Genomic DNA, 57,671 nt, shown 5'->3' on the forward strand with positions numbered 1-57,671 from the left:
GGGCGATCTGCGCCGGTTTCTCGCGCGTGATGTCGATGCCGTTGAACAGGATCGTGCCGGTCGTCGGCTCTAGGAACTTGGTGAGCAGGTTGAAGCACGTGGTCTTGCCGGCGCCGTTGGGGCCGATCAAGGCATGGATGGACCCGCGGCTCACCCGCAGGTTGACGTCGCTCACCGCGGTAAACCCCTTGAACTCCTTGGTGAGGTTCCGCGTTTCCAGGATCGTGTCTTGCTGATTCATGGTCTCCTGCCCGCCCTCTTGCTGCGGCCCCGGCTTCTGGTCGGCACCGCCAAATGGTCAGAACTGTGGTGCCTGTCGCACCACCACGGCACGGGTCGCGCCAATCCAGTTGCGCTCCCCGTGGCTGCTGCGGCGTTGGCGCCGCTTGTCTTTTTCTACCCGCCGTGCCCCGCCCTCCCTGAACGCGCGACGCGCCCTGGGGAGGGCGCGCCAATGTGAGCGGTACTGCACGGCATCTCGGCGTCTATTGTGTGCGTCTGCTGCGTCGCAAAACATCCGGGTTTGCACTAATTATGAAACATGAACCAGATGTCAGGTTGGTGTCAGGTTCGCGTCAGTTTTGCGATGCCGGCGCATTCAGGCCTGGGTTGCGGCTCCCGCCTTGACGGCGAGCGAGGCTTCCGCCGGGGAAACAGCATCCCCCGCCACCTTGCCGGCCACGCCGCTCACGCGCAGGCGCCGGTCTTCGCGGATCATGTCGCTGGCGCGCTCCGCGATCATGATGGTGGGCGAGTTGGTATTGCCCGAGGTGATCAGCGGCATCACCGAGGCATCCACCACGCGCAGACCATCGATGCCGATCACGCGCAGGCGCTGGTCCACCACCGCCTGCGGATCGTCGGGACGCCCCATGCGGCAGGTGCCCACCGGATGGAAGATAGTGGTGCCGATTTCGCTCGCTGCCTGAGCGAGCTGCTCGTCGGTCTGCAGGGCCGCGCCGGGCAGCCATTCCAGCGGCTTGTAGGGTGCCAGCGCCGGCGATGCCACGATGCGCCGCGTCAACCGCAGCGAATCTGCCGCGACCTTGCGGTCCGCATCGGTGGACAGGTAATTGGGCGCGATCACCGGCGCATGGCGGAAGTCCGGATCGGCGATATGCACGCTGCCGCGCGAGGTCGGGCGCAGATTGCACACGCTGGCCGTGAAGGCATTGAAGCGATGGAGCGGATCGCCGAACTTGTCGAGCGATAGCGGCTGGACGTGGTACTCGAGATTGGGCCGCGCGTACGAAGCGTCCGAGCGCGCGAACGCGCCCAGTTGCGACGGCGCCATGCTCATCGGGCCGCTCTGGTTGACCGCGTACTGCAGGCCGATGCCGAGCTTGCCCCACCAACTGCCCGCGCGGGTATTGAGCGTGCGCACGCCTTCCACCTTCACCACGCTGCGCAGTTGCAGGTGGTCCTGCAGGTTCTCGCCCACGCCGGGCAGCGCATGGCGCACAGAGATGCCCAGCGCCCGCAGCCGCTCGGGCTGGCCGACGCCGGACAGCTCCAGCAGCTGCGGCGTATTGACCGCGCCCGCCGCCAGGATCACCTCCTCGCGCGCCGCCACCGTGAACGGCGTGCCGCCGCCGAGATAGGCCACGCCGCTGCAACGCCGTCCATCGAACGTCAGGGCGCTGACCTGCGCGCCGGTGACGATGGTCAGGTTGGGCCGTTCGGCCGCGCGGCGCAGGAAGGCCTTGGCGGTATTCCAGCGAATGCCGCGGCGCTGGTTGACCTCGAAGTAGCCCACGCCGAAGTTATCGCCGCGATTGAAATCGTCGGTGCGCGGGATGCCGGCCTGCTCGGCGGCCTCGATGAAGCGCTCAAGGATATCCCAGTGCAGACGCTGCCCTTCCACCCGCCATTCGCCGCCGGCGCCGTGGAATTCGTCGCCGCCGCGATGATGGTCCTCGCTGCGCTTGAACAGCGGCAGCACATTGTCCCAGCGCCAGCCGTCGTCGCCCGTCAGGCGTGCCCAGTCGTCATAGTCCTCGCGCTGCCCGCGCATATAGATCATGCCGTTGATCGACGACGAGCCGCCCAGCACGCGCCCGCGCGGATAGCCCAGCGTGCGGCCGTTCAGGCCAGCCTCCGCGGCGGTGCGGTACATCCAGTCGGTGCGGGGGTTGCCGATGCAATACAGGTAGCCCACCGGGATATGGATCCAGTGATAGTCGTCGCGCCCGCCGGCTTCGAGCAGCAACACGCTCACCTCGGGGTCCAGGGTCAGGCGGTTGGCCAGCACGCAGCCGGCCGAACCGGCGCCGACGATGATGTAGTCGTAAGTCTCCATGCTTTTTCTTGTCAGGCCTTGCGCCGCGTTTGAAAGGGTTGAAGATGGGCCCGCACGGGAACGCTCCGCCGGGCTTGCGAAACCATGCGGCCCTGCGCGGGCTGCGGAACTTGGGCCATGGCCGCGCGCAATGGTTCAGGAAGCCGCAGCCGGCAACGCATCATGCGCTCACGCAGCCTGCGGCTGCAAATGCTTGCGCAGCCAATCGGCGAGCGCGGCAAAAACCTCGCCGCGCAACGGCTGGGCCTCGTTGAAAATCTCGTGGTAAGCGCCATCGAACCAGCGCGCTTCGCACAGGTCGCGCGGCGCACTATCGCAGAAGCGGCGGCTACCGGCCGGGTCGACGATGCGATCGTCGCCCGCGACGAGCATCAGCGTGGGCGCTTCCAGCAAGATCGCATCGGCCTGCGCCTGCGCCATGCCGCGCAGGAACGTCTCGAGCACGCTGGCGCTGATGGTGCCCTGCACCAGCGGATCGGCGCGATACCGCGCCACCACCGCCGCATCGTGCGAGAGGTAGCGCGCGTCGATCGGGTTCGGCACGCGCAGGCGCGGCGCCAGCGCCAGCAATATGTGGTGCAGCGTCAGCATCGGTGCGGAGAGTTTCAATGCCAGCGCCGGCGACGACAGCACCAGCGCGCGCACGGGCCGCACCCGTGCCGTGGCAAAACGCGCCGCCACCAGGCCGCCCATGCTATGGCCCAGCAGGAATGGCAGTTCCTTCCACTGGCTCAAGGCCGCATCGTGGATTTCGGTGAGGTCGTCGACAAACACGTCCGGGTGCCCGGCCACCATGCGCGGACCGCCGCTGGCGCCATGGCCCCGCTGGTCGTAGGCGCGCACGCGCAGGCCCAGGCCGCACAACAGCTCGGCCACGTGCTGGTAGCGGCCGCAATGCTCGGCCAGGCCATGAACCAGCAAGAGCGAGCCAGTGGCCTCGGGAAAGGAGTCGGGATCGGGCTGCCAGGTACGCAGCAGCAGCTCCGTGCCGTCACGCATGCGCTGGCGGCTTTCAGAGGGAACGACAGGCCGCGCCGGTGCCGCGGCGCCGGAACCAGCGCCACCGGCCTCGCCGGCACCACCGCCAGCAATGCTCGCGGGAGCCCCGGCGGGAGCAGCGGTACTCGGTCGATCCATGCGATTGGTCTCCATATCTGTTCCGCTACGGTGGTGCTGGTACGGCGCTACGGTTCCACTGGCCGGCGCCGCGCGGCTAGGTGGCCGCCGTGCCGTCCCCTTCACGGGCATGGCGATGGCAATCAGGCATTGCCACGCCGCCAGCCTCGTCCAGGCCGGCCCGCGCCATATCCGCCAGGATCGGGCAATCGGGCCGCGCGTCGCCGCTGCAGGCCTCGGCCAGCTGGCGCAGCGTGTCGCGCATGGCGGCCAGCTCGGCGATGCGCTGCTCTAGCTCCGCCACGTGACGCAAGGTAAGCGCCTTGACATCGGCGCTGGCCCGCGCGCGGTCATGCCACAACGACAGCAGGCCGCGTATCTCGTCCAGCGAGAACCCGAGATTACGGGCACGCCGCACGAAGCGCAAGGTGTGCACCGCGCGCTCGTCGTAGCGCCGGTAGCCGCCCTCGCTGCGCGGCGGCGCCGCCAGCAAGCCGATGGCTTCGTAGTGCCGGATCATCTTGGCGGAGACGCCGGAAGCTTGTGCCGCTTCACCGATATTCATGCTCTGTCTCCCGCCGGCTTCCAGCGCCGCAACAACAGTGCATTGCCGACCACGCTCACGCTGGAGAATGCCATGGCCGCGCCGGCCACCACCGGGTTCAGCAAGCCGGCTGCCGCCAGGGGGATACCGATCACATTGTAGAAGAAGGCCCAGAACAGGTTCTCGCGAATCTTGCGCACAGTGCGGCGCGAGATCGCCAGCGCATCGGCCACCAGCGCCGGATCCCCGCGCATCAGCGTGATGCCGGCGGCATGCATGGCCACGTCGGTGCCGGTGGACATGGCAATCCCGACATCGGCAGCGGCCAGCGCCGGCGCATCGTTGATGCCGTCGCCCACCATCGCCACCACGGTGCCACCCGCCTTGAGTCCGATGACGCGCTCCGCCTTGTCGGCCGGCAGCACTTCCGCCTGCACCTCGTCCAGCCCGAGCGTCTCGGCCACGCGTGCCGCGGCTCCCCTGTTGTCGCCGGACAGCATCACGGTACGCACGCCAGCGGCACGCAGCCGGTCGATCGCGCGGCGCGCGCCGGGCTTGATGGCGTCGCCAAAAGCGACCAGGCCCAGCACGCGCGGCAGTCCTTGCGCAGGCGACGCATCCTGCGCGCCCGTCTCGATCAGCCAGGACACCGTGCGCCCCTGGTCCTGCAGTGCTTGCGCCTGTGCGCCGAGCGTACCCGGTGCTGCGCCCAGCGAAGCACGCAGGCGCTCGCTGCCGAGCTGCAGCGCCACGCCGTCCACCTTGCCGGCCAGGCCCATGCCCGGCAGCGCGCGCACATCGGTAGCCGTCGGCGCCTCGATGCCGCGCGCACGGGCCGCCGCCAGCACGGCATGCGCGAGCGGATGCTCGCTGCCGGCCTGCAGCGCGGCCAGGCGTGCCAGCAAGCGTTGCGCTTCGTCCGCGCCGGCGCCTTCGGGCACCGCCAGCGCCACCACTTCCGGCTTGCCCACCGTGAGCGTGCCGGTCTTGTCGAAAGCCACCACCTTGACCCGGTGCGCCACTTCCAGTGCCTCGGCGTCCTTGATCAGGATGCCGGCGCGCGCGCCCGCGCCGGTGCCCGCCATGATCGCCGTCGGCGTCGCCAGGCCGAGCGCGCACGGGCAGGCGATCACCAGCACAGCCACCGCGTTGAGCAAGGCCGCTTCCCAGTTGCCGCCGAGCACGCCCCAGCCCAGCAGCGTGACCATGGCGATACCCAGCACTACCGGCACGAACACCGAGCTGACGCGGTCGACCATGCGCTGGATCGGCGCCTTGGCCGCCTGCGCGTGCTCGACCATGCGGATAATGCGGGCCAGCACCGTTTCAGCGCCCACCGCCACGGTGCGCGCAACCAGACGGCCTTCGTAATTGATGGCACCGCCGGTCAGCAGCGTGCCAGGCTCCTTGGGCACCGGCAGGCTCTCGCCGGTCAGCATCGATTCGTCGGCATGACTGCTGCCCTCGATCACTTGAGCGTCGACGGGCACGCGTGCGCCCGGCAGCACCACGATCTCGTCGCCCACCCGTACCAAGCCCAGTGGCACCGTGACTTCGCCGCCATCGCGACGCACGATCGCGCTATCGGGGCGCAGCGCGGCAAGCGCGCGGATGGCGTCGGCGGTCTGGCGCTTGGCGCGCGTCTCCAGCCACTTGCCCAGCCGCACCAGCGTGATGACCACCGCCGCGCTTTCGAAGTAGAGGTGCGGCATGCCGTCCGCGCCGCGCCACATCAGCCACAGGGACAAGCCATAGGCCGCCGAAGTGCCGAGCGCGACCAGCAGGTCCATATTGCCGGCGCCCGCGCGCACCGCCTTCCAGCCCGCCTTATAGAAACGCCAGCCGAAGACGAACTGCACGGGCGTGGCCAGCAACCATTGCACCCAGGCCGGCAGCATCCAGTGCACGCCGAACCATTGCGCCACCATCGGCGCCACCAGCGGCAGCGACAGCGCCGCCGAGATCGCCACCGGCCACGGCCCGGACCAGAAGCCCTCGCCTGCCGCGCCCGCGGGCAATTCGCCGCCCACCGGCACGGCGCCATAGCCGGCGCGCGCGACCGCCGCGGCCAGCGCATCGGCGTCCACGGCACCGCGCAGCACCGTGACCTCGGCCTGCTCCGTGGCCAGGTTGACCTGCGCATCCACCACGCCCGGCACCGCTTTCAAGGCACGCTCGACGCGGGCCACGCAGGACGCGCACGTCATGTCGCTGATGGACAAGGCAATGGCCTGGTGCGGTACCTCGTAGCCGGCAGCCTTCACCGCCTCGGCCGCGGCGGGCAACACCGCCGCGCTATCGGCTTGCAGCGTGGCCTCTTCGGTGGCGAGGTTAACGGCGACCTGCCGCACGCCAGGCACTTTGCCCAGCGCGGTTTCGACACGCCGCACGCATGAGGCGCACGTCATGCCGCCGATCGGCAGGCGCCATTCGGAAGCCGGCGCGCTCGCCGCTGCGCCGGGTACGGGAAGAACTTGGGAATTGGCGGGCATGGCCTGAAGGAAAGAGATCCTCAATGATGACCAACACATGATGGACCTTACCATGCTGGRAAGGTCAAGGGCGAAGACAAGCCACTCTTCAATCACCCGCGCAAGCGGACCTTGCTTCGAAAAGGCCTTGCGCTTGCCACCGTGGGAAGGTGCAAACTTCAGGGGTAGATGCAGTCCGGCCCGGTCAGCGCAGCGGTGGGTACGCTTTTTCCGGGGCCGCCGGACGCTTTCATTGAATCCTTTCCTACAGGAGATTCCAGATGATCCAGTTCCAGGTTGAAGGCATGTCGTGCGGCCACTGCGTGGGCGCCATCACCCGCGCCGTACAGGCGCTCGATCCGGCCGCGAAGGTGTCGGCCGACATTCCCGCGCAGGCGGTTATGGTCGAAGCCACGGCAAGCAGCCAGGCGCTGCGCGAGGCGATTGAAGCGGCCGGCTATCCCGTCAAAGCCAGCGCATAAGCTGGCACCGCGGGCATGGCCCGCGGCTGCCCGGAAAACAAAACGGGCGCCTCGCGAGAGGCGCCCGTTTGCTTTCTGGCGATACGGCAGCTTAGAAGCGGTAGCCGACGTTCAGGAAGGTCACTACCGGATCGATCTTGATCTTGGTGTGCGACACCACGGTGGCATTGCCCGCCGGACCGGCGTTCTGCGTAGTCAGCGTAGCGGTGCTGGACAGCGGCAGGTAGGAAACCGACAGGCCGACAAACCAGTTGTCGGTCACGGCATAGTTGGCGCCGATATTGAAGACCGGGTTCCACGAGCTCTTGGCGCTGGCCGACATCGTGGCTTTCGGACCGAACTCGGACTTCACAAACGTCTGGTTACTGATGGTCTCATCGGTGAACCACGTGTAGTTCACGCCGATGCCCACATAGGGGCGGAACTTGGACTTCGCTTCCAGGAAGTGGTACTTCACCAGCAGCGCCGGGCTCCATTGCTTCACATTGCCCAGCGTGCCGTACTTGGAAAACGACCCCGAGCCCTGCACATCGTGCTTCGGCGGGATGCCGGCCACGAATTCACCCGAGATATTGTCCGTAAAGTAGTGGGTAAACGCGATGCCAAGCGTATCCGCGGACTTGATCTTGGCGCTGGTACCGGTCTCGGTCAGGCCAACGGGAGCACCGTTGATGCTATCGACCACCAGCGGGTCGGCGGAGCTGGTCGGCATCACGCGGAACCAGCCCAGGCTGACGATGTTGCTGCCGGCGCTTTGCGCTTGCGCGGCACCGGCGATTAGCATGGCTACGCTGGCCAGCAGGATCTTCTTATGGGACATGCCTCTTACTCCTAGTTAATTCTCTACCCGAGGCACGCATTATCCTGCTTGGTATGACCCGTCTGTTTCAAGCGCTTAACACATTTGTAGAAGGCTCACCCTAAAGTGCGGGTTAACCATTAAAAAAGCGACAAATCACGGCGAAATCGCGTTCAAAACTGTAACGAATATGCGACGCCCGCCGGCCGAAAATCCTACTGCGCGGTATAGGCCTACTTTGGACAAGGGAATTCCCATAGTCCACCGGCCGGCGAGGCTCCCGAAGCACAGTACGAAGGTGTCAGGCCGCCGGGTTGCCCGCCTCGGGTCCGGCGCTGGCCAGCACACAGGCGGCCAGGTCCCACAAGGCATAGCCGACACTTTTGAATACCAGCGGGCTGCCCCTGCGCGCGCGCAGTTCGTCGGCGGCGAGGATGGCTTGCTCGAAGGGCTGCACGGTGGCCCAGTCGATGCCCGCCTGCAGCAGGTCGCCCGCCTCCTCCTCGATGCCGAACGATGTGTCGGCCAGCAGCCGGCCATGCGCCGAAGCCGCCTGGCACAAAGCCGGTGGCAGCTCGCACATCTCCGGGCGGAAAGCGCCGACCGCGGCAATGAAATGCTCGTCGCGCCACAAGCCGCTATCCAGGTCCGGCAGCACCGGGGTCAGGCTGGACGTCACGGTCACCACCATCGACACGCGCGGCAGCACGGCGCTCACGTCCGCCACCGTCTGCGCCTCGACACCGAGCGTGCGCGCGTGCGCGGCGAGGGCTTCGGCCTTGGCGGCCGTGCGCGAATGCAACCACACGCGACGCGGCGTCAGCCCGGCCACAAAGGCTTCCAGATGCGTCTGGGCCTGCACGCCGGCACCAATGATCAACAGTTCGCCGCCGGGCTCCGGGGCGAAGGTCTGCGCCGCCAGCAGCGACACGGCGGCGGTACGCCGGCCGGTCACGGTGGGACCGTCCAGCAGCGCCAGCCGGCGCCCGGTATGGGCGTCGGCCACCACCACTTCACCGAGGATATTGGGCAGGCCGCGCCGCGGATTGCCGGGGTGCACGGTGATGTTCTTGGTCATCACCAGTTCTCGGTTACGCGCCGGCATCACCAGCAGCGTGCCTTCGCCACCGGCCGCATCGCCCACCGGCAAGGCAATGCGTGGCGGCGCCATGGCCGTGCCGGCGCGCAGTTCGGCCAGCATGCCGGCAATGGCGCGGGCCAGCGCGGGATACGGCAGGCGGGCCGCGGTCTGGGCGGCGTCGAGCAGGGCAAGGGACATGGCGGATAACTCTGGAGGCGGTTCGCGATGCTGGATTATCGGCGAACTCGCCACCTGGGTAACGCGTACCCGCTACTGCGATGCGGTCTACGTACATCACCCGTATTAATATCATTGATTAAATTAGATGCCACGTGATTGATATCACGAATAAAAATTCCATCATCATGGGCACCGTCAACTTGCTCATGCCCATGCAGCCAGGGCCGAGGGGAACCCCCGCGGACCATGGCGGGCCCCAGCCAAGCACAACTTCACGATCAAGCCTGACCCTCCCGCCAGGACAGGAAGTCGACCAGCACCCGAAGCTTCGGCAGCATGTGCCGGCTCGATGGCCACAGCATCCAGAACGTACCCTGGACCACGTTGTATTCGTCCAGCGTGGTTTCCAGGCGCTTGTCGCGCAGCGCGTCTTGCGCGACAAAATCCGGCACATAGCAAATGCCCAGGCCGTCGATTGCGGCAGCCAGTACGGCTTCGATATTGTTCAACGCGAAGGCGGCCGGCAACCGTAATGCCTCAGCACCGGCATCCTCCACCAGCACCCAGTCCTGGAGTTTCCCGCTGGAGGGAAACCGGTAGCGCAGGCATGCGTGCTGCTCCAGGTCCTTCGGCAGCCGCGGCATGCCGCGACTCGCAAAATACCCGGGCGAAGCACAAACCACAAAACGGAATGGACGCAGGCGTCTGGCCATCAGTTGGGAATCCGACAGTTCGCCGCTGCGGATCACCATGTCGAAGCCCTCTTCGACCACATTGACCATGCGGTCGCTGAAGTCCAGGTCGAACTCGATCTCCGGATAAGCCGCGCAGAACGCGGCCAGGTCCGGCAGCAGCAGGCGATAGCCGATCGCCGGGACGCTGATGCGCAACCGGCCGCGCGGCGCCTCCTTCAGCCGCGTCAACTCGAGTTCGGCTTCATCGATTTCGCCGAGGATGCGCCGGCAGCGCTCGAAGAAGAGCTCGCCCTCCTCCGTCAGCCTGATCTGGCGCGTGCTGCGGTGAAACAGGCGAATGCCGACCCGGGATTCGAGCCGCATCACGCTCTTGCCGATGGCGGATGACGATACGCCGAGCAGCCGCCCTGCGGCGACGAAACTGCGCGACTCCGCTGCGCGCACGAAGGCATACAAACCGCTGAGACTATCCATACCGGGCCATTAGAGAATTTTTGTCCGTTATTAGCGGAAATCACGGTGCTTTAAGCAACATTAAAGCGATCCTATCATCAGTGCACTTTCGCGGAGTGGCGCTGTCGGCTATCGAACGTGCCCGCTCCCCTCGCCTCCCGACACGGACTTCCGATGAGCACACCTGCACAGCCCGCCGTGCGCAAGACCGCGCAAAAACTGTTGATCCTGGGCGCTGTCTGCCTTGCGGCACTGGCCATGCCGCTGAGCTTCACCGGGCCCGCCGTGGCGTTGCCGGCGATTGCCGATGACCTTGGCGGCAGCCCCATCGCGCTGAGCTGGGTCACCAACGCCTTTATGCTGAGTTTTGGGAGTTGCCTGATGGCCGCCGGCGCACTGGCGGACCGCTTTGGACGCAAGCGCATCTTCATCGCAGGCATCGCCGGCTTCGGACTCGCCTCCCTGGCCCTGAGCGCGGCACCCGACACCACCTGGCTCGCCTTCCTGCGCGCAGCGCAGGGGGTAGCCGGCGCCGCGGCATTGTCCGGCGGTGTGGCAGCACTGGCGCAAGAGTTCGAGGGCCAGGCCGCTACCCGCGCCTTCAGCTTGCTGGGCACCACCTTCGGCGTCGGACTGGCGTTCGGCCCCGTACTAGCCGGATTCCTGATCCAGCACCATGGCTGGCGCTCAGTGTTTCTCAGCGCAACCGCGATCGCCGCATGCGCGCTGGTGTCGGGCGCCCGCTGCATGCGCGAGTCGCGCGACCCCGCCGCCACCGGGCTCGACTGGCCGGGTGCGGCCACCTTCACGGGCGCGCTGGCCTTGTTCACCTATGCCGTATTGAGCGCACCGGAGAACGGCTGGAGCAGCCCGCCGGTGGTCATCCAGCTGACGGGCGCGGTGGTACTGCTGGCGGCGTTCATCGTCATCGAACGGAGCGTGCGCGCACCCATGCTGGACCTGTCGCTGTTTCGCTATCCGCGCTTTGTCGGCGTGCAATTCCTCGCCGCCGCGCCAGCGTATTCCTACGTGGTGCTGCAAGTGCTGCTCCCCATCCGCCTGATCGGCATCGAGGGCTACAGCGCGATGGAAGCGGGCCGCATGATGATTGCCCTCTCCGCCCCCATGCTGGTGGTGCCGCTGCTGGCTGGCCAGCTGACGCGCTGGCTCGCGGCGGGATTCATCTCAGGCCTGGGCTTGCTGGTCTGCACCGGCGGCTTGCTGTGGCTGGCGCAATGCGCGCCCGGCCAGCCAGGCGCGGCGCTGGTGCTGCCCATGCTGACCATTGGGCTTGGCATCAGCCTGCCCTGGGGTTTGATGGATGGCCTGGCCGTGAGCGTGGTGCCCAGGGAGCGCGCCGGCATGGCCACAGGCATCTTCAACACGACGCGGGTCGCCGGGGAAGGCATTGCGCTGGCCATCGTCGGCGCCACGCTCGCGGGGCTCGCCGAGTCCAGGCTGCATGGCCTGCCCATCGCCGGGCCTGCCACAGCACTGCCGGAAGCCGCCCACCGGCTCGCCATGGGCGACCTGCCGCGCGCCATGTCCCTGCTGCCCCAAGCCGGCCAGCACGCGCTGGTGCAAGGCTACGGCGACGCATTCCACCTGCTGCTGTATATCCTCGCGGCAATCACCGTGGTGTCGGCGGCGCTGGTGTTCGGCTTCCTGAGTCATTCACGCTTGCCGCATCGCTCCGGATCCGCGCCGGAGCCGGCATAGTCAGCGGCGCCTTCGCCACCGCGCCGCGCACCTCGATGCCGATCTGGTCCACCACCTTGCCGGCGGCATCCAGCAGTTCCACCTGGTGCCGGCCCGGCCAGGGCAGCCAGGCCAGTTGCCCTCCACGCCCCAGCGGCTTGCCGTCCATGCGCCAGCTGACGCGCTGCGCGGTCTGCCCGCTGACCCCTTCGGCGTGGAACCACACACGCTGCGCCGTCGGCGGGATATCGGGATCAAGCGCGAACACGGTGCCGTCGGCGGGACTTGCAATGGCGGCTGCGCGATCCTGGCTGCCGCCCTGCTTGTCCGTACGCGCGGCGCCGCGCGCGCTATCCGCGCTGGCCAGGTTGACCATGCGCAATGCCGTACCGGCCAGGAAGACTTCGTCGCGCGCGGGTTCGAGATCATCGGCAAAGCGCAGCGGTACACGTTCCACGCCCGCGGGCATGACCGGCGCCACGCTCGGCACCGAGCGGTGCAACGCGTCCATGATTTCGTGCCACACCGGCGCCGCGCCGGACACGCCCGACACCTCGTGCATGCTCGCGCCGCTGGCATTGCCCACCCACACCCCCACGGTGTAGCGCTGCGACCAGCCCACGCACCAGTTGTCGCGCATGTCCTTCGACGTACCCGTCTTGACCGCGGTCCAGAAGCGCGTGGTGAGCGGGCTGTCGAGACCGAACGTGCGCGCCCGCGCGTGGCGGTCCGACAGCACGTCCGCCACCAGGTAGCTGGCAGCCGGCGACATCACGGCGCGCGCCGCCCCGGGCGCCGCATCGGTGCGCCATCGCGCGGGGGCGTAGCGCCCGCCGTTGGCGAATGCGCGATACGCATTGGTGAGCGCGGCCAGCGGTACGTCGGCGCTGCCCAGCGCCAGGCTGTAGCCATAGTAGTCGCCAGCCTGAGCAAGCGGCAACCCGAGCGCCGTCAGGCGCTGGTGGAATCGATGCGGCGTCACCATCACCAGCGTGCGCACCGCGGGGACGTTGAGCGAGGAAGCCAGCGCCGCGCGCATGCTGACCCAACCCGCATACTGGCGGTCATAGTTCTGCGGCACATAGAGCCCGCCGCCCCCGCCGGTAGGCAGGTTGACCGGCCGGTCGTCGAGCAGGGATGCCGTGGTCAGCCGCCGCGCCTCGAGCGCCTGCTCGTACAGAAAAGGCTTGAGCGTGGAGCCGGCCTGGCGCGGCGCCGCCGCGTGGTCGACCTGCGCGGCCGCCGACAGGACGCCTGACGAACCGACGTAGGCGAGCACGTCGCCGCTGGCATTGTCGATCACCACCACCGCGCCATCTTCCACGTTGCGTCCGGCGAGTTCGCGCAGATGACGGTCCAGGCTGCGCGAAGCGGCACGCTGCAAGCCGGCATCGAGGGTGGATGTGATGGTGGGCGGTACGGTGCCCGCGGCACGCGCTTGCGCGACCAGCAGGCGCGCCAGATGCGGTGCGAGATCCGGCGCCAGGGCCGACGCCTGTGCGGAGGATGCAGATGCGCTGCCCGCACCGCCGCCACTGCGCAGCAACGCCAGTTGCGCAAAGCCGTCCAGCCCGTCGCACGCCTTGGGCAACTGCTGTTCGCGCAGGATGCCGCAGGCGCGCTGCGCCACCTGTGGCGCGCGTGCATTGGGCGCGCGCACCAGCGCCACCGCGAGCGCCGCCTCGCGTGCGTCGAGCCCGCTGGGATACTTGCCGAACAGCGCCTGCGACAGCGCGGACAATCCCACCAGCTCGCCGCGGAACGGCACCAGGTTGAGATAGGCCTCGAGTATCTGGTCCTTGCTCCAGCTGCGCTCCAGCGCCGCGGCGCGCACGGCCTGCGCCATCTTCTGGCTCACGCTGCGCCCGCCCTCGGCACGCCGCAGGTCTTCGTCGAGCAGGCCCGCGAGCTGCATGGTCAGGGTGGACGCGCCGCGCGTGCGCGTGTTCCACAGATTGGCCCACGCGGCGGCGGCCACACCCTGCCAGTCGACACCGCTATGCGCATAGAAGCGCCGGTCCTCGGACAGCACGATGGCGGTGCGCACCGCTGGCGAAATCTCCGCCAGCGTGACCCAGTCGCCGCGCCGCGCCCGGAAGTCGTCGCGCACGCGCGACAAAGGCTCGCCGTGGCGGTCGAGCACCACTACGTCGGCGCTGCGCCAGCTTGCGCGAACGCTATCGAAGGTGGGTAGTGCATGCGCCTGCGCGCTCGCCACGCAGGCAGCGAGGAGGACGGCGCGCACGGCGTACCGGCTTGCGTTCATTCGCTTCGCCTGGCTACCACGCCGGCCACCAGCAACACCTGCGCGACCGCGTAAGTCCACCAGATGCCAAGCGCGAAGGTATCGAACGGCACCAGGAAACGCGCGCTGCCGAGCAAACCGTCGGACACGGCGAAGAACACCGCGCCGATAGCCGCCAGCGCCGTCGGCAGCTTCGCCACCAGCGCGGCGCAAACCATCGACGCCAGCGCCACCACATAAACCGAGACCGGCACCACCAGCGTGCCCAGGTTGGGCCAAAAGCGCCCGAGCATGACGCCGGCCGCGCCCAGCACCATGCCGCAGGCGAGCAGGCGATGCGCCCGCCAGTCGCCCGCCATCGGCAAGAACAAGCCAAGGTAAGCGAAGTGCGCGATCAGGAAGGCCCCCAACCCGCCGATAAAGGAGAACGACAGCCACGGCATCGCCAGCAGGAAGTCTCCGATCGCCGAGAACAGCAGCGCCGCCATCAGCCAGCGCCGCTCGCGGCGCGGCGGGTGGAAATGCGCCGCGCGCACCAGCAGCAGCGCCATCGCCGTCTTCCATACCGGCTGGAAGGCAATCTGCCCATTCAACGGCGCACCGGGCGGCGAATCCATCGCCACAGTGACCAGCAGGCCGCCGTAGACCAGCCCGGCCATCGTGCCTGCCAGCCACCATTCGCGCACCCGCGCGGGCATCATCATCGCAAGCCAGCTCAAGGGCGTGCTCCTACGGTCAGTCTGGCATTGGGTTGCGCGCCGAACACATCGGGCGCGTACATCGCCTCCACCCGCGTGGGCGGCAACGCGAACTCGCCGGCGTTGTTCAGCCGCACGGTGTATTCCACCGTGGCGCTGCCGCGCGGCATGTAGGCGTAGTACTCGCGGAAGGCCTGCGGCGTGCGCTCGGTGAATGCGGGCCATGCCCCCTTGCGCCGCTCGCCGCGCGAGGCGATCTCCGAATCGCGCCCGAGGCCGCTGCCGAGGATGGTGGCGCCGGCAGGCACCGGATCGCTCACCACCACCCAGGTCATATCGGCCTGAGCGTCGATCTGGAGCTTCACCCGATAGCTGTCACCGCGCGACCATTTGCCCGCCACCGCCTGATCCACCGGCGTCACGCTGCGCGTAATGCGGTAGCCCGCCGACAGCGGCGAGGCCAGCGGTACCGCCGCCAGCGCGCGCACCGTGGCCCAGGGCTTCCCCGCGCCTTCCTGGCCGGCGCGCAAGTTGGCGGCAACCCCCGCGCGCGGCCACGGCAGGCTGACGCTGCCTCCGGCCACGCCATCGACCTTCGCGGCGCGCACCCAGTCGAAGCTGCGCGTGGCCTCGGGCACGCCCTCCAGCGTCACGCGCGTCGCGCCCGCCACCGGCGTCTTCTCGAAGGCTTGCGCAAAGCGCGTGATCGCCAGCGCGCCCCACGCGTTGGCCGTGGTGGTGCCCCAGGCGCCGCGCATCTGGCGGCCGAGCAGGCCGGTTGCGAGTTGCGCGCTTTCCGACTTCCAGCCGGGCAGGTCGAGCGACAGCGACAGCAGGCGCGCCGCATTGAAATCGCCGCCGCTCATCAGCCACCACCAGTTGTCGTCGCGCTCGGTGGAGAACGCCAGCCGCGTGCCTTGCACTGTCAGCCGCGAACGCAGGATCTGCTGCGCTTGCGCCAGCCGCTCGTCGCGCTGCGGGATATCCTGCACGCGCGACAGCACGGCGATCCAGTCGAGCAACGCCGAGGTCGGCCACTGCGCGGGCAGGATCTGGATCGACCCGAGCATGCGTGCCTGCGCGTGCCCGTTGCGCGACAGCGCCTCGAGCGCGGCCAGCTTGCGCACTTCCAGGTCCTGCGTGGGCGCCCAGCGTTCGCGCTTGATGCGGCCCTCGACGAAGGCGGCCAGCCCGCGTTCCATGCGCTCGCGCGTCTCGTCGGGCAGGCGCAGCGGCAGGCCCGCGCGCACGGCTTCGTCGGACACGGCCAGCAGGTATGCGGTCAGCACTTCGCTGCCGGCATTCCCCTCGTTTTGCAGCGGAAAATACGCGGCCAGCCCGTCGTCGTCGAGATAGCCCGGCAACTGCGCCGTCAGCGCGTTCCACTGCACCGCATCGCCCAGCCCGACCGCGCGCGAGGCGCGCTGCTCCAGGCACGAGAACGGATAATTGCGGAACCAGTCGCGCACGCCCGGCATGCCGCCCGCCAACGAAGCTTGCAGGTTCACCTGCAGGCCACCGCGAGGCTGGCCCGTGGCGTCCGCGAGCGCGCCCTGCGGCGCACGCACCGGCACCGACAGATCCGGCGCCAGTTGCGCCAGCGTGGCTTGCTGCACGGTAAGTGGAACCGCGGGCACCAGCTGCTGCGAGAGCTTCACGCGGTCGCTGGCGCCGGCGGCCTTGCCGGTCTCGGTGGCTTCCACCTCCCACTGCACCGTGCCCTCCTGCACCAGCGATCCCGCTGCCAACAGCGGCGCGCTGACGTCCCAGCCGGTCTCGCGCGATTCGCCGGCGGGAATCTCCACGGTCTGCGCCGGCAGCGCCTGAGACTGTCCGGACTGCCCCGGCGGACTGACGCGCGCCACGGCCTGCACCGTCATAGCGCGCTGCGTCGTGTTGCGCAAGGTGAACATCGCGCGGTAACGATCCTCCTCGCGCACCAGCGGCGGCAGGCCCGAAATCAGTTGCAGATCCTGCGTGGCGGCGATGCTGGCACTGCCGCTGCCAAAGCGGCTCACGCCCAGGTCCGCCACGGCGACGATGCGGAAGCGCGTGAGCGAATCGTTAAGCGGCACCGTCAGCGTGGCCCGCCCATCGCCGTCGAGCTGCACGCGCGGGTTCCACAGCAGCAAGGTATCGAACAGCTCACGCGTGGGGCTCTTGCCGCCGCCGCCGCCGACCGGCACCGCCTTGCGTCCGTAGTGGCGCCGGCCGATGATTTCCATCTGCGCGGTAGCGGTCTCCACGCCGTAGCTGCGCCGCCGCAGCATGGCGTCGAGCAGGTTCCAGCTTGTGTTCGGCATCAGCTCCAGCAGCGCTTCATCGACAGCGGCCAGCGCGATTTCGCCATTGGCCGCGGGCTTGCCGTCGGGCAGCTTCACCTGCACCGCCACCTGCGCCTTGCCGCGCACCGGATAACTGGTCTTGTCCGGCGTCACCTTCACATCAAGCCTGTAGCCTTCGTTGCCCACGCGGACCTCCGCCAGCCCGAGGCGGAACGCCGGCTTGGACAGATCGACCAGCGCGGTGGGCGCGGCATACTCGCGGCCCTCGCTGCGGAACGCCTGCCACCACTCGCCCGGCTGGCGCCAGCCCCACGTGAAGAAGGAATACCAGGGCACCTCGCGCAAGCGTCCGCGCAGCGCCAGTACCGACACATACACATTGGGCCCCCACTCCGGCCTGATCTTGACCCGCACGGTGGGATCGCGTCCGTTGAGCTCCACCACGCTGGTTTCCAGCACGCCCTCGCGCTCCACCGCCACCAGCGCGGTGGCGTGGCGGAACGGCATGCGCACCTGGAACACCGCGGTCTCGCCCGGCGCGTACGCCTTCTTCTCGGGCAGCAGATCGATGCGGTCGTTGTTCTCGCCGCCGAACCACAGTTCGCCCTGCCGCGTCACCCACACCGAGGTAGCCGCCTGCGATACGCGCCCCGCGTTATCCCTGGCCTGCGCGATCAGCTCCACCTGTCCGGCCTCGGGCAACGAAACCTCGCATTGCATGCGGCCTTGCGCGTCGGTCCTGCCCTCGCACACGCTGCCGAGATCCTTGCTCTCGTTGCGATTGTCGTAGCGATAGAAACCGCCCACCACGCGCTTGCGCACAGACGTGGTGATGCGCAGTTGCGCGCGCAGGGCGATCGGCACGTTGGCCTGCGGCCGCCCTTGCGGATCGAGCGCCACGGCATGTACGAGGAGTTTCTGCCTGACCGAAACCCAGCTCTCCGTGCGGATCCCCGCCACCACGCCAGCCGGCCACAGCGGCACGGTTTGCCGTAGCGTCTGAATCTCGCCGTTGGGGTCGGCAAAGCCCGATTCCACCACCAGGTCCTTGGGCGCATCCAGCCTGGGCATGTTCTTGAGGTTCAGCGTGCCGCTGCCATTCTTGTCCAGCTTGAGCGGCAGCTTGTCGGCAACCAGCTTCTGCGCCTCTTCGCGCTGCGCGGCACCGTCCTCGCTTTCGTCCTCGTCGCCGCCGCTGTCCTTGCGCGGTTTGCGCGGCGCATCGAATGCGTAACCGTCGTAGTCGGCAAAGCGCACGTACTTGTCGCGCAGCAGTGCCGACACCTGTACCGGCAGGCCCGCCGCGCCGCCGCCCGATACGTAGTGCACTTCCAGGTTGAGCGGCACCTCAGGCGGCGCCACCAGCGCCCCGCCGCTGCCCGCCTTGAGCGTCCCCGCCAGCACCGGCAGGCGGAACGCCTCGACACGGAAGCTGCCGCTGTCCAGCACGCGATCCTTCGCATCGCTGAACGATACCGAGTAGATACCCAGCTTGGCCGCCTGCGGAATCGCGAAGGTGTTCTCGGCGCTGCGCCCGCCGGTGGCTGTGGTGCGCCACTGCACCGGCTGCTCGTAGGTCTGGCCGCTGCCTTCGTGAAGGATGACCATCTTCTCCGGCAAGGGATCGCCTGCCGGCGGCAGCGCGAAACCATTCGCGGTCTCGGTGCGGATCACGTGCTTCATCGACACCGTTTCGCCAGCACGCAGCAAGGTGCGATCGAAGATCGTATGGGCGCGCACATCCGGCACCACGCTGGTGTCGGTGGGCACGTTGAAACGCCAGCTCTCGATGCCCTGGTTCCAGCCGGACATCACGAAGGCCATGTCGGCTTGGCCGCGCGCCTGCGGATGGTCCGCGGCAATGCGGGCGGAGACGAAATAGCCTGATAGCCCGGTGTCGTCGCAACTGCGTTCGCGCACGTCGTCCACGCCGTTGAAACTGGCCAGCCCGGCGACATCGGTGCGGCCCGATGCCAGCAGCTTGCCGCTGCAATCGCGCAGCGCCACGGCGGCATTGGCCACCGGCTTGCCGTCGTCGAGCGTGGTGACCCAGGCCAGCGCGGTCATCTTGCCGGGGCCGCGCGCGAGCTTGAAATGCACGCCAAGGTTAGTCACCAGCGCGGCGGTGCGCACGTACATCGGCGCCGGCTTGCCGAGCAGTGCCTCGCCGAGCATCGGCGAAGCGATTTCCACCACATGAAAACCGGCTTCGGGCAAGGGAATGCCCACCACCTCGAACGGCCGCGGCGCCTTGCCGCCCGGCTCCGACAATTGCGGAATGGCAAGCTTGCGCGCGCCGGCCGCGCCATCGAGCAGCGAGATCGAACGGGTCTCGATGGAAGGCGCATTGCGCGGGTTGTTGACGGCGGACGGCGACCGGCCCGCGAGAATGGCATCGAGTTCGCTCCGGGTCCAGCTGCTCTCGTGCAGCCGGCGCACCAGCCCGTACCAGCGCAGCACGGCGCCGTCGTCATCCACCTTGAGGCGGCGCACGGTGCCGGCTTGCGCGCGCACGCCCAGCGCGGGCAGGTCGGCTTCGACATTGCGCAGCGTCACCGGCAACAGCGCCGGGAAGTCGGCCGGCGACTTGCCCTTGGGCAGCTCGCCAAAACGCTCAAGCACGCCGAACGGCGCGGCCGGGAACTTGGCCAGCGGCGGCATCGCGGCCGTGCTCACCTTGAGGGGGAACAGGTCGGCATTGGACAGCACGCGGCCGCTGTCGTCCTTCAGGCCGGAAGGTACCGACAGCGTGAACTCGGTCTTCTCGGCAAAGGGCGGCGTGAAGGTGACGCTGCTGACGGGCGCGTCGCGCGCCGCGCCCGGCTCGAATTGCGGAGCCCGCGGACCTTTCGGCGTATTGAGCAGGATATGCTCGGCATCCTTGCGCGAGATCGGTGCCGAGAACGACAGCGAGATCGGGCGCAACGGCGTGCAAGGCGACTGCGCGCGTTCGCGTTCGCAAGTAAAGCTGGCGGTGAAAGGCTCGCGCACGGTGTAGTCGAAGCGCCGTTCGTCGCGCGTGGCCAGGCCCGACGGCGTGGCAATGCCGCCGCCCAGCACAAGTTGCATGCGCGCGCCGGACGGCAGGCGTTGCTGGCAGGCCAGCAGGTGCACGGTGTCGGCCTCGCCGGCTTTCAGCTTCCAGTGCAGCGCGGCCAGCACGGCCTCGCGTTCCTTGCCGCCCAGCAGCCGCACCGGAATGCGCTCGCCCAGGCCCTGAGCCTGGCACCATGCGGCGCTGCGCACCGAGTCGGCGGTGGCCGGCCCGTTGAAGCGCAACGCGAATACCTGGTCTTCCTCGATCTGGCCGCCACCTGGCCGCGCCGTCACCACGGTCGGGCCGCCGGTCTCGAAGCGGTACTCCGGCTTGCCGGCGTAGGCCTTGCCTGCCTCGCTCTTCAGGCCCGCGACAATGCGCACCGCGCATTTGACGCCGGGCGGCAGGTCGCGCGCAAAATCGAACACCCAGTTCTTCGCGTCGATCCAGCGCGCCTGTCCGGCGATTGCGCTGCCGCTGCAGGACACCACCGCGGGCGGGCTTGCCTGTGCGTCGCCCAGCGGCACCATCGCTTCGTCGAACCGGATCGCCACCTGCCGCACGCGCGAGACCTCGCCCTCCGGCGAGAAGCGCGCAATCTGCGCGGCCTGGCCCGAACCTGGCATCGTCGCCAACACAACCTGCAGGCAAGCCGCTGCGGTCCACCCGGCCCACCAGTACTCACCACGTTTCGCACGCTTGTCCATCCGAGCGACGATCTGCGTCATCCTGACCCTCCCGTTTACGGCACCCGGCGAGGGTGACATGCGCCGATGGCAAGTGCAAGTCCGCGCAGGACGCGCGGGCCCGATGGCTATCGCAAATGCGACAGCGGCAGCGGCCCGTCGCGCTTGAGCGCGGTCAGCACAATGTTGGACCGCACACTCTCCACGCCTGGCACGCGCATCAGCTTCTTCATGGTGAATTCGGCCAGGGTCGGCAGGTCCGGCACCATGATGCGCAGCAGGTAGTCGGCCTCGCCGGCCACGGAGTAGCACTCCTGCACCTCCTCCAGCAGCAGGATGTCCTCGCGAAAGCGCTCGACGATGGTATCGCCATGGTGGGCCAGCTTGACGCTGGTAAAGACCAGCACGCCGAGGCCGAGCGCCGGCGGCGACAGCACCACGCGGTAGCCGGTGATGACGCCGTCGGCTTCCAGCCGCGCCAGGCGCCGCCCGATCTGGCTGGGTGAAAGATGGATGCGCTCGGCGAGCTGCTGGTGGGTGGAACGGCCGTCGGTCTGCAACGCCGCCAGCAGCGCGAGGTCGAATGGGTCGAGGTTGATCATGGTTGGGTCGCTTCGATCGCGTTAGTCGAGTCAGAATCGCTTCTTGTTGTGCACTACGCCGGAAGGAATGCTAACCCTCCCGGCCTGGTGGCGGCGCGCCGATTGTCGGCAGCAACGCACCCGCGCAGATTTCACGCATAAAATAACAAATTCTTGCGCGCTCAATGCATCACTATACGAAAGTAAGCCGTTTTTGCGGGCCATCTGCGTCATCTCCTCGCTAAACTGTGCGGTAAATCTGCAGGAGATAAGACATCATGGACGCCATGGCTACCGCCACCCAGGCAAGCAACGCCCAAGCCAGCTTTGCCGGCACCCTGACCGATAAGCTGAAAGAGCAGTTCGACGCCGGCCTGCTGTCCGGCCAGGCGCTGCGCGACGATTTCACCATCGCACAGCCGCTGGAGCGCTATACCGAGACCGACCACGCGGTATGGCGCAAGCTGTACGACCGCCAGGCCACCATGCTGCGCGGCCGCGTCTGCGACGAATTCCTGCAGGGCCTGTCCACGCTGGGCATGGAGCGCGACCGCGTACCCAGCTTCGACCAGCTCAATGAGACCCTGATGCGCGCCACAGGCTGGCAGGTGGTGGCGGTGCCCGGCCTGGTGCCGGATGCCGTGTTCTTCGAGCACCTGGCCAACCGGCGCTTTCCCGCCAGCTGGTGGATGCGCAAGCCCGAGCAGCTCGACTACCTGCAGGAGCCCGACTGCTTCCACGACGTGTTCGGCCACGTGCCGCTGCTGATCAACCCGGTCTTCGCCAACTACATGGAAGCCTACGGCAAGGGCGGGCTCAAGGCCGCCTCGCTGGGCGCGCTCGACATGCTGGCGCGGCTGTACTGGTACACCGTGGAGTTCGGCCTGATCCGCACGCCGGAAGGCCTGCGCATCTACGGCGCGGGGATCCTGTCGAGCCAGGGCGAGTCGATCTACAGCCTGGATTCGGCCAGCCCCAACCGCATCGGCTTCGATGTGCGCCGCATCATGCGCACGCGCTACCGCATCGACACCTTCCAGAAGACGTACTTCGTGATCGACAGCTTCGACCAGCTGTTCGACGCTACCCGCCCGGATTTCGCGCCGCTCTACGAGGAACTGCGCGCGCTGCCCACGCTGGGCGCCGGCGACGTGGCCGCCACCGACCTCGTGCTCAACCGCGGCACGCGTGAAGGCTGGGCCGACAGCGACGACGTCTGATCCCGGCTCCGGCTGCCTTTGCACAACGGCTGCAGGCTGCCCACGCACGCACTTTGTGAAACAATGACGGCATGCCCGCCCGGCCCCCAGCCCCGACCCAGGTCGCACAGGCTGGAAGGCTGCGCGGGCGGGCCGGTTTCATCCTTTGCTTATCCCTTTCCGACCATCGAGCCCATCATGTCCCCTGCGCCCCTCGTGCCCCTTTCGCTGGAAGAACGTGCACCGCTGCTGGCTGCCCTGCCCGGCTGGAGCCTCGTCGAAGACCGCGACGCGATCCACAAGCGCTTTACCTTTGCCGACTTCAACGCCGCCTTCGCCTTCATGACGCGCGTGGCGCTGGCGGCGGAAAAAGCCGACCACCATCCCGAATGGTTCAACGTCTACAACCGGGTCGATATCACCCTGTCCACCCATGACGCCAATGGCCTGACCCGGCGCGATACCGACCTGGCGGGCTTTATCGAACGCGCTGCCGCGTCGCTGGCCAAAGCCTGAGCACACCGCATGCGGCAACGCAGGGGACTGTAGGCAAACCGAAAGGTCGGAGGCGGCCCCGCCCTGTACAATCGGTGGCTAACCGGTTAATCAACGCACCGGTTTATTGCTTTCCCGTTCCTTTCCAGCTTCCTCCTGCCCCCATGCGTATCCTTCTGATCGAGGACGACCGCCAGATTGCCAGTGGCGTCGAAGCCGGCCTGTCCCAGGCCGGCCATCAGGTGCGCGTGGTGCACGACGGCGTCTACGCCACCGAGCACCTGCTGCGCGAACAGCATGACCTCGTCATCCTCGACCTGGGCCTGCCCGGCATCGACGGCATGACCCTGCTGGCGCGCTACCGCGCCCGCAACCGCACCACGCCCGTCATCATCCTGACTGCGCGCGACGAGCTCGAAGACAAGCTATCCGGTCTGAACGCCGGCGCCGACGACTACCTCGTCAAACCCTTTGCCCTGCCGGAGCTGGAAGCACGCGTGCGCGTGCTGCTGCGGCGCAGCCAGCATGGCGAGGCCGCGCCCGAGCGCGACGTGCGGCTGGGCCGGCTGCGCCTGTCGGGCAACGACCGCCGCATGTTTATCGACGGCAAGCCGCTGGAACTCTCCCCGCGTGAGTTCGCCGTGCTGGAACTGCTGTTGCAGCGCCAGGGCCGCGTGGTCAGCAAGGCGCAGCTGCAGGACCACCTCGCCACCTTCGCCCATCCCGCGGGCGAAGGCGGCGACACGGTCGGCGACACCGCCATCGAAGTCTATGTGCACCGCGTGCGCAAGAAGCTGGAAGAAAGCGACGTGGAGATCGTCACGGTGCGCGGCTTCGGCTACCTGCTGCAGATTCGCGCCGGCACCTGACGCCGCGCACAGAGCAAGCCCGCCATGTGGCTGCGCCCACGTCCTCCCCAGCCGCCCGAGGGCCTGACCGGCACCGCTGGCGGCGTATCCGGAAAGCCTGCCGCAGCGGCGGAACAACCCTCGGCGGCGGCACCCGCGCGCACCGCCTCCACGCAAAGCCTGCGCGTGCACCTGCTGCGCGCGCTGGCCACGCCGCTGTTTGCGCTGGTACTGACCAGCGGCTCGCTCTCCTACTGGCTGGCCGCGCACTACACCACGCAGGTATTCGACCGCGCCCTGTACGGCGTGGCCAACAATATCGCCCAGCAGATCCGCATTGCCGGCCCGCGCCTGGAGCAGGACATCCCGATGATCGCGCAGACGCTGGTCGAGGCCGAAGGCACCGACCGCATCTACTGGCGCATCCACGGCCCGGACGGGCTGATCGGCGGCATGGACACCTGGCTGGGCTACGGCACCGGACAGACATCGCTGCACGATGCGCGGCTGTTCTACGCCTGGTTCAGCGGGCGCCAGGTGCGCGCCGTGCGGCTGCCGGTCAACCTGCCCAGCCCGGCTTCGGACGAACTGGCCACCAGCGAGGCTGGCCGCGCCCCGCGTGGGCCCATCGTGGTGGAAGTGGCGGAGTTGCTGGACCGGCGCGAAACCGCCGCCAACGAGATCCTGCTGTCGGTGTCGGTGCCGCTGATCCTGCTGCTGGTGGTGGGCAGCCTGATCCTTTCGCACGTGCTCAAGGAAGAGCTGGTGCCTTTGCAGATCCTCACCGACAAGCTCAATCGCCAGACCGCGCGCTCGCTGGCGCCGCTCGATGAAACCCAGGTGCCGGCCGAAGTGGAGCCGCTGATCCGTGCGCTCAATGCGCTGCTGGCCAGGCTGCGCGACGCGCTTGATGCGCAGCGCAAGTTCATCGCCGACGCCGCGCACCAGTTGCGCACGCCGCTGACCGCCGTCAAGCTACATGCCGACCGCGCGGTGCAGTCGAACGATCCCGCGGTGACGGACCACGCCCTGCGCGAGCTGCAAGCGGCGGCCGACCGCGCGGTGCGCCTGTCCAACCAACTGCTGTCGCTGGCGCGTGCCGAACCGGGACTATCCCTGGAGCGGCTCGGCCCGATCGAGCATTTCGACCTGGCCACGCTGGCGTTCGAGACCGGTGCCGAGTGGGTGCCGCAGGCACTCGCGCGCCAGATCGACCTGGGCTTCGAGACCTTGCCCGGCCCCACCTTTACCGGCGCGGCACCGTCCACCGTGCGCGGCAACCGGCTGCTGATGCGCGAAGCGCTCAGCAACCTGATCGACAATGCCGTGAAATATGTGCCGCCCGGCGGACGCATCACCGTGCGTGCCGGCGGCGAGGCACTTGGCCATCGCGGCATGGCGGTCGTGATGGTGGAAGACAACGGGCCTGGCATCGCCCTGGCGCGCCGCGAGGAAGTCTTCAAGCGCTTCTTCCGGGGCGACCATACGCCGGGCCCCAATGCGCCGGCGCAACCGCCCGGCGGCGCCGGCCTGGGGCTGGCGATCGTGCATGAAATCATCGGGCTGCATCACGGCACCATCCGTATCGAGGATGTGCCCACCACCGGCGAGCAGGCTGAGGCGCGCGGCATGCGTTTTGTGATCCGCATTCCATGCGAGGCGGCGGGCGCCGCCTGAACCGCATCAAGCTGCGGCGCAGATCCGGCATCTGCGCCGCGGCTGGCATTGTTACCGGCCTTTCTTTGCCTTCGGCGCCAGCATGGTCCCGCGGCACTTCGGGCTGCCGCAGCGGCACTCGAATTCCTTCTTGAGCTTCTTGGTGTAGCGCGCGTCGATCACCAGTCCATAGTCGTAGAACAATTCCTCGCCACCGGCGATATCGCGCAGCGCGTGGATGAATACACGCCCCTTCTTCTCACGCGCCTCGCAATTGGGTTCGCAAGCATGGTTGATCCAGCGCGCGCGGTTGCCGCCGAACTTGGCGTCGATCACATCGCCGTCTTCCAGGCTGAAATAGAAGGTGTGGTTAGGATCCGCCGGATCGTGCGGATGGCGCTTGAGCGCTTCCTTCCACGAAATATGCTCGCCCTTGTACTCGATGAYGCGTTCGCCCTCACCGATCGGCGCGATCGCGTAGACGCCCTTGCCGTGCACGCCCGAACGACGCACTTCGACGCGGTCGGCAGCGGTCTTGCGCTTGCCTTCCTTGGGACTCTTGACGCCCTTGCCGCTCCCTGCGTCTTTCACGTCAGTCCCTTCCTGCTTCAATTCCTCTTGCTTCGCCTGTTCCGCCATGTGCCATCCCGTATTGATCCGCCTGCCACTGCGCGTGGCTGTGCGCCGCCCGGCGCGATGGCGATGATACCTGCCCATATTGGCCGCGGCATCCCCCTTGCCGGCAAATAGACGTTTACGGATGAACCGGCCGGCCCGTATACGTCAAGGCAGGTATACGTACCGCCCGCAAGTCGTGCGTCCCGTCGATTTGCCGCCCGGCAAACAGCCTTAAGAAGCCCTTGTCCACCCGCGTATACGGCACGTATACCGCCATCGGCCAGCCCAGACGATGTGGATAACCCGGCAAAAATCTGTGGATAAAGACATGCGATTCATGTGGGCTGCCTGGGGTTGGCATGGGGACGCGTCAGGCATAAGTCGGAGGGTTGCACCTGGACCCCTCATCCAAAAGGCCAAGTCATCCACGGCAGCCAACATCCGGTCCGACCACTTTTGCTTCCCACAACCCATTGATTTCAAAAGTGTTTACCGGGTTATCCACAGAAAAGGCAGCCGTTTACCTACTACTACTATTTGTATACATTAAAGAAAGAAGTAAACCGAAAGGACAGCGTCCTGCTATCGGCAAAGAAAGAAGGCAGCCGGAAAATAAACTGCCGGAAACCCGCTTCAGGCGGGGCTTCTTTTTTAAGCAAGGCGAAATGACCTGTCGAACTGAGGTTTACTGCGATGTCCCGAAAGGTTTTTTCGCGGGAACTCGACGTATCCGCATGGCGGTGATGGCCAGGCGAGGTGGTATACGCTCGTCCTCGAAGGCTGCGTATACGTTCGACCCCGGTTTACCGACGAGCGCGCTGCGTGGAACGGGGGATTTCTGTGCTGGCGGGGATCTGCGGGCCAAGACGTAAACGCATGCCGTTAGCGCCGCACGCAAGGCATGCACGATGCGAATATCCGCGAAAATCCATTCCCCGTCGGGGGCTATCGGACATGCACAATAGTTCATGAGGTTGCCCGGGAGCGCCTGCGCCCCGTAGCTACGCTGCACTGGGTACGCGTTGCCGGGGGCAGGACTCCGGCTGAAGAGTCGCTCACAGCGCCGCTAAGGCCCTCTGGCGGGCAGAGAGCGCCTGCCAGGGCGGCCACCTGCCGTTGGTGCCGCCTGCGGTCCAGGTATACGCCGGGAAATCGCCCGGATGCCCTGGGCCACACCTCCATCGTGCCAATGCCCCTGAGAGGGGCCAGGAGGCCGCTGTAGCCGTTTTCCAGGCTGGGATGCCCTGTGGGGCACCTATGTACGTTCTTTCGCCTGAGGGCCATCCTGACGCCCTCAAAGGCTCGGCCTGCCCCGCCAAATCCCCCCAAAGCCCCAGCCAGCGCGGGCTGGCGGCGCCTGCGCTGTAACAATCTGTTCCCAGTCCGCCTTGCCCGACACGGTATGATGTGGCCCGCGGCGCCTTTGCCGACGCCGGTGCCCAGTGGGCCGGCCCAGCCAGGCGTCCTTGTTTTATCAACTCGACACGGAGTGAAGCATGACGAAAACCGAACTGATCGACGCCATCGCGGCCGGCGTGGACGGCCTGACCAAGGCCAAGGCAGAACAAGCGCTGAACGTGACGCTTGGCGCCATCATGGAAGCCGTGGCCAAGGGCGACACCCTGAGCCTGATCGGCTTTGGCACCTTCAGCCAGGGCGAGCGCGGCGAGCGCATGGCGCGTAACCCGCGCACCGGCGAAGAAATCAAGGTGGAAGCCGCCAAGACCGTCAAGTTCAAGGCTGGCCAGAAGTTCAAGGACGCAGTGAACCAGTGAGTCCCGCGGGCGGTCTCGTGCCAGCCCCGTTGGATCTACCCCGCCGTGCCGCCACCCGTAGCCTGATGGCGCTGGTGAGCGCCAGGCGGGGGGCGTTATCCACAATATTTGCCCACTGGTTATCCTGCGCCATCGCGGTATACGCCGCACCCCGCGCAAGACCGGTAAGATCGTGCCCTATCGGCGCCTTCCCTCAGTAAATACAAGGGTCTCGGGCGTCCTGCTCAGTAGGCCCCTCATGTCCCGTCGATCGCCGCCAGGCAGATTTCCACAGTTTTATTCACAGCGTTTCCCACAAAATTTTCCACAGGCGCGCCGGCTCGGCCTGAGCTTGCTGACGGCTCTCGCGCTACTGTCGGGTTGCACCACGCCATCCCAGCCGGCGCGGCCCCAGGCTATCCCGTTGCCTGACACCGAACGCCCCGCGACGACACCTGGCGCCACGCAGCGCCAGCGCATTGTCGAGATCGCCTGGCAGGAGTGGCAGCGCTGGGGAGGGCAGACCGTGCGCCTGGGCCGCGACGATACCGCTTGCGTGGCCGATAGCCCACTGCCGGCGCCGGCGCTGCCTGGCCTGCCGGCGGCGACGGATACCGAGGGCAATCCGGACGCCAGCGATGCGACGGGGCGGACGGCCGACCGCGAGGATGAGGAAAGCGGCGAGTCGAGCTGCCTGCACTTTCCCGATGGCACCGGCATGGAAGCCACCGCCCAGGGGTGCCGGCTGGCGCAGCGCTATTGGGCCATCGTCGGCAAGGCGGTCACGTGCCACCAGATCACCCAGGGCAGCTGGGCCTGGTCCGCGGTCTTTATTTCCTGGGTGATGCGCAAGGCGGGCCTGGACGACCGCCAGTTCCTCACCGGCGATTCGCACTCGATGTACGTAGTGGACGCGCGCGACGGCATCCTGCCCGCGCCAGCCTTCCGCATTGAACCGCTGCCGGCCATGCCGCGGCCAGGCGATGTGCTTTGCGCCGGGCGCGGCAGCGACAAATACCTGGCCAGCGTGGCCGCAATCGGCTTTGGCACTACGCCCATGCATTGCGACATCGTCGTCGAGGTGGACCCGGCGGCACGGATGGTCAAGGCGATTGGCGGCAATGTCCAGCAATCGGTCTCGATGGAACTGATCGAGCTGGGAGACTCCGGCATGATCGATGGCGTGACCAACTCGCACATGCCGTGGCTGCTGATCATGCGCAACACCCTGCCTTGAGTGTCGATATGGGCCTGCGGGTACCTCCGGCTTGACCGGCTCCATATAATCATTAACATGGTAATTAATCGAGGCATCGGTATCGCCATGCGCGTGCCGTAGCCCGACCCCACCCGAATAGCACCCCACGGTGCGCGCACCGACGCGCGAAAACGCAGAGGAGACCTGCATGGCTGTCGCTAACTGTCACCCGGCGGAATGGGAGGCGCGCGTCAAGCTCGCCGCCTGCTACCGCATCTTCGACCGGCTGGGCTGGACCGAGCTGATCTACAACCACATCACGCTGCGCCTGCCGCCCGAGGCCGGCGGCGATACCGGCAAGCCACTGTTCCTGATCAACCCGTTCGGCTTGCGCTATGCGGAGGTGACCGCCTCCAACCTGGTGAAGATCGACCTGGCCGGCCAGGTTGTCGGTGAGAGTCCTTGGCCGGTCAATCCTGCCGGCTTCGTGGTGCATGCGGCGATCCACGCCGGTATTCCGGGCGCGCATTGCGTAATGCATACGCACACCACGGCCGGCATGGCGGTGGCGTGCTCGGCGCAGGGCCTGTCGATGAGCAATTTCTATGCAGCGCAATTGTTCGACAAGGTGGCCTACCATCCTTTTGAAGGCATTACCGTGCACGACGAGGAAGGGCCCAGGCTGGTGCGCAATATCGGGGACAAGCCGGCCGTGATCCTGCGCAACCATGGCTTGCTCGCCTGGGGCGACAGCATCGCGCGCACCTTCTCCACCCTCTGGCTGCTAAACCGCGCCTGCGAGATCCAGCTTGCCACGCTGGCCATGGGTGCCGCGCTGCCCGTGCCGGAGGAGATCCAGCGCAAGTGCACGCGCGACTCGCTGCAGTTCAATCCGAAGTTTGGCGCGGGTGAAGACGTGTTCGCGGCGCTGACTCGAGAGATTGATGCTATCGATGGTTCGTATCGTAATTAGATACATATGATTCGTTCCGTAAATAAACAAAGAAACCCACGAGAGTGACGGCCATGACATCTCTTTGCATCGTCGGCGCAGGCGCCGTCGGCGGCTTTATTGGCGCGCGGCTTGCGCGTTCCGGCCAGGGGCTCAATGTGCTGGCGCGCGGCCAGACCTTGTCCACGCTGCGCGCGCAGGGTCTGACCCTGGTCGAAGGCGAACGTAGCGAGACCTTCCAGGTGCACGCGGAAGGCGATCCCGCAGCGCTAGGTACGCAGGACGTGGTGATCCTGGCGGTGAAGGCCCCGGCGTTGCCGCAGCTGGCGCGGGCCATAGGGCCGTTGATCGGCCCCGATACGGTGGTGGTCACGGCCATGAATGGCGTGCCGTGGTGGTTTTTCGAGCGCCCCGGCCCGCACGCGGGGCTGTCGCTGCACACCGTGGATCCGGAAGGCGCCATCGCGCGTGCCATTCCGGCCACGCAGGTGATCGGCTGCGTGGTGCACCTGACGGCCTCCACGCCGGCGCCGGCCACTGTGCGCCATGGCTTTGGCGAGCGCCTGATCCTTGGTGCCGCCGGTGGCGATTCGGGGATGGCGGCCGGCAAGGTCGAAACGGTGGCCAGCCTGCTCGCCCGAGGTGGCCTGGAGATCGAGCGCAGCGCGGCCATCCAGCAGGACATCTGGTTCAAGCTATGGGGCAATATGACGATGAACCCGGTCTCAGTGCTGACCGGCGCGACTTGCGACCGCATCCTCGACGACCCGCTGGTCAACCGCTTCTGCCTGGCGGTGATGGAGGAAGCTGGACGGATCGGCGCGGCTATTGGCTGCCCGATCGCGCAGAGCGGCGAGGAGCGTAGCCAGGTGACGCGCAAGCTGGGAGCCTTCAAGACCTCAATGCTGCAGGATGCCGAGGCGGGGCGGCCACTGGAGATCGACGCGCTGGTGGCCTCAGTGAGGGAAATTGGCGAGCACGTGGGGATTGCTACGCCCAATATCGATGCGCTGCTCGGCCTGGTGCGTCTGCATGCGCAGGTGCGCGGCCTTTACTGAGGGGGATTGGACTGCAGGCAGGGCTTTGAACGATTTGATAGATGGGAATGAGTATTCTCTACATCAATGAATGCTCGCGAAATTTTGGTTGTCGCGATAGATGCAGCGAATATTTGTGTCAGGATCTGATGGTCCCCGCCTACCCGTTCTCTCAGTGAAAATGTCGGAAATCTTCGAAATTCATCAACAGAATGGATGATGACTCGATTTTTGTTCTTATATTTATTTCTGGCAAGAATAAGATGAGGCCCCAGCGGAAGGAGCCCCCCCTTCCCTCAGCCTTGCGCCACGGCGGCGCTGCGCCGGCGCCCCGCCCAGATGCCTTCGATGGCATAGACAGCCAGCGATATCCAGATCATTGCGTACCCGGCCTGCTTGCTTGCCGGGAACGGCTCGTTCCACAGCCACACGCCGAGCAGTAGCTGTAGCGTCGGCCCCGTGTATTGCAGCAGCCCTAGCAAGGACAGCGGGATGCGGCGCGCGCCCGCCGCAAACAACAGCAGGGGGACAGCGGTGACGGGACCGGCCAGCAATGCCAGCAACTGCACGCCGCCGCTGGCTTGGCTGAAGTCCGCCTGCCCGGTGGCGAACAGGTAGGCCAGGGAGCTTGCCGCCAGCGGGAACAACAGCAGGGTCTCCAGCGACAGGCCTTCCAGCGCGCCAAGCGTGGCGGTCTTGCGCAGCAATCCGTACCCGCCAAACGTGGCGGCCAGCGCCAGCGCGATCCACGGCAACTGGCCGGCTGCCACGGTCAGCCAGGCCACTCCCGCGGTCGCCAGCGCGATCGAGGCCCACTGGCCGGGGCGCAGCCGCTCGTGCAGGAACAGCACGCCCAGCAGCACGTTGAACAGCGGATTGATGAAGTACCCCAGGCTTGCGTCCACCACCCGCCCGTTCGATACCGACCAGATGTAGAGAAACCAGTTGCCGCTAAGCAGCAGCGCGCTGGCGGCGAAGCCGGCCAGCAGGCGCGGATTGGACCATACCCCGCGCAGCCAGCCCCAGTGGCGCCGCCAGGTGAGCACCAGGCCCAGGAACACCAGCGACCACACCATCCGGTGCAGCAGGATCTCCATCGGCGCGATGCCGTGCAGGGACTTGATATAAAGCGGCAGCAGGCCCCAGATGGTGTAGGCGAGCAGCGCGTAGATGATGCCGGTTTGCATGAGAAGTCCCAAAGAATCGGGCGATTCTACCGGCGTAAAAAAGCCCGTGCTTGGCACGGGCTTATCGCTTGCGGCGCAGCGGGCAGCGGCCCGCATGTGTCAGGGCATTTACAGCTTGTGCGTGAAGCTGAATTGCGAGAATGCCTGCTCGGCCACATTGAACCAGGCGGCTTCGTTGTTGCGGAATACGCGCCAGTCGTCGTAGATCTTCTTGAACGAAGGATTCTTGGCGTTTTCCTCGGCGTAGGCTTCCTGGGTGGCCTTGAAGCAGGCCTCCATGATCTCCTTGGAGAACGGACGCAGCTTCACGCCGTTCTCCAGCAGGCGCGCCAGGGCTTGCGGATTGACCGTATCGTACTTGGCCATCATGTTGGTGTGGACCTCGATGGTGGCCGTTTCCAGCGCGCGCTTGTACAGCGCGGGCAGCTTCTCGTACTCCGTGGCCGAGGAATAGAAGGACAGCTGCGCGCTGCCTTCCCACCAGCCCGGGTAGTAGTAGTACGGCGCAACCTTGTAGAAGCCCAGTTTCTCGTCATCGTAGGGGCCAACCCATTCGGCCGCGTCGATGGTGCCTTTTTCCAGTGCCGGATAGATGTCGCCGCCGGCGATCTGTTGCGGCACCACGCCCAGGCGCGCCAGCACCACGCCGGCAAATCCGGCGATGCGGTACTTCAGGCCCTGCAGGTCGGCTACCGTCTTGATTTCCTTGCGGAACCAGCCGCCCATCTGCGCGTTGGTATTGCCGCCCAGGAAGTTGACGACGTTGTATTCCTTGAAGAATTCGCGCATCAGCTTCATGCCGTTGCCCTGCAGCATCCAGGCGTTCTGCTGGCGTGCGGTCAGGCCGAAGGGGATGGTGGTGTCAAAGCACAGCGTCGGGTTCTTGCCGAAGTAGTAGTAGCCGGCGGTGTGGCCGATCTGCACCGTGTTGTTCTGTACCGCGTCCAGCACCTGCAGGCCCGGCACGATTTCGCCGGCGGCGAACACCTTGATGTTGAACTTGCCGTCGGTCAGTTCCTTGACCCGGGCCGACAGCAGCTCGGCGCCACCGAAGATGGTATCGAGCGACTTGGGAAAGCTGGAAGCCAGGCGCCATTCCACGGCCGGGTTGCTGCCGATCACGGCCGGTGCGCTGGCACCGGCGGCGGCCGGCGCGGCAGCCTTTTCTTCCTTGCCGCAGGCGGCCAGCGCCCCGGTGGCGGCCACGGCCGATGCCTTCAACAGAAAGGAACGACGTTCCATAACTTCTCCTCTTTATAAATTTTTTGGTGCGGCAGCAGCGTCAGGCACGCTCACGTCATGCGTGGGCATCCGGCTCTGTACCGTGTCGCGCATGAAGCCGGGGTACGGCGGCTGCGCAATTAATGAGCCTGTTACAAAGGCATGCCAGGATCCGCGGATGACCTTGGCATGCCTTTGTAACAGGCTCGGGGGGCGCCGGTCCGTACCCGTCGGACAAGCCCGATGATTATAGCGGTGGCCCTTTCGCCACGGGGAACCGCGAAAGTCCGGGTTTTCGCTAGGAAAGCGCTGCTTTCCGGGTGGTTCCTCCGCCCTGTTCCATATGGTGAAAAGGCCGCCTTTGCCGCGGATTTTGTAACCCCGCTTGCTGTCCAATCGGGCGACTGTTAAAAAATCACGCCTTACTGGTGTTGCCTATGTTGCCTGTTGTCCCGGCCGAATCGGGCCGCCCGCTGCCTCGTCACTCTCGCCGCCTCGCCGTTGCCGTGCTGGCCGCCTGGGGGATAAACGCGTGTGCGCAGGCCGGCACGGGTCTGGCGGCATCGGACGCGCTGGTGGCACCTCCGGCCGTGGCGGTACAGCCCCGGCCCTCGCCACAGGTAGATCCGGAGACAGACCCGCTGGCAGCCTTGGTTGCGCGCGAGTCAGCTGGTGGTGCCGAGACCAGCCCAGCGGTAGTACGCCTGGCTGACGCCGCGCCTGCGGTCATGGAAGCGCCTTCCGTGCCCGTTGCCGCCGCTGCGGCCCCTGCTCCCGCCGATCCTTCCGAGTCCGGTGCACCAGACGCCCCCAAGGCCGGTGCCGCGGACGCCGCCCTGCCAGCCCCGCCGCTTCCGGCCACCTGGGCCAACGCAGGCCTGGCCGACGACGGCATGGAACTCGCCGGACCGCCCGAGCCTGCCTTGCCCCCAGAGCCCGTGATGGCGCCGCCGCCTCCTGTCGTGTTCTTTCCGAAGCGCCTGGGCCAGTTCGTCGCGGAAGCATCGCCGAAGCTGGCCGAGCCGGTCGACGGCGATGCCCCCGAGGCGCCAGCCAGCGAGGGCTTCGCCCTGGTCTCGCAGTTGCCGGTCGACGATCCGGCCGGCGACCAGGTCTGGCGGCTAGGTTACAGCGGACGAGCTGCCTATGACGACCGCAACACGGCCACGCGTGCCTGCGCCGGTGGCGGCACGCTGTCCACCGGCGTAGGCGGAGGGCTGGCCTGCCGCAGCACGGGCGAGGTCAAGCTCAAGGAATCGCTGTTCGCCCTGGATGGCGGCGGCCAGGTGCAACTGGTGGCGCAGGCCAAGGGGACGGATGCCACCTCGGTCAATGGCCGCCCGGCAGCGGTCGATCCGTATGCCCTGCTGCCCCAGATCTATACCTCGGTCAGTGGCCTGTCGGTACTCGACGGCGCCACCATGTGGGCTGGCCGGCGCGAGACCTCGGCCTTCCTGATGTCCTCGGGACTGCTTCCGCCCACCTCCCCGGCAATGCGCTTCGGCGTGGACAATGCACGCTTTGGCGATATCGCGCTCAATTACCAGTACACCGCGCGCAACGATCTCAATGGCGCCAACCTGCCTAGTTACCATTCGCTGCGCACCGCCCCCATCACGACCAACGAGAAAGGCTCGGTGCAACTCGGCTATACGCGGGTGGAAGCGCAGCCGCTGATCCAGCAGACCGGCAGCGCATGGTGGGTGTCGGCCATGCACGAGCAACAGGGCGTGCTCGCCGGGACCAATCGTTTCGGCATGCAGTTTGGCGAAGGCAGCCGTAATGCGCTGACTGGCTACACAGGCATGGGTCCTGCGTTGTCCCGAGTACGCCTGGCCGAATCGATGGAATGGAAGCAACGCTCCGGCCTGGGCCTGGCAGGCTCGGTCGAGTCCAGCATGCAGTTCGACCGCTCGCCGGTCGGAACGCTGCAATGGATAGCCACGCGCGTGCGTCCCGCCTACATCGCCAGCGAGCAGTTCAAGCTTACCTTCGAGGTGGCGCGTGACCAGATTTCCTCGGGTTTTGGCGCGAGCGGGCAACGCACCGCCCTGACCGTGGCGCCGACTTTCACGCTTGGCAAGGCGGCCGGCAATGCCAACCTGCGCGCTTTCTACACGTACAGCAAGGCCAGCGACGTGGATGGCATAGCGTTCGCCTCGCCGGCGGATACGTGGGCCTCGCAAACGTCCGGCTCCATCTTCGGCGTCCAGCTCAATCGGCGCTGGTAGCGGCCGGAGTGGCCGCCGGGCCAGGCGTCGGCCATGCCGCCGTTTGCTTCGCATGTGAACGGCCCGGCAGCGCTGCCGGCGCGCGCAGCAACCAGTGGAAGATCAGCGTGGCGCTCAACCCTCCCGCCAGTTGCGCCAGCATGAAGCCGGGCACATCGATGGCACGGATACCTGTGAAGGTTGCCGTCAACGCACAGGCAATGGTGAGTGCCGGGTTGGCAAAAGAGGTTGATGCTGTGAACCAGTAGCCAGCCGTGATATAGGCCGCCACGGCGAACGGAACCAGGCCGGGCCGGCTGCGTCCGGTACCGGTGGCCACGCTGATCAGGCCGAAGGTGGCCACGAACTCGCTCCACCACATCGATGTCCCGGTGCGGCTTTGTGCCGACCAGGCCAGCATCGGCTCGCCAAACATCGCATGCGCGCAGATGACGCCCGCGATGGCGCCAGCAGCCTGTACCAGCGCATAGCGCCACGCATCGCGTGCCGGCAGCGTGCCCTGTACCAATGCACAAAGGCTTACCACGGGGTTGAAATGACCGCCCGATACCGGTCCCAGCGCCAGCAGCAACGCGATGAGCCCACCCCCCGTGGCCAGCGAATTCGCCAGCAATGCCAGTGCGACATTGCCACCGGCCAGCTGCTGCGCGCGAATGCCGGAACCCACCACCACTGCAACCAGCAACGCTGTGCCCAAGGCTTCGGCCACCAGGCGCCTGGCCAGTGTGCTCGCAGGCACGGGTACGGCGCGTCCATGCGGTTCAGCGGTCATTACATCGTCGGGGTGCTTGCGCATCGGGTTTGCTTGGCATGGCCTGGAAACCGCCTCGGACATGGAATCAGTCCTCGCCGCGGGAGCGCGCAGTGTTCGTTTTTCGTCTTCCGGCGTCAATGCACGCGCGGCTAGTTTTGAATGAACTGGTGGTATCGAATGCGCGGCGTGTTTTGCCAGATGGCTACCCGCACGGCACGGATACGAAGCGTGCAATGATGAAATTCGGAGGTCAGGCTGAAATGCGGAAGCCGGAATTCAGGGGTATTTGGCGCAATGCCGATAATCGCGGGTGCGATAGCATTGGTCGAGGAAATTGTGCCTAAACAATAGGCGGTGACAGTGGACAAAGCAAGGGCGTAGCGGGCGTCTGGCGATAGCCATGCGAGGACTGGAAAGGACGTCCATGCCCCCGTTTGCGCGTGGGCATACAGGACAGCCGGAGCAGGGAGACAACGCGCCCATGGCCTTCTTCGCCACCGTGCGGCGGCACATGGGAATGCCAATACGGCGAAGCGCATCGCATCTTATGCGTCGGTAAAAAATGAACACCGGCAAATGAAAAAAGCCCAAGACCTTTTCAGATCTTGGGCTTTTTCGTAATGCTGGTGGCCTGGGACGGAATCGAACCGCCGACACAAGGATTTTCAATCCTCTGCTCTACCGACTGAGCTACCGGGCCAAAGAAGCGAAATCATAGCAGCGCATTTTGAATCAGTCAAGCGCTGCGCGCATCACCGCATCATTGTTCTGCTGGCTCCGGCTTATTGCGGCCGAGTTCCACGCCGAGTTGCTTGAGCTTGCGGTACAGGTGGGTACGTTCGAGGCCGGTTTTCTCGGCGACGCGGGTCATGCTGCCGTGTTCGCGCAGCAAGTGGTATTCGAAATAAGCGCGCTCAAACAGGTCGCGCGCCTCGCGCAGCGGCATATCGAAGGAGAAGTGCATCTCCGCTTCGGGTAGCCGTTGCGGGGCGCCATTGGCGCTTTCCGCGGCGCTTTCCGCCACTACCGCCGCGATGCCTTCACCACTGCCGTTCGCGGGCAATGCCGTGCCGGCGGCCACGCCTGCGCGTGGCCGCTCGACGCCGCGTGCCAGGCCCTGCTCGACCGCCGACAGCAGCTTTTGCAAGGCAATAGGCTTCTCGAGGAAATTGAGCGCGCCAATCTTGGTCGCCTCCACCGCGGTATCGATGGTGGCGTGCCCCGACATCATGATGACGGGCATGGAGAGCAGGCCCTGGGCCGACCACTCCTTGAGCAGCGTGACGCCGTCGGTATCGGGCATCCAGATGTCAAGCAGCACCAGATCCGGCGTATTGCCGGCACGGTACTCGCGCGCCTTCTGCGCGTTTTCTGCCACTTCGACCACATGGCCTTCGTCGCTGAGGATTTCCGAGAGCAACTCCCGGATACCCATTTCGTCGTCGACTACGAGGATGGTTGCCATACTTCCCCTCTTGACCCTACCGCGGCTTGCCGGGTTCGGGGCCGCACATTGACTATGCCAGTTTAACGAACAGGATGGAGATCTGTGCCCCGATGATCTCGGTGCCCTCCATGCGATTGCGCAACTCGATGCGTGCGCCGTGTTCGTCAATGATCTTCTTCACCATTGCGAGCCCGAGGCCGGTTCCCTTGGCCTTGGTGGTCACATACGGTTCGAACGCGCGACTAAGGATGCGCGGGGCGAAACCAGGACCGTTATCCGCAATGGTGAGCTTGACGGCCTGCCGGTCTTCGCCGGCAGAATCTTTGTATTCTACAGTCTCGGTGTGCAGAGCGATATGGGGCGCCATTCTGGCCGCCGAAACGTTGTCCGACACGGCATCCTGCGCGTTTTGCAGCAGGTTGTGAATCACCTGGCGCAACTGGGTCGGATCGCCCTTGATTTCAGGCAGGCTGGCAGCCAGCGACGGATGGATCACCGCATGCTCGTGGGGGCCGGTGTCGTCGATGCCGTAGAGGTGCAGCACTTCCGCCACCAGGCCGTTGATCTGCAGTGACTGCAGCAGCGCTGGCGGCGTGCGCGCGTAGTCGCGGAAGTCGTCGACCATGCGCTTCATGGCCTGCACCTGGTTGACGATTGTGGTGGCGCCGCGCTTGAGCACGTCCACGTCGTGGCCTTCCAGCTTTGGCGAGAGCTTCATCTGCAGGCGCTCGGCCGAGAGCTGGATCGGGGTCAGCGGGTTCTTGATCTCGTGCGCAAGGCGCCGCGCCACTTCGCCCCAGGCCACGGAGCGTTGAGCGGAAATCACATCCGAGATATCGTCGAACACCACCACGTAGCCGGGCTCGCCTTGCTCGTCGCCCCGTCCGCCGGGCAGGCGCGCGCCGCGCACCAGCAGCGTGAGCGGTTGTTCCTCATCGCCCTGCGGCAGTTCGATCTGCTTTTGCCAGTGCTGCGCGCCACCCAGCATTTCACTGGTGGTCTGCTCCGAAAAGGCCTGCCGCACGATGTCGCCGAATGCGCCGAGCACCGGGATGCTGTCGATGGGCTGTCCCAGCGCGCCGGCGAAGGGCTGGCGGAAAATGCGCTCGGCGCCGGGATTGGCGGTGATCAGGACGAAGCGGCGGTCGAACACAAACACGCCGGCGGTGAGGTTCTGCAGCACGCTTTCGAGATACGCCGTCGATTTTTCGAGCGCGCTGCGGTTCTGTTCCACCGCGATGCGCGCTTCCGAGAGCTGGCGCGTCATCATGTTGAACTGCTGTGTCAGCATGCCGAGCTCGTCACGGCTCTTGAGTTCGCGCTTGGGCGAGAGATCGCCCTCTGCCACTTCCTTGGTCCCTTGCAACAGCATCAGCAGCGGCCGCGCCAGCTGGCCGCCGAGCAGCAGCGCCAGCATCACGGCAATGAACACCGCCAGGAACAGCGTGAGCGTGAGCGTGCCGATATACATCTTGCGCAGGCCGGTACGGCCAAGCGCCTTCTCCTGGTACTCCTGGTAGGCCCGCTGGACTTCGTCGGCATTGCGCGCCAACGCCGCCGGCACCGGATGCACGACTTGCAGATAGCGTTCCTCGCGCACCGTGTCGCCCACCAGCCCGAAGCCGGAAGAAGCCGCGTCTTCCGGGCGGCGTTCCACGGCCAGCCCCGAGCCCGCCCAGCGGCTGGCTGCATTCAGGGGCTGCTTTGCCGCCGGGCCGCTGGCGCTTTCCGCGAGGGTTTGCGCATTGGTCTGCGCGGTGGGCGCGGGGCCAAGCGGCACAATGACGCGCAGCCGGTACAAGTGGCCGCCATCGGTTCGTTCGGGCTTGTGGCGGCCGTCCACCACCGGATCGGAGCCACCCTCCACCGCGGCGTAGCCGCCGGCCAGCCGCGCCTGCTCGGCCAGCACGCCGGAAGGCAGGTCGGGCACCAGCGAGGCATAGTTGCTCGAGGCGGTGGCGATCACACGGCCGCTGCCGGTAAAGATGGCGGCTTCCTGCACGCCGTATTGCTCGCGCAACCGGTTGAGCTGCAGCGAGGTGGCGACATTCGACGAGCTGGCGATCTGGTCGGCCATCAGCCGCGCCTTGCCTTGCAGGTCGGACAGCGAACTGTCGATGGTCGAGCGTCCAAGATTCAGGCCGGCCTCGAGCGCGGTTTCCACGCGCACATCGAACCAGGACTCGATGCTGCGCGAGACGAACTGCAGCGACACCAGGTAGATCAGCACGCCGGGCAGCACGCCCACCACGCCGAAGAACACCGCGAGCTTGGTCATCAGCCGCGTGCCGAACTTGCCGCGGCGGTAGCGCAGCCACAAGGTCAGCGCCAGCGCCCCGATGATCAGCACCAGCAGGATGCCGATCACCAGGTTGATCTTGAACAGCAGCGTGAAATACCGGTCGAAGAATTCCGTATTGGCCGAGGCGCCTGCCAGCAGCGCTACCAGCACCAGTGCCAGGAACACGATGATGCCGGCCACGACGCGGTAAAGCACGCGCCGGAAACGGCTGTCCCAAAGGCTGGGGGCGGTGCTCATGGCTGGCCCGCGGCCGGCTGCACCAGGGTATTGGGGGAGAGCACGGTCGATACGGTCTGCGCGAACGGTACCGCGCGCGTTTCGCCGGCCACTGCCGCGGACGCGGCGGATGCCGGTCCTGGCACGGGGGGCGGCACCGGTACTGGCAACACCGGCGGTGGCGTGGGCGCGGGGGGCTGCGGGAACTCGGTGGGTACAGTGAAATTAAAGCGGCGCCATTCCGATGCCAGGTTCCATTCGCGCGTATTGACGGCGTTGATCTGGAACGGCTTGGGCAGTTGCGTCAGGTCCAGGCGCATGCGCGTTTCGGCCTGGTAGGTCTCGCCCGGCTTGACCATATTGCGCTCGAACACGCGCCAGCCACGCACGCGCTGGATGAATTGCAGCGCGCCCTTTAGCCGCATGAACGGCAGCTGCAGGCCGCCGGTGGAAACGCGGTACTGCCGCGTGAGCGGATGGTAGGACAGCCGCACGCTGCGGCTGGCATTGACCGGTTTTTCATCGAACCAGTACCAGCGCGGACGGGTGAGCTGGAAATCGACCACGAAATACAGAGAGATACCTTTGTTCAGCGCGTCTTCGAGCGGTGGCGGCAATTCGAAATCGAAGCTCGCGGCAAGATCGAAGCCGCCGTCCTGGTACTCGATGCGCGCTTCGTTGACTTCGATGCCATCGGCGCGCGCCGCTCCCGACAACACCATCAGTGCCATCAGCACGCACAGCATGATCGCCGACGCAAGCCGCCAGGCTGCCAGCCAGGTACGCGCCTTGCGCGCGGCGCCGACTATTGCACTACCTGCCGCCACGGGCACGTACGCACTGTCGTCAGGGACGCGAAGGACGAACAAGCGAAGCGGGCTCGGCATTGGGATCGATACGGATCGGTCAGGGTCGTTTCTGGAAGCGGGCGTAGAAGAAGCCATCGTGGTCGGTGGGCAGGCCTTCCTGGCTGGCATTGCCGCCGCCGGCCACCTGGTCCTTGTTGCCAGGCAGCATCTGGCCGGGTGCCTGCAATCGTATCGCATCTGGTAGCTGTGCACCAAACCAGCGCGCCTGCTCTTCCCCCTCCGTTGGGAAAATAGAACAGGTGACATAAACCAGGATGCCGCCCGGCTTGAGCAGGCTCCAGAGCTGCGACACGATGCGCCGTTGCTCGGTCACCAGGCGGGGAATGTCCACCTCGCGGCGCAGCCAGCGGATATCCGGATGGCGGCGCACGATGCCCGAAGCGGAACAAGGCACGTCGGCGAGGATGCGATCGTATTGGCGGTTATCCCACCAGTCCTGCGGGCGGCTCGCGTCGCCCACTACCACGGTGGCTTGCTGACCCAGGCGCGCGAGGTTCTCGTCGATGCGCGTGGCACGCTGGCCATCGCTCTCGAGCGCCGTCACCTCGACCTTGGCCAATTCCAGGATGTGGCCGGTCTTGCCGCCGGGCGCTGCGCAGGCATCGAGCACGCGCTGACCGTCGGCAAGGTCCAGCAGCGGCGCGGCCAGTTGCGCGCCTGCGTCCTGCACCGAAACGTCTCCCTCGGCAAAGCCGGGGATCTGCGACACGGGAAACGCGCGCACCAGCCTGACCGCCTGCGGACCGATGGCCACGCCAGCCATGCCGGCGTTGGCCACGCGCTTGAGATACTCGGCGACCGTGACCCGCGCGGTATTGACGCGCAGGGTCATGGGCGGACGCACGTTGGCGCTTTCGGCCAGCGCGGTCCACTGGTCCGGGTAAGCCTTGCGCAGCGCGTCCAGCCACCATGCGGGCAGGTTCCAGCGCGCCTCGTCGTCCTGGCGCACTTCGGCCAGCAGCGCCTTGCGCTCGCGCAGGAAACGGCGCAGCACGGCGTTCACCAGCCCGCGCGCATGAGCCGTCTTGGGCTCGGAGGCGGCGGCGCTGACGGCCTGGTCCACCACGGTGAACTCCGTATAGCCGCCCTCACCCTGCTCATCCTCGACCAGCAGCGCCAGGGCCACCGCCAGCAGCGAATCCACCAGCGCGCCGGGCGGCCGGGTCACCAGTTTGGTGACCAGCGCGCGCGCCGTGCCGAACTGGCGCATGGTACGGTAAGCCAGGTCCTGCAAGGCGCCGCGCGTGGCCGCGTCGCGCACGCGGTCCAGGCGGTATTGCGCGGCGGCGTTGTCGATGGCCAGCGGCAGCGCGCTGCCTTCGTTGACGCCGCGTACGGCGGCCGCGGCGGCGAGCATCTGGAAGGCGAGTGATTCGTGTGGCAGGCGCATGACAGTGAGGCAGTGAGACGGTAACGCGGGGTGGCAAAGGCAAGCCGCAAGCGGCGTGGACTGGCGGCAAGGCCGGGCGGGGCCGGAAAAAACACTGCCCGCCGCTTCGAAGGGAAGCACGGCGGGCAGTTTACCCTGTATGTGCCCAGGGCCGGCTTTTTTGCGCCCGGCTGGCCGGCGCCTGGAGCAACGGGACGGCTTGAACCGACCCTAAACCGGGTAGACGCCGGTCTGGGCCATCTGCATCAGCCGTGCCACGCGCTCCTCGGTGGCCGGGTGGGTCGAGAACAGGTTGGCGATGCCGCTGCCCGAGAGCGGGTTCATGATCATCATCTGCGCGGTCGCGGGGTGCGCTTCCGCGGTCTGGAAGGGAATGCCCTGGGCATAGCGGTGGATCTTGTCGAGCGCCATCGCCAGCGCCTGAGGATCGCCGCTGATCGTGGCGCCGCCACGGTCGGCCTCGAACTCGCGGGCGCGCGAGATCGCCATCTGGATCAGCGAGGCCGCCAGCGGCGCCAGGATTGCCACGGCGATGCTGGCGATGGGATTGGAGCGGTTGCCGTTCTCGTCGCGCCCGCCGAAGAACATGGCGAAGTTGGCCAGTGCGGCAATCGCGCCGGCCATGGTGGCGGCAATGGTCGAGATCAGGATGTCGCGGTGCTGCACGTGGGCCAGCTCGTGCGCCATCACGCCGCGCAGCTCGCGCTCCGACAGCACGCGCAGGATGCCGGTGGTGGCGGCGACGGCCGCATGCTCAGGATTACGGCCGGTGGCAAAGGCATTGGGCGCGTCCTCGTTGATCAGGTACACGCGCGGCATCGGCAACTGGGCGCGCTGCGCCAGCTCCTGCACCATGCCATAGAACTGCGGCGCCGTGCTCGCGTCGACTTCCTGCGCGTTGTACATGCGCAGGACCATCTTGTCCGAGAACCAGTAAGAGAAGAAGTTCATGCCCAGCGCCATGATCAGCGCGAACATCATGCCGCTGCGGCCGCCGATCATGCCGCCGATGACGATGAACAGCGCCGTGATGGCTGCCATCAGCATGAAGGTCTTGACCCAGTTGAACATTGTCGTGATCTCCGAAAAAATCATCCTCGCGCGCGCACCCGGTGGCCGGGCTGGCCAGGCCTGCGAAGCGCGACGCGGTGATGATTAGATGGTACCCCTGGGCGGAAATTCAACCGTGGGGTGCCTAAAAATAGAGCAATACCACAGTTAGCGACGCCTTCGGCCGTTTGTCCGCCAGCGGGGGCTCAGCGCTGAGCCAGCGCCAGGCGGACACCCAGCCCGATGAACGCGGCGCCAACAATGCGATCCAGCCAGCACTTTAGCCGGGGCGCCTCGCTAGCGCGGCGGGTCAGGGTGCCCGCCATCCATGCGACCAGGCCGTTCCAAAGCGTCGACATCAGCACCATGACGCCGCCCAGTGCCAGGAATGCCAGGGCCTGATGTCCGGCATGACGGTCGACGAACTGCGGAAAGAAGGAAATGAAGAACAGGATCACCTTCGGATTCAGCACATTGGTCAGGAAGCCCTGCATGAACAAGGCGCGCAGGCCGTGCGTACCCGGTTGCGCGGCGGGGGCCGCGCTTGCCTCCCGGGGCGCCGATTGCTGCCAGATGAGGCGCAGCCCCAGCCACACCAGATAGGCCGCGCCGGCAAACTTGATCACGGTAAAGGCAGTGGCCGACGCCGCCAGCAGGGCGGTCAGGCCAAAGGCGATGGCCAGCGAGTGCACGCAGCAGCCGGCGCTGACGCCGAGCGCCGAGACCACGCCCGCCGCCCTGCCCTGCGCCACGCTGCGCCCGACGATGTAGGCGGTGTCCGGTCCGGGTGTCACATTGAGCAGCAACACAGCGCCGACGAACAGGGGGAAGTCAGTAATACCGAGCATGGGATTCCTGGCTGCTGGATTGGCAATGGCGGGCAGGCGCCGGTTATGCCGTGCCTTCCGGCACGGCGCAGCGGGTGCCAGCCGGCAGCGGCATGCCCTGCAGGAACTGCTGGGCCGGCAGCCTGCGGCCGCCCGGCTTCTGCAGCTCGGCCACGCGCAGCGCGCCCTCACCGCAGGCGATCACCACGCCGTCGGCATCCGCGGCCAGCACTGTGCCCGGCGCCTGCCGCAGACCGGGCACGGCCTCCGTCGCCTGGGCCTGCCAGCACTTGATGACGGTCTGGCCGACCTGCACGGTGGCGCCTGGGAAGGGATTGAAGGCGCGCACCTGGCTGGCCAGTGCCGTGGCCGGGCGGCGCAGGTCCAGCGGCGCTTCTTCCTTGGCGATCTTTTCGGCATAGGTGACGCCCTCGGCAGGCTGCGGCGTGCCGGGCAGCGGCTGGCCAGCGGCGAGCCGGCGCAGCGCGTCCACCACCATGCGGCCGCCCAGCGCGGCCAGCGTGTCGTGCAGCGTGCCGGTGGTGTCGTCGGGCCCGATCGGCACCGTTTCGCCCTGGATCATCGCGCCGGTATCCAGGCCTTCGTCCATCTGCATCAGCGTGATGCCGGTTTGCGCGTCGCCGGCCTCGATGGCGCGATGGATGGGCGCCGCGCCGCGCCAGCGCGGCAGCAGCGAGGCATGGATATTGAGGCAGCCGTGGCGCGGCAACGCCAGCACCTCGGCTGGCAGGATCAGGCCGTAGGCGGCCACTACCATGACGTCCGGCGCAAGCTGCGCCAGCGTATCCACCGCGGCGCCGGCTTCCTCCGGGTACTTACCGTTGCGGCGCAGGGACCGCGGCTGCAGCACCGGGCCCAGACCATGCTCCAGCGCGTACTGCTTGACGGGGCTGGCCTGCAGCTGCATGCCGCGGCCCGCCGGGCGGTCGGGCTGGCTGAGCACGGCCACGACGGGGAAGCCGGCCTCATGGATGGCCTGGAGCGCCACGCGGGCGAATTCGGGCGTGCCGGCAAAGGCTACGCGCAGCGCTTGGGTTGGGCTTGCGGCTTGGGACATGGCGCGCTCCGGCATAAAGCGGCACCGGCCGCATCAGCGGCCGGCAACTTGATTCATCGGGAAGGCAATACGATAGCAGACCGGTGCCGGGGCGTCCGGGCGCGGCTACCTTACATGCGGGTGCGTTCGCGCTTGTGCAGCTTGACCAGCTTGGACTTGATACGCTGAAGCTTGAGCGGTGACAGGTACTCGACGAAGACCTTGCCCTTGAGGTGATCCATCTCGTGCTGGATACACACGGCCAGCAGATCGTCGGCTTCGATCTCGAAGCTCTCGCCCTTTTCGTTGAGGGCTCGCACGCGCACATGGTCCGGGCGTTCCACGCGGTCGTAGACCTCGGGCACCGACAGGCAGCCCTCTTCCGATACCTTGCGGGTCTCGCTGGACCAGACGATTTCCGGGTTGATGAAGACTTGCAGCGCGTCGCGGGTTTCGGAGATGTCGATCACCACCACCTGCTCGTGCACGTCCACCTGGGTTGCGGCCAGGCCGATGCCCGGTGCTTCGTACATGGTCTCGGCCATGTCCTGCACCAGCTTGCGGATGCGGTCGTCCACCACGGCAACCGGTTTTGCCACGGTATGCAGGCGGGGATCGGGGTAGGTCAGGATATCGAGTTTAGCCATGATGCTGGGGCGCAACGCCTGCCGCTCACACATGTGACCCGCGCGTTGCGGCTACGGGTGTTTACATGCAGAATCGGGGCGCAAGTACAAAAATTCAAGGCGCGCCGCAACAGGCACGCTCTCCAGGGTCAATCCGGCTGTTCTGCCAGCCGGTTCGAGAAAATGCGCGATCTTACCAAAGAACACCAGGCGGCGCCGGGCCGCAGGCTGCACGCGTTTGCCCGATTGATGTTGTGTGCGGCTGGCATCACTGCCGCCGCCGGGGCGCCAGTCCATGCCGCTGAGCTTACCGTCACCCCTGCCCAGCTGGCCCAGGCCACTGTCACCGGGCAGCAAGGCATACCCGCCACCGACCTGGCACCGGACGCGCCACAGCAGTACGTGGTGCGCGGTGGCGACACGCTCTGGGGCATATCGGGCCGCTTCCTGCGCCAGCCCTGGCGCTGGCCCGAGCTGTGGGGCATGAACCGGCAGCAGATCCACAATCCTCACCTGATCTATCCCGGCCAGGTCCTGTACCTGATTCAGCGCGACGGACGCGCCTGGCTCTCGACCAGCCCGGACGCCGGCGGCACGGTGCGCCTCACGCCGGGCGTGCGCGGCGAGGGTGGCCCGGAAGGCGCCATCGCCAGCATTCCCGCCAAGGACATCGAGTCCTTCCTGATCCGCCCGCTGGTGGTGGACCAAGGCACGCTGGAGACCTCGGCGCGCATCTTCGCCCTGCCCGAGTCGCGGGTCTACCTGGCCATGGGCGACATCGCCTATGCGCGCGGCATCGCCCCGCCCGAGGCGGTGATCGGCAGCGACTGGCAGGCCTTCAAGCCGGTCAAGCCGATCAAGGACCCCGTCAGCGGTGTTGTGCTGGGCTACGAGGCCGAATACCAGGGCAATGTCCGCGTGTCGCGCCATCCGGAAGGCTTCGACGCGGTGACCACCATCAAGGTGACACAGGCGCAGCAGGAGATGGGCACCGGCACCTTGCTGATGCCCCAGCCCGCGCGCGAGCCGGTGCGCTATGTGCCCCGCGCCCCGGAAGTCGCGCTCGATGGCCGCATCGCGGCGGTCTATGGCGGCGTGCAGTTTGGCGGCGCCAAGCAGGTGGTGGTGCTCAACCTCGGCACCACCGCGGGCCTTGAGCCAGGCCACGTGGTTGCGCTTTCCCGCGCCGGCCAGTTGGTGCCCGATCGTACCGACGGCAATCGCCCCATCCTGCTGCCCGACGAGCGCTACGGCCTGGCCTTCGTGTTCCGGGTGTTCCCCGGTGTGGCCTATGCCCTGGTCACCGATGCCACGAACGCGATCGAGGTTGGCGACCGCGTGACCTCGCCACGTTGACCAGGCCAGCAGCAGCCTGCGCCGGTCCGGTGCAGGCGCCGGCCACCACGCGCGACGCCGCGGACATCGAGGCGTGGCTGCGGCTGACGGGCGCGCGCGGCCTCGGTACGGGCGCCCTGCGCCAGTTGCTGGCCGTCTTCGGGCTGCCGCGGCAACTGCTGGCGCAGAGCGTCAGCGCGCTGGCGGCGGTCATCCCCGAGAAGCAAGCGAGCGCCTTGCTGGCCCCGCCCGACGCTACCACCATGGCGCTGGTCGAGCGTACCGTGGCCTGGGCCGCCGAGCCCGGCAACCATGTGGTGACGCTGGCCGACGCAGCCTATCCCCGCCCCTTGCTGGACCTTTCCGACCCCCCGCTGGTGCTGTACATCAAAGGCCGGCTGGACGCGCTTGGCGCTCCGGCCGTCGCCATGGTCGGTGCGCGCAGCGCCACGGTGCAGGGCGTGGAAGATGCGCGGCGCTTCGCCCGCGTGCTGTCCGATGCCGGGCTGGCCGTGGTGTCGGGGCTGGCGCTGGGGATCGATGGCGCTGCCCATGACGGCGCGCTGGCGGGCATCGGCGGCACCGTGGCGGTGATCGGCACGGGTGCCGACCTGGTCTATCCCGCCCGCCATCGCGAGCTGGCCCACCGCATTGCCACCCATGGCGCCATCGTCAGCGAGTTTCCGCTCGGCGCGCCGGGGCGCAGTCATCATTTCCCCCAGCGCAACCGCATCATCGCGGCGCTGGCGCGCGGCGTGCTGGTGGTGGAGGCGGCGGCGCGCTCGGGGTCGCTGATCACGGCGCGGCTGGCCGCCGAAATAGGGCGCGAGGTCTACGCCATTCCCGGCTCGATCCATGCGCCGCTGTCCAAGGGCTGCCACCTGCTGATACGCCAGGGCGCCAAGCTGGTGGAAACCGCGCACGATGTGCTGGAGGAACTCGGTTGGGGCGGCGCCGGTGTCCGGACCGTGTTGCCTGCGCCGATGCCGGCACTGGACGATGTCCTCGGCCTCACGCTTACCCACGATCCCGTCACGCTCGATGCACTGTGCGCCCGCACCGCCCTGCCACCCGAGCAGGTGGCAGCCGTCCTGCTGAACCTGGAACTGGCGGGCGCCGTGGAGCGGCTGCCGGGCAATTTCTATCGCCGGGTAAGCTAGTGGGTGCCGCAAGGCCGGTCGAAGCACGGTTTTCCCCGCGACCGCTACAATCAAACGATTTCCCGTGCCTGAAAAGGCTCATGTTTATCCCGCCATGACCGTTTACTTTCCGGAGCAGGACCCGGGCGCGATCGCCCAGGCGCTGGCAGCGCGTCCGCAAGGCCGCCTGGTCGCGTGCCTGTGCGCGGCCTGGTGCGGCACCTGCGAGACCTACCAGGAGGCGTTCACATCCCTGGCGGCGCGCTTTTCCGGCGATTGCTTCGTGTGGATCGATATCGAAACCCATGCCGACCGGCTGGGCGACCTCGACATCGACAACTTTCCCACGGTGCTGGTGCAGCCGGCCGCAGGGGGCCGGCCGCAGTTCTACGGTACGCTGTTGCCGCATATCGAGGTGCTTGAGCGTATGCTGGCGCGCGGCGCCGCCATGCCGGTGGCGGCCGGGGCCGAGGTGCCGGAAGTGCTGGACTGGCTGGCGCAGGGTGCCGGCGACGGCCTGGATTCGCATTGAAAAAAGAACCGACAGCAACCGCACCGGGCCTGGCCCGCATGCTGGCAACGGCTGTTTGACGAAGGCGCCGGCGGCGTGCTTGCTTGCACCGCCGTCGGAACCGCGCTTATTATTGGCGCCTCAAAGCCCCGAGCTCGCTGTTTACATATAGTGCAGAGCCCTTAGTGGCAATAATTCGCAGGCCGCCAGAGTGCGGCCAGCAAGGACCCGATCCATGTCAAAAGCCCTCATCATCGCGGAAAAGCCATCGGTTGCTGCCGATATAGCCCGTGCCCTCGGGGGCTTTACCAAGCATGACGAATACTTCGAAAGTGATGATTACGTACTTTCGTCGGCCGTCGGCCACCTGGTTGAGATTGCCGCCCCGGACGAATACGAGGTCAAGCGAGGCAAGTGGAGCTTCGCCAACCTGCCGGTGATTCCCCCGCACTTCGATTTGCGCCCGATCGCCAAGACCGAATCGCGCCTGAAGGTGCTCAATCGCCTGATCAAGCGCAAGGATGTCACCGCCCTGGTCAACGCCTGCGACGCGGGGCGCGAAGGGGAGCTGATCTTCCGCCTGATCCAGCAGCATGCCAAGGCCAAGCAGCCGGTGCAGCGCCTGTGGCTGCAGTCGATGACGCCGCAGGCAATCCGCGACGGCTTCGCGCGCCTGCGCGACGACGCCGACATGATGCCGCTGGCCGATGCCGCGCGCTGCCGCTCCGAGGCCGACTGGCTGGTGGGTATCAACGGCACGCGCGCCATGACCGCCTTCAACAGCAAGGGCGGCGGCTTCTTCCTGACCACAGTTGGCCGGGTGCAGACCCCTACCCTGTCGATCGTGGTGGAGCGCGAGGAGAAGATCAAGAAGTTTGTCCCGCGCGATTACTGGGAAGTGCGCGCCGAGTTCATCGCCGCCGCCGGCCTGTACGAAGGGCGCTGGTTCGATCCCAAGTTCAAGAAGAACGAGTTCGATCCCGAGGCGCGCGAGTCGCGCCTGTGGAGCGAGGCCGAAGCCAAGAGCATCGTGGCGGCCTGCCGTGACAAGACCGGCACCGTCACCGAAGAGTCCAAGCCTTCCACGCAGCAGTCGCCGGCGCTGTTCGACCTGACCACGCTGCAGCGCGAGGCCAACTCGCGTTTCGGTTTCTCGGCCAAGAACACGCTTGGCCTGGCGCAGGCGCTGTACGAAAAGCACAAGGTGCTGACCTACCCGCGTACCGACGCGCGCGCGCTGCCAGAGGACTACATGGACACGGTCAAGCAGACCATGGACATGCTTGCCGAGAGCTCGCCCAACTACCTGCCGCATGCCAAGAAGGTGCTGGCGAGCGGCTGGGTCAAGCCGAACAAGAAGATCTTCGACAACAGCAAGATCAGCGATCACTTCGCTATCATCCCGACGCTGCAGGCCCCGAAGAACCTCTCGGAGCCGGAGCAGAAGCTGTATGACCTGGTGGTGCGCCGCTTCCTGGCGGTGTTCTTCCCGGCGGCCGAGTTCCAGGTCACCACGCGGATTACCGAAGTGGCCGGCCATCATTTCAAGACCGAGGGCAAGGTCCTGGTCAATCCGGGCTGGCTGGTGGTCTATGGCCGCGAAGCCCAAGGCGACGACGCCAACCTGGTGGCGGTGGCCAAGGACGAGCGCGTCAAGGTCGACAAGGTCGACAGCTTTGGCCTGACCACCAAGCCGCCGGCGCGATACAACGAAGCCACGCTGCTCTCCGCCATGGAAGGCGCAGGCAAGCTGGTGGACGACGACGCGCTGCGCGAGGCCATGGCCGGCAAGGGCCTGGGCACGCCAGCCACGCGCGCGGCCATCATCGAAGGCCTGCTCGCCGAGAAATACCTGGTGCGCGAGGGCCGCGAACTGATCCCCACCGCCAAGGCCTTCCAGCTGATGACGCTGCTGCGAGGCCTGGGCGTGCTCGAACTGACCCAGGCTGAGCTGACCGGTGAATGGGAGCACAAGCTGTCGCAGATCGAGCGCGGCGGCCTCAAGCGCGACGAGTTCATGCGCGAGATCGCGCAGATGACGCAGCAGATTGTCAAGCGCGCCAAGGAGTACGACAGCGACACCATCCCGGGCGACTACGCCACGCTGGCCACGCCGTGCCCGCAGTGCGGCAGCCAGGTCAAGGAGAACTACCGCCGCTTTGCCTGCACCGCTTGCGAGTTCTCGATCAGCAAGATCCCGGGCGGCCGCCAGTTCGAGATCGACGAGGTCGAAGAGCTGCTGCTGAAGAAGGAAATCGGTCCGCTGCAAGGCTTCCGCAGCAAGATGGGCCGGCCCTTCGCCGCCATCCTGAAGCTGGGCAAGGACGACGAAGGCCATTACAAGATGGAATTCGACTTCGGCCAGAACGACGACGATAACGATGGCGAGCCGGTCGATTTCAGCGGCCAGGAACCGGTTGGCACCTGTCCCAAGTGCAGTGGCTCGGTGTTCGAGCATGGCATGAAGTACGTGTGCGAGAACTCGGTTGCCAGTCCCAAGTCTTGCGACTTCACGACTGGCAAGATCATCCTGCAGCAGGAGATCTCGCGCGAGCAGATCGGCAAGCTGCTGGGCGCGGGACGCACGGATTTGCTGACGGGATTCAAGTCATCGCGCACCGGGCGCAATTTCAAGGCCTTCCTGGTCAAGCAGCCTGATGGCAAGATCGGCTTCGAGTTCGAAGCCCGCGAGCCCAAGGCAGGTGCGAAGACGGCTGCCAAGACCGCTTCCGCCAAGGCGGGCGGCGAGGACGTTCAGGACGCTGAAACGGCGAGCAAGGCCAAGGCACCAGCCAAGAAGGCGGCTGCCGTGAAGAAGGCGCCCGCAGCCAAGAAGGCCGCAGCCAAGGCGCCGGCGGCCAAGCGTGCTACCGGCAAGTCGCGCGCCGGCGGCGAGGCCACCGCCGACGCCGAGGAGTGAGCCGCCGCGGAACCGGCTTCGCGCCGGTTCCGCGAATCCTGTCCTTGCGCCAGTCTCGATCCTTTACTGATCGTTGCCGCGGATCTTGCCTTCTTCCAGCAGGAAGTCGATAAAGGCGCGGACCTTGGTCGGCAGGAACTTGCGGCTGGGATAGACCACGCTGACATCGCGCCGAGGCAGTCGGTATTGCTGGAGGATGTGCGTCAACCGCCCTGATTCGATATTCGGCCGCGCCAGATAGGCAGACAGCATCGCCACCCCCATATCGGCCAGCGCCGCCTGGTGCGCCAGCTCGGCATTGCTGCACAGCAGGCCAGGCCGGATCGGCACCGTCACCTCGCCCTCCGGCCCCGACAGCGTCCATTCATGCTCCGCGGTGGGAATCCGCATCGCGATACAGCGGTGGTTGGCCAGTTCGTGCGCGTGGCGCAGCGGCGGGTGCTGGCGCAGATAGCCTGGCGAGGCGCACAGGATGATCTCTGCCGAGATCAGCGGGCGCGCCACCAGGTGCGAGCCCAACCCCAGGTCAGACAACACCACGCCTACGTCGCGGCCCTCTTCCACGATATCGACGATACGGTCCGATAAGAGCACATCGAACACCACTTCGGGGTACAGGGCCTGAAAACGCGCCAGCGTGGCCGGGAGCAGGTGCAGGCCGAACATCACCGGCGCCACCAGCCGCAGTGTGCCCGAGAGCGACTGGCTGCGCGCCGTCACTACCGATTCGGCCTCCTCCACGTCTTCCAGGATCTGCTGGCAACGCTGCAGGTAGGTTTCGCCGGCGTCGGTCAGCGACAGGCTGCGGGTAGTGCGATTGAGCAGCCGGGTGCCCAGGTGGCTCTCCAGGTCGGCCACATAACGCGTCACCACCGCATTGGACATTTCCAGTTGTTGCGCTGCACGAGCAAAGCTGCCCAGCTCGACCACTTTGGAAAAGACGCGCATCGATTGCAGCCGGTCCATGACATAGTCTCCAGTCTTGCCCGCGAACTTTTACGAGAAGTGGGTTATTTATTGTTAAAACTACAACTAATCATTGTCGGGGGCAATCTTTATTCATATCAGGGAAATACCTAATATGGAGCCATCGGATGCCGCATTGCAGCGAAGGCTGCTGAGAAGACAAGGCATCCTGCCTGTGGAAAGGACTCAATCATGAAAAACCAACGTTACGCCCTGATCGCCGCTGCCGCCACGCTCGCCGCTGCCCTGACCGCCGCGCCCGCTTTCGCCAAGACCGGCAAGTTCGACCCCTATACCGATGGCGCCCGCGCCACCCAGACCTCGGTTTACAGCAACGGCGGCAGGGCCGGCAAGTTTGACAGCTTCACCGACGGTGCCCGCGCCGGCAAGTTCGACGCATTCACCGATGGCGCCCGCGCCGGCAAGTTCGACCCGTACACCGACGGCGCCAAGGCCGGCAAGTTCGACGTGTTCAGCGACGGCGCAGCAAGCCTGTAAGGCCGCTGGCCAGCCGGCAGGCATCGTCTCTGCCGGCGGTTTTCACCCCTTTCGGCTGATCTCCACAGGCCGACGGGGAGGGAGCGGAAGCTCTCTCCCCGTACTAACCGGAGGACATGCCCGTACCGCGCCGGTACGGGCATGTTTGTTTTTGGGCACCTCATTGTCCGGCATTGCCCCTGCCCTACTATCCCGTCCGCGTGGTGTCCTGCTACGGACGTAGCCTGCAGGTGATGCATCATACGCCCCGATGCTCATCCCTTGCCTTGTCCTCTTTCCTGAAATCTCTGCTGACGGGCCTCGCGGGCATAAAAAAACGGGCCGCGAATGGCCCGTTTTCCTGCCGGCATTGCACACCGGCCGCCTGCGCGCGGGGCAACGGCCCCACCAGGCCGATCAGTCGTCGTGATCGTGATGGTAGTGGCCACGGCCATGCTTGCGCTTGTAGCCGCTGCGGTAATAGCGGTCGTCGCGATAACCGCGGGCGCGCTCGTCCGCATAGGAGTTGCTGCGCGAGACGTTGCCGCCTAGTGCGGCGCCAGCGCCGCCACCTACCGCGGCACCCAGCAGGCCGCCGGTGCGCCCGCCCATGGCGTTGCCTGCTGCCGTACCCGCGCCGCCGCCCAGCGCGCCACCGATGATGGCACCGGTGCGCTCGCGCCGGTTGGAGGTGACCGCGCCGCCAGCGCCGCCGCCTACCGCGCCGCCGATCACGGCACCGGTCGAGCCGCCAAGCGCGCCGCCCACCGCCGCCCCGGCGACACCGCCGAGCGCGCCGCCGAGGGCATTGTTCATATCGCCCGCGAACACCGGCAGCGCGGATGCCGCCAGGGCGATGGCCAGGGTGAAACTGCGAACGGTGTGGCGAGACATGTTCTTTTTCCTTGGGTTAGCAACGATGGCGCAAGTGTAGAGAAGTCGCTCCGGACTTGCTGTAACCACGTGTAAGGCCCTGTAACCCCTGGGGAAACGTAAAACGGGCCGCCTTTTGGGGCGGCCCGTCCACGATGTTACGTGGATATCATGCGGTTCAGCAGCACTTGCCCTGCCCGCCGCCGTAACGCGCTTCCTGGCGTTCGCGGAAGAATGCCTCGTAGCTCATGGGCTCGCGGTCGGGGTGGGTTGACTCCATATGGGCCACATAGGTCTGGTAGTCCGGCAAACCCACCATCAGGCGCAGGGACTGGCCCAGGTAGCGTCCCATGGTTCCAAGTTGCTCAAGCATGCTGGATCTCCTGTTTCCAAATATCGGGTTTGCGCTTGCCAGTGGCTGCCGCGCGAACTCAGGACTGCGCCGAGGCCGAAGCCGGCATCGGTTCGAACGGCGTCTCGCGGTCGGTCGGGCGGTTCACCGCGCGGGCCTTCATGGCGGTCTTGAAACCGTAGAACACGATCGACAGCACCACGAACATGAACAGCGCGCACAGGCCGGCGTCCAGGTAATCGTTGAAGACGATTCGGTGCATCTGCTCCATCGACTTGGCCGGCGCCAGTACCTTGCCCTGGGCGATGGCGTCGCTGAACTTGGCCGCGTGGGTCAGGAAGCTGACCTTGGGATCGGCGTCGAACAGCTTTTGCCAGCCGGCGGTCAGCGTGCAGATCAGTAGCCAGATGGTGGGCACCAGGGTAACCCAGGCGTACTGCCCGCGCTTCATCTTCACCAGCACGCAGGTACCGAGCACCAGCGCCACCGCGGCCAGCATCTGGTTGGAGATGCCGAACAGCGGCCACAACGTGTTGATCCCGCCCAGCGGGTCAACCACGCCCTGGTACAGGAAGTAGCCCCAGAACGACACGGTCAGCGCCGTGGCGATCAGGTTGGCCGGCAGCGAGTCGGTGCGGCGGAACGAGGGCACGAAGCTGCCCAGCAGGTCCTGCAGCATGAAACGGCCGGCACGGGTGCCCGCATCCACCGCGGTCAGGATGAACAGCGCCTCGAACAGGATGGCGAAGTGGTACCAGAACGCCATCATGGCCTGGCCGCCCACCACCTGGTGCAGGATGTGGGCGATGCCCACCGCCAGCGTCGGCGCACCGCCGGCACGCGAGATGATGGTGTTTTCGCCGACATCCTTGGCGGTCTGGATCAGCACGTCCGGGGTGATGACGAAGCCCCAGCCAGATACCACCTGGGCCACGGATTCCGGCGAGGTGCCGATCACGGCCGCCGGGCTGTTCATGGCGAAGTACACGCCCGGTTCGATCACCGAGGCGGCCACCAGCGCCATGATGGCGACGAAGGACTCGGCCAGCATCGCGCCGTACCCGATAAAGCGCATATGCGCTTCGCTTTCCAGCAGCTTGGGCGTGGTGCCCGACGAGATCAGCGCGTGGAAGCCCGATACCGCGCCGCAGGCGATGGTGATGAAGAGGAACGGGAACAGGTTGCCCGACCACACCGGCCCGCCGCCCTTGGCGAACTGCGTGAACGCCGGCATCTTCAGCTCCGGCGCCACGATCAGGATGCCGATGGCCAGCGCGATGATGGTGCCGATTTTCAGGAAGGTGGACAGATAGTCGCGCGGGGCCAGCAGCAGCCACACCGGCAGCACGGCGGCGATAAAACCGTAGATGATCAGCATCCACGTGAGCGCCTTGCCGTCGTAGGTGAACAGCGGCGCCAGCACGGCGCTTTCATGCACATACTGGCCGCCGATGATGGCGAGCATCAGCAGCACGAAACCGATTACCGACACTTCGCCGATGCGGCCCGGGCGGATGTAGCGCGTGTAGATCCCCATGAAAAGGGCGATGGGAATCGTCACCGCCACCGTGAAGGTGCCCCAGGGCGAGTCCGCCAGCGCCTTCACCACGATCAGCGCCAGCACCGCCAGGATGATGATCATGATCATGAAGCAGCCGAACAACGCGATCATGCCGGGTATCGTGCCCATTTCGGACTTGATCAGGTCGCCCAGCGAGCGGCCGTCGCGGCGCGTGGAGATGAACAGCACCATGAAGTCCTGTACCGCGCCGGCAAACACCACGCCGGCCAGGATCCACAGCATGCCCGGCATGTAGCCCATCTGCGCCGCAAGCACCGGGCCCACCAGCGGGCCGGCGCCGGCGATGGCGGCAAAGTGGTGGCCGAACAGCACGGCCTTGTTGGTCGGCACGTAGTCCAGCCCGTCGTTGTGGCGCCAGGCTGGCGTCATGCGTTTGGGATCCAGCTGCATCACCTTTTCGGCGATGAACTTGCTGTAGTAGCGGTAGGCGATCAGATAGATACAGACCGCGGCGACCACGATCCACAAGGCACTGACGGCTTCGCCGCGAGACAGTGCAACGGTGGCAAAGGCGAAGGCGCCAAGGATGGCGACGGCCAGCCACACCAGGTGTTGCCCGATGCGATTCATGATGAGGATCTCCTCAGACCATTTATTGGGAGCCAGCGGCGGCAGGGCAGGCAAGCAAGCGGGACACGCGGTTGGTGTCCCTGGCGGCGGCGGGCGAAGGGAGGCGGGCGGCACAAGCTGTTCCCTGCCAGATCTTTCGCCGGCGCCCGGTATGTCTCGCAAGTTCCGGTTCCGTCGTCGCAGGCGGGCGATGCAAACAGCTTTGTCGCTGGGCGCACCCACTGCGCAGGACGCATGCAAACCACTGCCGGGCAGAGATCGCGCGTCCGGCGTGTAGTATTGACACCCGTCCCTGGCGGCACAAGCGCGGAACTACGCAGCGGCGCTGCGTGTTACTACGCAGATCGACGATCACATGCCGCTTGCGCGTTATCCGTGTTTACCCCGGTACCGATGAAACTCCGTCAAAAAATCCTGTTGCTGGCCGTCGCGCCGCTCGCCGTCGCCATGCTCGGCATCGCCCTGGCCGTGCGCTACCAGGCCAGCGAACTGGCCCGCCATGAGCGCGTGCTGGTCGAGGCAGCCTACCTGCAAAGCAAGGAAACCGAGCTGCGCCACTACGTGGAACTGGCGCAAAGCGCGATTGCGCCGATGGTGCATTCCGGCCGCATCGATGCCGCCACGCGCGATGCCGCCATGCAGGCGCTGGCGCGCCTCGACTA

Annotated in this window: 45 protein-coding genes and 1 tRNA gene (1 of these 46 running past the window's edge); 17 read left to right on the forward strand and 29 right to left on the reverse strand. The window is 66.6% G+C overall.

Annotation, left to right across the window (positions count from 1 at the left end; translation table 11 throughout):
* From AC1DT6_RS18250 to AC1DT6_RS18270, 5 genes are all read right to left on the reverse strand, one after another.
* A partial coding sequence (locus tag AC1DT6_RS18250; RefSeq protein WP_441632505.1) for an ATP-binding cassette domain-containing protein occupies nt 1-241 on the reverse strand: 241 nt, incomplete at its 3' end.
* A gap of 357 nt (nt 242-598) precedes the next feature.
* A complete protein-coding gene (locus AC1DT6_RS18255; protein WP_441632507.1) occupies nt 599-2,299 on the reverse strand; it encodes a GMC family oxidoreductase in 1,701 nt (566 codons plus the stop codon).
* A gap of 168 nt (nt 2,300-2,467) precedes the next feature.
* Nucleotides 2,468-3,436, reverse strand: coding sequence for an alpha/beta hydrolase (locus AC1DT6_RS18260; protein ID WP_441632509.1), 969 nt, complete (start codon nt 3,434-3,436; stop codon nt 2,468-2,470).
* A 76-nt stretch (nt 3,437-3,512) separates the two neighbouring features.
* Nucleotides 3,513-3,980 carry a Cu(I)-responsive transcriptional regulator gene (cueR, locus tag AC1DT6_RS18265; protein WP_441632511.1) on the reverse strand — a complete coding sequence of 156 codons (468 nt, stop codon included), beginning with the start codon at nt 3,978-3,980 and terminating at the stop codon, nt 3,513-3,515.
* Nucleotides 3,977-6,451, reverse strand: coding sequence for a heavy metal translocating P-type ATPase (locus AC1DT6_RS18270; RefSeq protein ID WP_441632513.1), 2,475 nt, complete (start codon nt 6,449-6,451; stop codon nt 3,977-3,979). The genes cueR and AC1DT6_RS18270 overlap by 4 nt, the downstream gene beginning before the upstream one ends.
* A 260-nt stretch (nt 6,452-6,711) precedes the next feature.
* On the opposite strand from AC1DT6_RS18270, the gene AC1DT6_RS18275 reads away from it, so the two are divergent.
* Nucleotides 6,712-6,912 (forward strand): heavy-metal-associated domain-containing protein, encoded by a 201-nt coding sequence (locus tag AC1DT6_RS18275; protein WP_035865681.1) that lies wholly within the window; start codon nt 6,712-6,714, stop codon nt 6,910-6,912.
* A gap of 91 nt (nt 6,913-7,003) precedes the next feature.
* Here AC1DT6_RS18275 and AC1DT6_RS18280 read toward each other — a convergent pair whose 3' ends face one another.
* The 3 genes from AC1DT6_RS18280 to AC1DT6_RS18290 all read right to left on the reverse strand — a co-directional run bounded on the left by AC1DT6_RS18280 (nt 7,004) and on the right by AC1DT6_RS18290 (nt 10,141).
* Entirely contained in the window at nt 7,004-7,732 is a 729-nt protein-coding gene (locus AC1DT6_RS18280; protein ID WP_045241997.1) for an OmpW/AlkL family protein, read from the reverse strand.
* 280 nt (nt 7,733-8,012) lie between these two features.
* Complete coding sequence (locus AC1DT6_RS18285) at nt 8,013-8,990, reverse strand: delta(1)-pyrroline-2-carboxylate reductase family protein (RefSeq protein WP_441632516.1); 978 nt, start codon at nt 8,988-8,990, stop codon at nt 8,013-8,015.
* Nucleotides 8,991-9,250: 260 nt separating this feature from the next.
* Nucleotides 9,251-10,141, reverse strand: coding sequence for a LysR family transcriptional regulator (locus AC1DT6_RS18290; RefSeq protein ID WP_441632518.1), 891 nt, complete (start codon nt 10,139-10,141; stop codon nt 9,251-9,253).
* Nucleotides 10,142-10,294: 153 nt separating this feature from the next.
* Here AC1DT6_RS18290 and AC1DT6_RS18295 point away from each other — a divergent pair, with 153 nt between their 5' ends.
* Nucleotides 10,295-11,839 (forward strand): MFS transporter, encoded by a 1,545-nt coding sequence (locus tag AC1DT6_RS18295; RefSeq protein WP_477103005.1) that lies wholly within the window; start codon nt 10,295-10,297, stop codon nt 11,837-11,839.
* Here the strand turns inward: AC1DT6_RS18295 and pbpC are convergent.
* The 4 genes from pbpC to AC1DT6_RS18315 all read right to left on the reverse strand — a co-directional run bounded on the left by pbpC (nt 11,751) and on the right by AC1DT6_RS18315 (nt 21,371).
* Nucleotides 11,751-14,084 carry a penicillin-binding protein 1C gene (pbpC, locus tag AC1DT6_RS18300; protein WP_441632522.1) on the reverse strand — a complete coding sequence of 778 codons (2,334 nt, stop codon included), beginning with the start codon at nt 14,082-14,084 and terminating at the stop codon, nt 11,751-11,753. The two genes, AC1DT6_RS18295 and pbpC, sit on opposite strands and share 89 nt — an antisense overlap.
* A complete protein-coding gene (locus AC1DT6_RS18305) occupies nt 14,081-14,782 on the reverse strand; it encodes a lysoplasmalogenase (protein ID WP_441632524.1) in 702 nt (233 codons plus the stop codon). The genes pbpC and AC1DT6_RS18305 overlap by 4 nt, the downstream gene beginning before the upstream one ends.
* The gene (locus AC1DT6_RS18310) at nt 14,779-20,811 is read right to left on the reverse strand and encodes an alpha-2-macroglobulin family protein (protein WP_441632526.1); all 6,033 of its coding nucleotides are present in this window, start codon (nt 20,809-20,811) and stop codon (nt 14,779-14,781) included. The genes AC1DT6_RS18305 and AC1DT6_RS18310 overlap by 4 nt, the downstream gene beginning before the upstream one ends.
* 86 nt (nt 20,812-20,897) lie before the next feature.
* Nucleotides 20,898-21,371, reverse strand: coding sequence for an Lrp/AsnC family transcriptional regulator (locus tag AC1DT6_RS18315; protein ID WP_035865659.1), 474 nt, complete (start codon nt 21,369-21,371; stop codon nt 20,898-20,900).
* A gap of 266 nt (nt 21,372-21,637) precedes the next feature.
* On the opposite strand from AC1DT6_RS18315, the gene phhA reads away from it, so the two are divergent.
* The 4 genes from phhA (at nt 21,638) to AC1DT6_RS18335 (ending at nt 25,569) form a co-directional block, all read left to right on the forward strand.
* Nucleotides 21,638-22,570 carry a phenylalanine 4-monooxygenase gene (gene phhA, locus AC1DT6_RS18320; protein WP_441632557.1) on the forward strand — a complete coding sequence of 311 codons (933 nt, stop codon included), beginning with the start codon at nt 21,638-21,640 and terminating at the stop codon, nt 22,568-22,570.
* Between the two features lie 177 nt (nt 22,571-22,747).
* On the forward strand, nt 22,748-23,065 hold the full coding sequence (locus AC1DT6_RS18325) for a 4a-hydroxytetrahydrobiopterin dehydratase (RefSeq protein WP_045241992.1): 318 nt from the start codon (nt 22,748-22,750) through the stop codon (nt 23,063-23,065).
* 143 nt (nt 23,066-23,208) lie between these two features.
* The gene (locus AC1DT6_RS18330; protein WP_035865653.1) at nt 23,209-23,913 is read left to right on the forward strand and encodes a response regulator transcription factor; all 705 of its coding nucleotides are present in this window, start codon (nt 23,209-23,211) and stop codon (nt 23,911-23,913) included.
* A 24-nt stretch (nt 23,914-23,937) separates the two neighbouring features.
* Nucleotides 23,938-25,569: a sensor histidine kinase gene (locus AC1DT6_RS18335; protein ID WP_441632529.1), complete on the forward strand. Its 1,632-nt coding sequence runs from the start codon at nt 23,938-23,940 to the stop codon at nt 25,567-25,569.
* A gap of 51 nt (nt 25,570-25,620) precedes the next feature.
* On the opposite strand, the gene AC1DT6_RS18340 is transcribed toward AC1DT6_RS18335, so the two are convergent.
* Nucleotides 25,621-26,187 (reverse strand): SET domain-containing protein, encoded by a 567-nt coding sequence (locus AC1DT6_RS18340; RefSeq protein WP_477114800.1) that lies wholly within the window; start codon nt 26,185-26,187, stop codon nt 25,621-25,623.
* 1,475 nt (nt 26,188-27,662) lie between these two features.
* Between AC1DT6_RS18340 and AC1DT6_RS18345 the strand changes: the two genes are divergently transcribed.
* From AC1DT6_RS18345 to AC1DT6_RS18360, 4 genes are all read left to right on the forward strand, one after another.
* Entirely contained in the window at nt 27,663-27,941 is a 279-nt protein-coding gene (locus tag AC1DT6_RS18345; protein WP_006162250.1) for an HU family DNA-binding protein, read from the forward strand.
* Nucleotides 27,942-28,179: 238 nt separating this feature from the next.
* Nucleotides 28,180-29,157 (forward strand): DUF2272 domain-containing protein, encoded by a 978-nt coding sequence (locus AC1DT6_RS18350; RefSeq protein WP_441632534.1) that lies wholly within the window; start codon nt 28,180-28,182, stop codon nt 29,155-29,157.
* Between the two features lie 169 nt (nt 29,158-29,326).
* Nucleotides 29,327-30,091 (forward strand): class II aldolase/adducin family protein, encoded by a 765-nt coding sequence (locus tag AC1DT6_RS18355; protein ID WP_441632536.1) that lies wholly within the window; start codon nt 29,327-29,329, stop codon nt 30,089-30,091.
* 53 nt (nt 30,092-30,144) lie between these two features.
* Nucleotides 30,145-31,128, forward strand: a complete 984-nt coding sequence (locus tag AC1DT6_RS18360) for a 2-dehydropantoate 2-reductase (protein WP_441632538.1) — start codon at nt 30,145-30,147, stop codon at nt 31,126-31,128.
* A 275-nt stretch (nt 31,129-31,403) separates the two neighbouring features.
* On the opposite strand, the gene rarD is transcribed toward AC1DT6_RS18360, so the two are convergent.
* Entirely contained in the window at nt 31,404-32,294 is an 891-nt protein-coding gene (gene rarD / locus AC1DT6_RS18365) for an EamA family transporter RarD (protein WP_441632540.1), read from the reverse strand.
* Nucleotides 32,295-32,402: 108 nt separating this feature from the next.
* Nucleotides 32,403-33,536 (reverse strand): TRAP transporter substrate-binding protein, encoded by a 1,134-nt coding sequence (locus AC1DT6_RS18370; protein WP_441632542.1) that lies wholly within the window; start codon nt 33,534-33,536, stop codon nt 32,403-32,405.
* A 416-nt stretch (nt 33,537-33,952) separates the two neighbouring features.
* On the opposite strand from AC1DT6_RS18370, the gene AC1DT6_RS18375 reads away from it, so the two are divergent.
* Nucleotides 33,953-35,746 (forward strand): carbohydrate porin, encoded by a 1,794-nt coding sequence (locus AC1DT6_RS18375; protein WP_441632544.1) that lies wholly within the window; start codon nt 33,953-33,955, stop codon nt 35,744-35,746.
* On the opposite strand, the gene AC1DT6_RS18380 is transcribed toward AC1DT6_RS18375, so the two are convergent.
* From AC1DT6_RS18380 to def, 10 genes are all read right to left on the reverse strand, one after another.
* Nucleotides 35,730-36,518 (reverse strand): aquaporin, encoded by a 789-nt coding sequence (locus AC1DT6_RS18380; protein ID WP_441632559.1) that lies wholly within the window; start codon nt 36,516-36,518, stop codon nt 35,730-35,732. The two genes, AC1DT6_RS18375 and AC1DT6_RS18380, sit on opposite strands and share 17 nt — an antisense overlap.
* A gap of 606 nt (nt 36,519-37,124) precedes the next feature.
* Nucleotides 37,125-37,200 (reverse strand) — tRNA-Phe (locus AC1DT6_RS18385).
* Between the two features lie 60 nt (nt 37,201-37,260).
* A complete protein-coding gene (locus tag AC1DT6_RS18390) occupies nt 37,261-37,965 on the reverse strand; it encodes a response regulator (RefSeq protein ID WP_045241983.1) in 705 nt (234 codons plus the stop codon).
* Nucleotides 37,966-38,017: 52 nt separating this feature from the next.
* The gene (locus tag AC1DT6_RS18395; RefSeq protein WP_477103007.1) at nt 38,018-40,486 is read right to left on the reverse strand and encodes a sensor histidine kinase; all 2,469 of its coding nucleotides are present in this window, start codon (nt 40,484-40,486) and stop codon (nt 38,018-38,020) included.
* Nucleotides 40,483-41,352: a DUF4390 domain-containing protein gene (locus AC1DT6_RS18400; protein ID WP_441632548.1), complete on the reverse strand. Its 870-nt coding sequence runs from the start codon at nt 41,350-41,352 to the stop codon at nt 40,483-40,485. Before AC1DT6_RS18400 ends, AC1DT6_RS18395 begins: the two co-directional genes overlap by 4 nt.
* A 19-nt stretch (nt 41,353-41,371) precedes the next feature.
* A complete protein-coding gene (rsmB, locus tag AC1DT6_RS18405) occupies nt 41,372-42,724 on the reverse strand; it encodes a 16S rRNA (cytosine(967)-C(5))-methyltransferase RsmB (RefSeq protein ID WP_035865621.1) in 1,353 nt (450 codons plus the stop codon).
* 210 nt (nt 42,725-42,934) lie between these two features.
* Nucleotides 42,935-43,795, reverse strand: a complete 861-nt coding sequence (gene htpX, locus AC1DT6_RS18410) for a zinc metalloprotease HtpX (protein ID WP_035865619.1) — start codon at nt 43,793-43,795, stop codon at nt 42,935-42,937.
* Nucleotides 43,796-43,980: 185 nt separating this feature from the next.
* Nucleotides 43,981-44,622 (reverse strand): LysE family translocator, encoded by a 642-nt coding sequence (locus AC1DT6_RS18415; RefSeq protein WP_441632551.1) that lies wholly within the window; start codon nt 44,620-44,622, stop codon nt 43,981-43,983.
* A 43-nt stretch (nt 44,623-44,665) separates the two neighbouring features.
* A complete protein-coding gene (gene fmt / locus AC1DT6_RS18420; protein ID WP_477103008.1) occupies nt 44,666-45,679 on the reverse strand; it encodes a methionyl-tRNA formyltransferase in 1,014 nt (337 codons plus the stop codon).
* A 110-nt stretch (nt 45,680-45,789) separates the two neighbouring features.
* The gene (gene def / locus AC1DT6_RS18425; RefSeq protein WP_441632555.1) at nt 45,790-46,305 is read right to left on the reverse strand and encodes a peptide deformylase; all 516 of its coding nucleotides are present in this window, start codon (nt 46,303-46,305) and stop codon (nt 45,790-45,792) included.
* 162 nt (nt 46,306-46,467) lie between these two features.
* Between def and AC1DT6_RS18430 the strand changes: the two genes are divergently transcribed.
* From AC1DT6_RS18430 to AC1DT6_RS18445, 4 genes are all read left to right on the forward strand, one after another.
* Nucleotides 46,468-47,640, forward strand: a complete 1,173-nt coding sequence (locus tag AC1DT6_RS18430) for a LysM peptidoglycan-binding domain-containing protein (RefSeq protein WP_441637274.1) — start codon at nt 46,468-46,470, stop codon at nt 47,638-47,640.
* Entirely contained in the window at nt 47,637-48,779 is a 1,143-nt protein-coding gene (gene dprA / locus AC1DT6_RS18435) for a DNA-processing protein DprA (protein WP_441637270.1), read from the forward strand. The genes AC1DT6_RS18430 and dprA overlap by 4 nt, the downstream gene beginning before the upstream one ends.
* A gap of 94 nt (nt 48,780-48,873) precedes the next feature.
* Nucleotides 48,874-49,290 (forward strand): thioredoxin family protein, encoded by a 417-nt coding sequence (locus AC1DT6_RS18440; protein WP_441637272.1) that lies wholly within the window; start codon nt 48,874-48,876, stop codon nt 49,288-49,290.
* Nucleotides 49,291-49,504: 214 nt separating this feature from the next.
* Nucleotides 49,505-52,189 carry a DNA topoisomerase III gene (locus AC1DT6_RS18445; protein ID WP_441637268.1) on the forward strand — a complete coding sequence of 895 codons (2,685 nt, stop codon included), beginning with the start codon at nt 49,505-49,507 and terminating at the stop codon, nt 52,187-52,189.
* 63 nt (nt 52,190-52,252) lie between these two features.
* Here the strand turns inward: AC1DT6_RS18445 and AC1DT6_RS18450 are convergent, their stop codons facing one another.
* Nucleotides 52,253-53,155, reverse strand: coding sequence for a LysR family transcriptional regulator (locus AC1DT6_RS18450; protein WP_045241972.1), 903 nt, complete (start codon nt 53,153-53,155; stop codon nt 52,253-52,255).
* Between the two features lie 192 nt (nt 53,156-53,347).
* On the opposite strand from AC1DT6_RS18450, the gene AC1DT6_RS18455 reads away from it, so the two are divergent.
* On the forward strand, nt 53,348-53,653 hold the full coding sequence (locus tag AC1DT6_RS18455) for a hypothetical protein (protein WP_441637266.1): 306 nt from the start codon (nt 53,348-53,350) through the stop codon (nt 53,651-53,653).
* 396 nt (nt 53,654-54,049) lie between these two features.
* Here the strand turns inward: AC1DT6_RS18455 and AC1DT6_RS18460 are convergent, their stop codons facing one another.
* From AC1DT6_RS18460 to AC1DT6_RS18470, 3 genes are all read right to left on the reverse strand, one after another.
* Nucleotides 54,050-54,526, reverse strand: a complete 477-nt coding sequence (locus AC1DT6_RS18460) for a hypothetical protein (protein WP_477103009.1) — start codon at nt 54,524-54,526, stop codon at nt 54,050-54,052.
* Between the two features lie 157 nt (nt 54,527-54,683).
* Nucleotides 54,684-54,878 carry a YbdD/YjiX family protein gene (locus tag AC1DT6_RS18465; RefSeq protein WP_013958452.1) on the reverse strand — a complete coding sequence of 65 codons (195 nt, stop codon included), beginning with the start codon at nt 54,876-54,878 and terminating at the stop codon, nt 54,684-54,686.
* A 58-nt stretch (nt 54,879-54,936) separates the two neighbouring features.
* Nucleotides 54,937-57,009 (reverse strand): carbon starvation CstA family protein, encoded by a 2,073-nt coding sequence (locus tag AC1DT6_RS18470; RefSeq protein ID WP_441634301.1) that lies wholly within the window; start codon nt 57,007-57,009, stop codon nt 54,937-54,939.
* A gap of 393 nt (nt 57,010-57,402) precedes the next feature.
* On the opposite strand from AC1DT6_RS18470, the gene AC1DT6_RS18475 reads away from it, so the two are divergent.
* Nucleotides 57,403-57,671 carry the start of a cache domain-containing protein gene (locus AC1DT6_RS18475; protein WP_441634303.1) on the forward strand. The gene runs 1,138 nt beyond the window's last position, so 269 of the gene's 1,407 nt are visible here — the first part of the coding sequence; it begins with the start codon at nt 57,403-57,405; the stop codon falls past the right edge of the window.

This window comes from Cupriavidus sp. 01L45 (assembly GCF_056399885.1).

Coding starts and splice junctions, on each gene's coding strand:
- rarD (WP_441632540.1), bottom strand. CDS start 32,294: ATGCAAACCGGCATCATCTACGCGCTGCTCGCCTACACCATCTGGGGC.
- AC1DT6_RS18330 (WP_035865653.1), top strand. CDS start 23,209: ATGCGTATCCTTCTGATCGAGGACGACCGCCAGATTGCCAGTGGCGTC.
- AC1DT6_RS18260 (WP_441632509.1), bottom strand. CDS start 3,436: ATGGATCGACCGAGTACCGCTGCTCCCGCCGGGGCTCCCGCGAGCATT.
- AC1DT6_RS18465 (WP_013958452.1), bottom strand. CDS start 54,878: ATGCTTGAGCAACTTGGAACCATGGGACGCTACCTGGGCCAGTCCCTG.
- AC1DT6_RS18280 (WP_045241997.1), bottom strand. CDS start 7,732: ATGTCCCATAAGAAGATCCTGCTGGCCAGCGTAGCCATGCTAATCGCC.
- AC1DT6_RS18345 (WP_006162250.1), top strand. CDS start 27,663: ATGACGAAAACCGAACTGATCGACGCCATCGCGGCCGGCGTGGACGGC.
- AC1DT6_RS18310 (WP_441632526.1), bottom strand. CDS start 20,811: ATGACGCAGATCGTCGCTCGGATGGACAAGCGTGCGAAACGTGGTGAG.
- AC1DT6_RS18325 (WP_045241992.1), top strand. CDS start 22,748: ATGTCCCCTGCGCCCCTCGTGCCCCTTTCGCTGGAAGAACGTGCACCG.
- AC1DT6_RS18460 (WP_477103009.1), bottom strand. CDS start 54,526: ATGTCTCGCCACACCGTTCGCAGTTTCACCCTGGCCATCGCCCTGGCG.
- AC1DT6_RS18430 (WP_441637274.1), top strand. CDS start 46,468: ATGCGCGATCTTACCAAAGAACACCAGGCGGCGCCGGGCCGCAGGCTG.
- AC1DT6_RS18285 (WP_441632516.1), bottom strand. CDS start 8,990: ATGTCCCTTGCCCTGCTCGACGCCGCCCAGACCGCGGCCCGCCTGCCG.
- htpX (WP_035865619.1), bottom strand. CDS start 43,795: ATGTTCAACTGGGTCAAGACCTTCATGCTGATGGCAGCCATCACGGCG.
- AC1DT6_RS18275 (WP_035865681.1), top strand. CDS start 6,712: ATGATCCAGTTCCAGGTTGAAGGCATGTCGTGCGGCCACTGCGTGGGC.
- fmt (WP_477103008.1), bottom strand. CDS start 45,679: ATGTCCCAAGCCGCAAGCCCAACCCAAGCGCTGCGCGTAGCCTTTGCC.
- AC1DT6_RS18270 (WP_441632513.1), bottom strand. CDS start 6,451: ATGCCCGCCAATTCCCAAGTTCTTCCCGTACCCGGCGCAGCGGCGAGC.
- AC1DT6_RS18370 (WP_441632542.1), bottom strand. CDS start 33,536: ATGGAACGTCGTTCCTTTCTGTTGAAGGCATCGGCCGTGGCCGCCACC.
- AC1DT6_RS18360 (WP_441632538.1), top strand. CDS start 30,145: ATGACATCTCTTTGCATCGTCGGCGCAGGCGCCGTCGGCGGCTTTATT.
- phhA (WP_441632557.1), top strand. CDS start 21,638: ATGGCTACCGCCACCCAGGCAAGCAACGCCCAAGCCAGCTTTGCCGGC.
- AC1DT6_RS18335 (WP_441632529.1), top strand. CDS start 23,938: ATGTGGCTGCGCCCACGTCCTCCCCAGCCGCCCGAGGGCCTGACCGGC.
- cueR (WP_441632511.1), bottom strand. CDS start 3,980: ATGAATATCGGTGAAGCGGCACAAGCTTCCGGCGTCTCCGCCAAGATG.
- AC1DT6_RS18455 (WP_441637266.1), top strand. CDS start 53,348: ATGAAAAACCAACGTTACGCCCTGATCGCCGCTGCCGCCACGCTCGCC.
- AC1DT6_RS18255 (WP_441632507.1), bottom strand. CDS start 2,299: ATGGAGACTTACGACTACATCATCGTCGGCGCCGGTTCGGCCGGCTGC.
- AC1DT6_RS18355 (WP_441632536.1), top strand. CDS start 29,327: ATGGCTGTCGCTAACTGTCACCCGGCGGAATGGGAGGCGCGCGTCAAG.
- def (WP_441632555.1), bottom strand. CDS start 46,305: ATGGCTAAACTCGATATCCTGACCTACCCCGATCCCCGCCTGCATACC.
- AC1DT6_RS18315 (WP_035865659.1), bottom strand. CDS start 21,371: ATGATCAACCTCGACCCATTCGACCTCGCGCTGCTGGCGGCGTTGCAG.
- AC1DT6_RS18440 (WP_441637272.1), top strand. CDS start 48,874: ATGACCGTTTACTTTCCGGAGCAGGACCCGGGCGCGATCGCCCAGGCG.
- AC1DT6_RS18470 (WP_441634301.1), bottom strand. CDS start 57,009: ATGAATCGCATCGGGCAACACCTGGTGTGGCTGGCCGTCGCCATCCTT.
- AC1DT6_RS18375 (WP_441632544.1), top strand. CDS start 33,953: ATGTTGCCTGTTGTCCCGGCCGAATCGGGCCGCCCGCTGCCTCGTCAC.
- pbpC (WP_441632522.1), bottom strand. CDS start 14,084: ATGAACGCAAGCCGGTACGCCGTGCGCGCCGTCCTCCTCGCTGCCTGC.
- AC1DT6_RS18390 (WP_045241983.1), bottom strand. CDS start 37,965: ATGGCAACCATCCTCGTAGTCGACGACGAAATGGGTATCCGGGAGTTG.
- AC1DT6_RS18290 (WP_441632518.1), bottom strand. CDS start 10,141: ATGGATAGTCTCAGCGGTTTGTATGCCTTCGTGCGCGCAGCGGAGTCG.
- AC1DT6_RS18295 (WP_477103005.1), top strand. CDS start 10,295: ATGAGCACACCTGCACAGCCCGCCGTGCGCAAGACCGCGCAAAAACTG.
- AC1DT6_RS18400 (WP_441632548.1), bottom strand. CDS start 41,352: ATGCCGAGCCCGCTTCGCTTGTTCGTCCTTCGCGTCCCTGACGACAGT.
- AC1DT6_RS18395 (WP_477103007.1), bottom strand. CDS start 40,486: ATGAGCACCGCCCCCAGCCTTTGGGACAGCCGTTTCCGGCGCGTGCTT.
- AC1DT6_RS18450 (WP_045241972.1), bottom strand. CDS start 53,155: ATGGACCGGCTGCAATCGATGCGCGTCTTTTCCAAAGTGGTCGAGCTG.
- AC1DT6_RS18445 (WP_441637268.1), top strand. CDS start 49,505: ATGTCAAAAGCCCTCATCATCGCGGAAAAGCCATCGGTTGCTGCCGAT.
- AC1DT6_RS18350 (WP_441632534.1), top strand. CDS start 28,180: ATGTCCCGTCGATCGCCGCCAGGCAGATTTCCACAGTTTTATTCACAG.
- AC1DT6_RS18415 (WP_441632551.1), bottom strand. CDS start 44,622: ATGCTCGGTATTACTGACTTCCCCCTGTTCGTCGGCGCTGTGTTGCTG.
- AC1DT6_RS18380 (WP_441632559.1), bottom strand. CDS start 36,518: ATGACCGCTGAACCGCATGGACGCGCCGTACCCGTGCCTGCGAGCACA.
- rsmB (WP_035865621.1), bottom strand. CDS start 42,724: ATGCGCCTGCCACACGAATCACTCGCCTTCCAGATGCTCGCCGCCGCG.